The following is a 57,671-nucleotide window of genomic DNA, read 5'->3' as shown; positions in this document are numbered from 1 at the left end:
CCACCGAACTTCGCCGCTGGGCCCAGAGCTTCCGAAGCGCTTGATGAGGCACGGGCCACCAGGGTGTGACATCGCGGTAAAGCAGTGGCGCCGGCGTTCGAGGCGGAATCGCCCAGTTGGCGACCGGGGCGTCGCTGCGGTTGACACCAGCGGCGATCGAGCGCCGATTGCCTCTGAGCCTGGTCACACAGCGGCCCGCGAGTCCCCGCAGGAACGAGGGCGGCGGTCAACACTGCTACCAGCGCCTCGCATGCTTGCGTCCACGGACAACGCCGGTCTCGCGATCCAACAATCACGACAGCAAACGCAGATCAACAAGTTACTGTGGAGAGCTACACCCCCTGACTTCGCGCTCCCAGCCCAGGCCCACTACAAGGCCGCCGCACCAGGTCCGCTGTCCCGGTCACGACAGGCTCGCGATGATGTCGGCGACGGTCTGCGGCTGCGACAGGAACGGGTGGTGGCCCGCCTTCACCTCGATGACCTTGTCCGCGCGGCGGGAGAATTCGCGCTGCGCCGCCGCCGGGGTGCCTCGGTCCTCGGTGCACACCACGTACGTCGTGGGCAGGTCGTGCCATGCTGCCGCCCGTACGGGCTGCTGGGTCACGGCCAGCGTCTGCCGGACCAGAAGGGCCGCTGCGTCGCGGGCGATGTCCGGCGGGCAGTCCTGGGCGAACGTCTCGGCGAACAGTTCGGGCCGGGCGCCGAACGTGCCGCCTTCGGGGTCGAAGTCCAGGAACGGTGGCGGCGCGTCGGCGCCGAACGTCGACAGCGACTCGCCGGGCTCGGGCAGGTAGCTCGACACGAGCATCAGGTGACGCACCGTCTCGACGCCCACCGCCGCCTCGGCGGCGACGATGCCGCCGTAGCTGTGTGCCACGACCACGATCGGCTCATCCCCCTCGGTCAGGACAGCGCGCACCGCGGCGACGTCCTCGGGCAGCCCGGGACCCTGCGGTCCGGCCGGCCGGTCGCCCTCGCCACAGCTCGGCAGCGCGGGGGCAACGCTGCTGATGCCGCGCTCCTGCAGGGCCGCGGCGGCCAGGTGCCACCACCACGATCCGTCACGAACGCACGCCCCGTGCACAAAGACAACACGCATCTCTTCCTCCTTGATTCGGGTGTCCCGACCCCTTGGATCAACAGTAGACGTACCGTCAGTTACGTGAAAAAGTGTGACGATGGGACGGCACAAGCAGCCCGAGATTCGCGACCGGATTCTCGACGCCTGCGTCGACCACGCGCTCACGCACGGGCTGCCCGACCGCCTCGAGCCGTTCGCGGCGGCGTCCGGCGCCTCGACCCGGATGCTGATCTACCACTTCGGGACCCGGGACGCGCTGCTGCGAGAAACCCTGGGACGGGCGCGGCGGCGCCAGCGCGACTTCTTCGGTGAATTGCTGTCCCCACGACCGGACGAGCCCTATCTGAGCACTCTGCGACGGGCTTGGCGGGTCATGACCGGCCCGGTCGGCCGCCCGTACCTCAGCATGTTCGGCAAGCTCCGCGAGAATGCCGAGCAACAGTTGTGGCCGGGCTTTCGTCGCGAGGCCACCACGGACTGGTTGCAACCGTTCGAGGACGGCATGCGAAGCATCGGCCGTCCCGAACTCGGCACTCTCGTACTCGCGGTCGTCCGCGGTCTCATCATGGACATCGAGGCCACGGGTGATGTGTCACGAGCCGATCAAGCCTTCGACGATTTCCTGGCCGCGCTCGCCCCCGTCACCACACGGGCGAGCCGCGTCGTTCTGGCGGAGCCCGCCGCCGATACGCCTCCTGTGACGCCATCGCGTCCGGGGCGGCCGGCAAACGTCGCTTCGCCCGGCGTCTGAGCTTCACCGCTGCCGCCTGGCTGCGCTGGAGCGACAAGGACGGCGACTACACCGTCCTTGAGCGGAAGGTTTCCGATGCCCGCGCGACGTCCGGGATGGCTTATCCAGGCGCTCAGATCAGGGCGATGGCAGAATGTGACCATGCAGCCACCCCGAGCGAGATACTTCAACACCACCGGCCCGTGCGGTCCCCAGCACCACTACATGCTGCCCCCCATGCAGCGGCTCCCCCAGGCGCGCGAGCTCATCGAGATGGATCGCTACTTCGTGCTGCACGCGCCCCGGCAGACCGGGAAGACCACCGCGCTGCGCACCATGGCCTCCGAACTGACCGCCGAAGGCGGCACCGCCGCTCTGATGTTCTCCTGCGAGCGCGCCAAGTCGGCCGGCGACGACTACGCCGCCGCGGAGGAGATTCTGCTGAAGTCCCTCCGCGAGGCCGCCAAGCGGTCGGGATGGCCGGACGAACTGCTGCCGCCGGATCCCTGGCCACAGGCGCCGGCGGGCACCCGGTTCAGCGCGGCGCTGACCGAATGGTGCCACCGCTGCCCGCGCCGGGTGGTGCTGTTCCTCGACGAGATCGACGCCCTGCAGGGCAACAGCATGGTCAGCATCCTCAGCCAGCTCCGCGACGGTCACAACGCGCGGCATGAGCGGCATCCGTTCCCCACATCCGTGGTGCTGTGCGGGTTGCGCGACGTGCGCGACTACAAGGTCGCCTCGGGCGGCGACCCCGGCCGGTCGAATCCGGCCAGCCCGTTCAACATCATCGCCGAGTCGCTGCGCCTGGGCGACTTCACCGCCGACCAGATCACCGAGCTGTACGACCAGCACACCCAGGCGACCGGCCAGGCGTTCACCAAGGACGCGGTGGACCGGGTCTTCGAGCTGACCCAGGGACAACCGTGGCTGGTCAACGCCCTCGCCTATGAGATCATCCTCCAGCTGGGCGTGACCAGTGCCATCACCGCCGGGCAGGTGGAAGATGCCAAGGAGCGGTTGATCCGGAAGCGGGCCATGCATCTGGACGCGCTGGTCGCTCGGCTGCACGAGCCCCGGGTCAAGCGGGTGATGGAGCCCGTGGTGGCCGGGTCGTTCCCCGACATCGACGCCACCTTCTCCGACGATCTGTCCTACGTCCGCGATCTGGGCCTGATCAAGCAGAAACCCCCGCTGGAGGTGGCGAACCCGATCTATCGGGAAGTCATCCTGCGGGTGCTGGGCGACCCGTCGGAACAGTACGTGATGGCCGATCCGCGCAGCTTTGTGCTGCCGGACGGCCGTTTCGACCTCGACCGTCTGCTGGAGGAGTTCGTCGTGTTCTGGCGCGAGCACGGCGAGGTACTCATCCGGCAGGAGGGCTACCACGAGGCCGCCTGCCAGATCATCCTCATGGCCTTCCTCCACCGCCTGGTCAACGGTGGCGGCCAGCTCGACCGGGAGTACGCCGCCGGCACCAAACGCCTGGACGTACTGGTCCGCTGGCCCTACACCGGCCCCGACGGCGAGCGACTGATGCAGCGGGAGGCCATGGAGCTGAAGGTCTGGCGAACGAACGAAAACGACCCGACGCCCGACGGCCTCGCGCAACTCGACCGATATCTGGACCGCCTCACCCTCACCACCGGCGTGCTGGTGATCTTCGACCGGCGCCCCCAGGCCCCACCCTGGAAGGAACGAGGCGGTTTCGAGCAGGCGACCACACCGTCCGGCCGCCAGGTCACCGTTCTGCGGGTGTGACGGGTGCCTGAGCGGTCAGAGCCAGTCCCGCCGTTTCGAAGACCTCGATTCCCGTCTCCCCCGGACGGCCACCAGATGTTGCTGTCCGGACCATGCCACCTGCACGCAAAACGACTCGGCCGGGGTGTCGCCTCGACAAGAACGGCCACCGGATAGAAGATCACCACGACCCCCACTTGCGGAACAGGTGCAAGCACGCCGGGGGAGTTACGTGAGCGTCCACAGCCACAGCAAGGACATCCAAGCCGGAAAGCCGTCGGCGAGGAGCGGACCCACGCGGCGCGATCTGCTCAAGGGGGGCGCCGCGGTCGGTACCGCCGCCATCGTCGAGGGAGCGCTGGGTGCCACGGCGCGGGCCGCCTCTGCGCCCGCCAGGGACGGCGTGATCGACGTCGCCGTCATCGGCGCCGGGGTGTCCGGGGCGTACGCGGGCTGGCGGCTGCTCGCCCCGGAAGCCAGGCGCAGCGGCGTGCTGAGGAGGCTCCGGCGGCGGCGGCGCGGCGACCGGCTCGTGGTGCGCCTGTTCGAGAGCAGCGAGCGCGTCGGCGGCCGCCTCTTCTCGGTGACGCCGCCCGGCATGCCACATCTGCACGCCGAGCTCGGCGGGATGCGCTACCTGAGCAACCAGCCGGTCGTGGCCGACCTGGTGAGACATCTCCGGTTGCCGACGGCCCCCTTCCCGGTCGACGAGCCGCAGAACCTCGTCTACCTGCGTCAGCGCCACTTCACCATGAGGCAGTTCACCGACCCGGGGGTCGTACCCTACGACCTGCCGGCCGCGATCCGGGGCATGACGCCGGACGACGCGCTCCTGTCGATCATCCAGCGCTTCGTCCCCAACGCCGCCGGGATGAACCACCAGGCGTGGGACAGGATCAAGCCGACGGCGTCGGCCGATGGCCGGCGCCTGTACGACATCGGGTTCTGGAATCTGCTGCTCGATGCGATAGGGCAAGAGGGGTGGTCGTTCCTCCGCGACGGTTTCGGCTACGAATCGGTGGTGTCCAACGTCAACAGCGTCGAGGCGATGGAGGCGTCGGTTGCGGATTTCGTCGGATCCCCGCCGCCGCAGTACCTGCTCCTGCGCGACGGCTACCAGACGATGCCCGAGGAACTCGTCCGGCGGTTCGTGGCGGAGGGCGGGAGCGTCCACCTCCACCACCAGGTGCACCGGATCGACCGGGAGACGGTCGACGGCGAGGAGGTGCTGTCCCTTGCCCTCACCGTGTGGCCCCAGGGCAGGCAGCTCAAGGTGCGGGCGCGCCACGTCATTCTGGCGATGCCCCAGCGCTCGATCGAGCTGCTGGACCCGGACACCTTCCTCTTCTCCAGCAGCCGGTTCCTGTCCGACCTCGGCTCGATCGTCACGAGGCCGGCCTCGAAACTCTTCCTCGCCTACGACCGGCCGTGGTGGGAGGATCTCGGTCTGGACGCCGGTCGCTCGGTGAGCGACCTGCCGCTGCGTCAGACCTACTACTGGGGCGTCGAGGGGAACCAGCCCGGGGCCGACCGCGTCAACCGCAACGCCCTGCTGCTGGCCTCCTACAACGACCTCAGCGACGTGGAGTTCTGGAACGAGCTGCTCACGCGGCCGAAACGCCTCGCCCCGGTGGCGGTGCCCCGGCCGCCGCGGCCGATGGACGCCTCGGCGCCGGGGACACTGGTCGACGAGGCGCAGCGCCAGCTGCGCGAACTGCACGGCCGCCGCGCCCGCATCCCCGACCCGACAGCGGCCTACTTCCAGAACTGGGTGCAGGACCCGTACGGTGCGGCCTACCACTTCTGGCAGGTGGGGGCGAAGAGCTGGGAGATCATGCCGCGGATGCGCCGCCCGATCCGCGACGCCAACGTCTACATCTGCGGATCGGCGTGGTCGACCGGGCAGGGCTGGGTCTACGGCGCGCTCACCCAGGCCGAGCTGATGCTCGAGCAGCACTTCGGCCTGCCGCGTCCGGCATGGCTCTCGCCGAACGTCTACCTCGGCCCGTAGGCCGACCAGGCGGCGAAGGAGTCACGCGCCGACGCCGGATCCCGCGTCGCCCGCCGACGCGGGCCGAGCGCCCATCTGCCCGGCGCCTCCGCCGGCAGGCATTGTTCAGCGGCTACTGGTGCCGGTTGGTCAGGCGGCGTCGCAGTACGGGTTGCTCAGCGGAACGTTGCCGAATGAGATCGCATTAAGCGCAGACCTTACGGCGGCAATGCGGATGACGAAGCATCCCCCGCGCTTGGTCGCGGCTGCGAGGTTGCGGCCTGCTGCGGGGCCGAAGCTGTCCACGGCCCGCTTGCACAGGCTCGAACCGTCGAACGCGGCGTTCTTCGCGGCGTCGCAGAGCGCTTCCAGATCTTTGACCGTGGCGCTGGCATGGCCCAGGTAGAGCCGGTAGGCGATGGGAGTTCGTGCCTTACTGAGGTAGAACGAGCAGGTGCCGGTCCACACGCAGTTTCTCCGAATGGGACGCATGGCGGTGATTTCAGTCTGTTGGCTCGCGCCGAGCGTCATGGCGGCGGCCAGCGTGGCGGCCGTCGTGGTGCTCGGGGCTGCTTCGGCCGTGCCACTCATGACCCCGATGGCTAGTGTGGCGCCTGCTCCGAAAGTGGCCATCTTCTTGATGATCGAGGGAACGGTGTTGTTACTCATGGTGTGACGGCGGGCCCGCTTGTCCGATTGGCGTAGCCCGGCCCGTGGTCCGCCTCTGGGCATTCGCCGTTTCGCTAACCACCCTCTGGATGTCCGCCTCGAAAGTCTGTGGCGAAATGCACGCTGGAGCAGTTTTTCGCCCGAGACGTGGGATCTGCCCTGATCGACAACGCGAAGGCGGCAGGGATCGACCGGGTCAACCATGCACCTATCAGACCGTCCTGGGCACGGCGCCCCCCGCTGGCCGCGGTCATGGACCCCTCATCCCGGGAGAGGCTGGACGCGGCGACGATGGCGAGGAAGCTCTCGGCGCGGACATCGCCCGGTTCGCCACCTTGGAGCGCAAAGGCCCGTGGCTGCTGGCCCGTCTGGTCGCCAGACGGGTCGCACCCGGTGAGGGCGACGCGTCCGGCTCGAACATCCGTCCAGGTCGCATCAGCGCGCGGGAGTTCGCCCGCCGGCCACCTTCGAGGCCGGCAGCCCCCGCTCGATCGCCCGCAAGGAGTTCGCATCGATGGCCCAAGCCGCCGATGAGCGCATCACCAAGGTCGCCGGCATCGACAAGGTCGGCCCGCAGGCGGTCCGGCGCGAGAACACCAGCCTGCTGACCCAGATGATCGCCGATCTGGAAGCCCGGCTCGCCGAGCCGGCGGCAGGCCGACCCCGAGCGGCATCTGACGGCGTGGGAGACGCCTGGAACCCTGAGCGGGCCGGGGCTTGCAGTATGGTCAAGGGGCTTTCCTCGAGAGGAGCAGGAGACCGAAATCTCCTGCCTTGGGCGTCAACCACCTCACGGAGGCATCATGCGCAAAGGCATCGTGGTCACGGCACAGCCCGGGGTGGAAGAACTCGCCGTGCAGGCCGAGGAACTGGGCTTCAGCAGCTTCTGGGTCTATGACACGCCGATGCTCCACGGTGATCCCTTCGTGGCGCTGAGTTTATGCGCGAAGGTCACCAGCCGCATCAAGCTCGGTATCGGCGTGACGTCACCGGCGCTGCGGTCGGCACCGGCTGCGGCAAGCGCGTTCGCCAGCCTCAACGCGCTGGCGCCAGGCAGGATCATCTGCGGCATCGGCACCGGGAACACCGCCCGGCGCACCCTGGGAATGCCGCCGACCACGATGGCCGAACTCGAGACCTTCACCGCCGCGCTGCAGGATCTATGCGCCGGACGCGTCGCCGAGTACCGCGAGGGAGACCGGGTCCGCGACGTCCGCTTCCTGCATGCCGGGCAGCATGTGAACACCGCCGACCCCATCGAATTCCTGGTGGCCGCAACCGGCTTGAAGGCCGCCGCCGTCGCCGGCCGCCGCCACACCGGCATCATCTCCTTCGGCATCCTGGACCCCGCCGCCTGGCACGCGCGCGATCACGCCCGCCAACAGGCCGGGGGCGCGCCCGGCGACGCCGACTCCTACGTCATGACCTCGCTACACGTGCTCGACGAGGGTGAGGACCCCTACGGCGACGCGGCTCGGGACGCAACGGGCCACATCGTCATGTCATTCCTGACCTTCGCCGCCGATACACCTGCTTTCGCCGAAGGGCTCGGCGCTGAAGAACGCGACGCGGTGCAGTCCCTCCTCGACCGGCGGGGCACCACGATCGCCGCACCGGACCGGCACATTGCGCTCTACCCCAACTACCTGGGGCGCATTTCGCCGGCAGAACGGGACCTGAGCCTGCCGTCGCTGATCGACATACTGGCGCTGGTCGGAACGCGGGACAACCTCCTCGCCCGCATCGCTGACCTGGAACGAGCCGGGGTCAACGAGATCGTCATCCAGCCGGTGATCGATCCCTCGACAGAGATGGCCGAGTTCGCGAAGCTGGAGGCATCATCGCTCAAAGCGTCCAGGAAGAAGATCAACGGCTAGTTCAGAGAATTTACCGGTCGGGTGCGAAGGCCATCACGCCCGGCCATGACCGCGTCGGACTCAGAGCTTGCGGATCGATACGGCGTTGTCACCGACCCCGCCGCCTCGGGCGTACACGCACAGGTAGCTGCGCACGACGGAAACGGTAGATGGTGCCGGGCTGACCACACTGGTACCAGTCGAACCGCCGTCACGCCCCGGAGGGCTGCGGGTCAGGCCGCGGCGACCTGCAGCAGCAGTGACGCGAGTTCGCCGGGGGCGGTGACCATCGCCTCGTGGCCGGTCGCGATCTCATATACCGGCCAGCCGCGGGTGGCCGCCCGTTCGGCCTGTGGGGTGAAGACCCGCATCCAGTCGGTGCACTCGATGAACGCCGCCGGCACCTGGTCGCCCTTGCCGGTCAGCCGCAGCGGCTCGGTGTAGGTGAGCCACGGGTGCGGGGTGAGCCGTGGGGTGAGCCAGTCGAGGTCGGCCTCCTCGGTGACCCCGAGGACGTTCAGTGAGCGCACGGGGATGAGCCAGCCGAACCCCGGACCTGACACTGACTCGCGGTAGTGCCCGGCGACGGTGGTGGGCAGTAGGTCGATCGCGGCCTCCCCGTCGTTGCCGACGAAGGCGTCGAGATGGATCCGCTTCGCCAGGCGCTCCCCGATCCGGTCCGCTACGCCTGTGACGACCTGCCCGGCGTAGCTGTGCCCGACGAGCGCCACGTCCCGGGCATCGTGGGCCTCGACGAGCGCCACGACATCCTGGATGTGCGTGCTGAGCCCGACCTGCGGACTCAGCAGGTGGGCGCGGTCGCTGACCCCCGTCAGCGTCGGGGTGTGGACGTCGTGGCCCGCCGCGCGCAACAGCGGGGCCACCCGCTGCCACACCCAGCCGCCGTGCCATGCTCCGTGGAGTAGTACGAACGTGCTCACTGATTGCACCATCTTGTGCTCGAAGGTCAGGCGTTCTCAAGGACGATCATCCCGGCTCCGGTCATCGAGGCGGGAACGAAGTAGTGCTGGTGCTTGACCAGGACATCGCGGTTGAGCGCACCGCGCATGACCAGCCACATGATCAGTTCTGCTCCCTCACCACCGAAGGTCTCGATGTACCGCTGCCGGCTCCAACCGGCGAGTTCGTCGGGATCTTCCGCGATGTCTTTGAGGAACTGCCGGTCGGCCGGCGGATTCACGAATCCGGCGCGAGCTCCCTGGAGTTGGTGGGACAGGCCACCGGTTCCGAGAACGACGAATTTCTCGTCGCTGTCGTAGCTCTCGATCGCCTGGCCGAGCACCTTGCCGAGGGCGTAAAGACGGTCGGGCAGCGGGATCGGATACTGGAGCACGTTGACGAAGATGGGTACGACCTTCACCGGCCACGCATCGGACGGCTTGCCCCAGAAGAGTTCCATGGGCACCTGCAGGCCGTGGTCCACCTTGATTTCCTGGATGATCTCCGGGTCGAAATGGTTTTCCACCAAGGTGTCGGTCAGGTGCCATGCGAAGTGGCTCGCTCCCTCGAACGGGGGGATGGCCCGCGGCCCCCAGCCCTCGTCGACAGGCAGGTATTCGGCGGCGCAGCCGACCGCGAAGGTAGGGACACGATCAAGGAACATGGCGTTGAAGTGGTCGTTGAAGACCACGACCGCGACGTCGGGCTGGTGTTCGCGGATCCATTGCCGGGCGGGCAGGTAGCCGTCGAAGAACGGCTTCCATTCGGGCGTGTCGCGCAGTCCCTTCTCGAGTGCCGCACCGATCGAGGGGACGTGCGAGGTTCCCAGTCCTCCCACAAGTCTTGCCATGTCCTACACCTTTTTCCCGAGCCTGTCCCGCAGGAATGTCTCGTGGTCCATGCCGGCTTGGTGAGCACCGATCTCGGTGATGCGAATCGGATCGACCGCGGAGATCTTCAGGATGAAGAAGAGATTCCCTCCGAGGCGCACCATCTCTCGCCAGTCACGGGTCAGCACCGCGGTCTTCTCCTCGTCATTCAGGCCGAAACGGTCCAGGTAGGCGCGCTCGTCGGCCTTGAATGCCTCCCGGTTGGCCGGGTCGACCAGTCCCATGGCCATCTTGTTGATCCGGTAGCCGCCAAGTTGGCGCTCCCGATCGAGGAGGGGGGTGTCGGGTATGCGATCTGGTTCCGTGAATGGCCCGCCCATGGGCTTCTCCCTCGTCTTCGCGGTGCTTCGAACCTCGCAGGCGACGCACCACCGTGCGGTCAGGTCAGGCCGTCGCGCGCCAGCCGCCGTCCGCGTAGACCTTGCGGGCGACTTCGGTGTAAGGAACCGGGCTCACCGTGGCACCGATCTCGGTCTGCGCATGGCTCTCGACGGTGAGCTTGTTCGTGCCACCGTCGGGTTCTCCCCACACAAGTGAGACCTGGAGGCCCGGCTCCGCGTTCTCGGCGTCGAGCATCGCCAGCGTCAGCATCTTGCGCTCGTTCGAGCTGTAGCCGATCCACGTGGAGATTCCCGCCGGTTCACCGTGCGCCTTCACCAGGTCGTAGGGGTGCATCGAGTAGACCGCGGACGGGAATTCAAACCATTTCGTGCTGAGTCCGCGTTCGAGTTGAGAACCGATGGCCTTGAGGAAGTCGGCCTTGTCCAGCGCGAGCGTGACCTTCTTCCGGTGCGGGCCGCCGGCCTTGGCCTCCAGTGCTTCGCGGCCGATGAAGTCGTGGTCGAACTTCACGAAGGACCCGTAACCGAGATCCCACGGCGTCAGGTAATAGTCTTCGATGTTGTCCGATGCGAAGCTGCCACCGATGGACGCGGCGGCCTCATAACCGTTGGCCGGCAACCACTGGCGATAACTTTTGAGCGACTCCCCCGTGTAGACCGCCGGCAGGGGTGAGGGGATCCAGCCCGACTCCAAGGTGTTCGAGGAATAGGCTCGGCCGCCGACCAGCCGCATACCGAACTCTTCGCCGGCGTCGACCAGCGCCTGATGCACTTCCTCGCCCTCGCCCCAGGGCCCGAACAACTCGTATCCGGGTTGCCCGGCCATGCCGTGGCGCAGCGCGCGGACCGGCCTGCCCGCGATGGTGATCGTCGTCATATGGAAGAACTTCAGTTGGGGGGCGGGCCCGCCGGTCACCTTTTCGATCACCTTGGCCGCGTTCGGCCCTTGGATCTGGTAGCGGTACGACCTGCGGTTGAACGGATCCGGACGGGCCGCGGAGCGCTCGTCAAGTGTCGTCGTGACGTCGTAGCCACCGGTTTCGGCGTGGAAGCGCACCCAGTTGAGTGCAGGTATGCGCCCGACCAGGTTGAAGGTGTTCTCGGCCAGGTGGAAAAGTATGACGTCGCCGATGACATAGCCGTCGTACGTGCAGGGCACGAACTGCTTGGCGGTGTCGACCCGGAAATTGGCGAAGCTGTTCACACCCAGATACGACAGCAGTTCAAGGGCTCCGGGTCCTTCGACCAGCAACTCCGCCATGTGGTAGGACTGGTTGAAGAGAACGCACGTGTTCTGCCAGCTCCGCTGCTCGTCGCGCCAGTTCGTGTATTCGGCCGGCACTCCGGGATAAGCGTTCGGCCCGGCGGGGAGATTGCGAAAGTGATCCGCCAAATTGGTCTGAACGCCGTTGAGAACGTCTTGAAGGCTCTTGTAGGTCACAGCATGTTTCCTTTGTCTGAGGTGCCGGTCCTAGGCCGCCTAGGACACGTGACATGGGCCCGCCGCGCCGGCCGTCATCGCTCGGCGGAGTCGCCTTCGCCGCGGCCGGCGTCGTCCGGTCCCTCGTCGGGGGCGTCGACGTAGCGGACTCCGAGTTGGTCCAAGGTGGCGCGCATGCCGTACAGGTCCAGCCCCAGGACGCCGTCGCGGAACTGCTCGCGTTTCTCGGCTTCGCCGGCCATGCTCGCGGTGGCTTCGCCGGCCACCGCGGTCGCGTCCTCGCGCGCCACGACGAGGACACCGGCGCCGCACTGTTCGATCGCAGCGTGGATCATCAGGTTGTCCCCGGGATGGCTGAGCACGGTGACCGCGCGACCGGCGATGCGAGCCCCGGAGTAGATCGGGCGCAGCACGGGCGAGAGCAGCCCGCGGCGACCCATGGCCTCGTGGACGGTGGCCACACCGGCCTCGGCGAGGACTTTCACGGCCCCGGCGTCCGGGCGCACCCGGGTCCGCACGATGACGTGCCCGTCGGTGAAGCCGCTCATATCAACTCGGCTCCAACCAGGGGGAAAACGCGTTGGTACGCCTCCGCCTGGAGGACGTCGCCGGATGCCCCGTTACGGCGGGCCTGTACGCCTCGCCGTTGACCGAGTTCGGTGTAGTACTCGATCAGGTGATGCTGGGCGGACATGACCTCCATGGCCTTGCGTTTTCTGTCGAACACCGGCGTGATGTCCAGCAACAGGTTGGGCACGAAGCCGCACACCTCAGGCTGGTGCGGCTCGAACATCAGCACCTGCGTCGCCCCGATCGGCGTGGTGGCCCGGTCATGCCCCATCGCCTGGGCGACCATGCGAGTGGCCAGCGCGGTCTCATGGGCGGTGTTGTGGTCGCGGTTGTAGGGGTCGTTGGCGACGTGTGTCAACAGCACGTCAGGCTGCGCATCGCGCAGCGCCGCGACGACCCGTTCACGGGCGTCCTCGGACACGACCAGCGGGTAGTCGCCCAGGTCGTAGAAGTCGACGTCGACACCGAGGGCGGCGGCGGCCTCCTCGGCTTCCTCGCGGCGGATGCGCTTCACGGTGTCCATCTCCATGTGCGGCCGCTTCCACAGGCCCTGCGACTCGCCTCGCTCGCCGAAGCTGAGACAGATCACCCGTACGGAGTCGCCGCGCGCGGCCGACAGAGCCAGCGCGCCGCCCGCCCGCCACACGAAATCACCAGAATGGGCAGTGATCGCCACGATCGAGCGAGTCACTCGAGATCCCGTCATACCCTCTGCTACCCGCCTTCTGTCCATCGTCGGTGACATGGGGACCACGTCCCGACCTGGTCACCCGCGAGGTGCGCACCCGTCGGATCGCGTTCCCGGGGCTTGTATGAACGCTACAGAGCCGCGTCATGGCGGGAATCGCGTAATTGACCGCACTTACCGAGGACTCGGTCCTAGACGGCGTAGGACAAGTGACGTAGTCGACAGGGTCGGCAGGATCCGGCAGGATCGAGACGGGTCGGCGGGGATCAGCTCGGGGGGTCGACCAGACCCTCGCGCATGGCGGCGAGGACCGCCTGAGTGCGCGAACGCAGCCCGAGCTTGCCGAGCAGATTGCTCACATGCGTGCGTGCCGTACGTTCGCTGATCACCAGTTCGGCGGCGATCTCACGGTTGGAACGGCCCTCGGCGATCAGGACGAGCACGTCCCGCTCCCGGCTGGTCAGACCCGCGATGCCCCGCTGCGGAGAGCGCATCTTCTGAACCAGGCGCCGCGCCACAGCCGCGTCCAGGAAGATGTCGTCGTTGGCCGCGGCGTGGATGGCGGCGGCGACCTCGGCCGGCCCCGCGTCCTTGAGCAGGTATCCGGCGGCGCCGTTCGCCAGCGCGGCATGTATGCGTTCGACCTCGCCGAAGCTGGTCAGGATGACCACGCGGACCGTCGGGAATCGCTTGGCGATCTCGGCTGTCGCCTCGACACCGTCCATCTTCGGCATCATCAGATCCATCAGCGCCACCCGTGGAAGTGCCTGTCGCCGGACCTTGAGCGACTCGAGGCAGTCGAGTGCCTCACATCCGTTCGCCGCTTCACCGGCTACCTCGACGTTCTCCAACGCCTCGAGATATGCGACGACGCCACGTCGGACCACCGCGTGGTCATCCACCACCAGGACTCCGATGGTGTTGGTCTCCGGCTGCACGGTCATGAGGTCCTCGGCGTCCAGGTAGTCGTTCGCCGGCGCGCGGTCTCCGAGGCCAGTCCCGTCGGCAGCGAAGGCGGCAACGGGAGTACGAGGCACACGGTGGTCCCGTTGCCGGGACTGGAGCGGGTGGTGAGGTCGCCCGCCCATCGACCGGCACGTTCCTTCATCGCTGTCATACCGAATCCGCCCTCCTCCAGGAATGAGTCCGCATTCTGCGCCGGCAGGCCCCGCCCGTTGTCGGCGACCTCGCCCGTCAGCCACCGTTGTGTTCCGCGCCTGGTCAGCCTGAGGTCGACCGTGACCAGAGAGCCGTGCGAATGCTTGACGCTGTTGTGTAACGCTTCGGCGATCACGCGGTAGGCGTCCTCCTGGAGCTCCGCTTCCACGTCGTCGAGCTCGTCGTGCGGATCAGCGATCGAGACCTGTACGTCGAAGCCCGTCCGAGCCATGGTCGACTCGGCGAGTGCGACGAGGGCCGCGGACAACCCCTGATCGGCATGAGTGGTGGGGTGCAGGTCGGTCACCATGGCCCGCAGATCGTTCAGGACCGCCTTGGAGACGTGTCCGAGCTCCCCCGCCACCCGCACCACGTATGCCGAGTCGACGACGGCGTCACGCCTGGACTGCATGCCGAGGGACTCCACCTGCATGCCCATCGAGAAGACCTGTTGAACCACGGAATCGTGCAGATCCCGCGCCAGGCGCTGGCGTTCCTCCCGGCGCGCGACCTCCCGCTCACGCTCGAGCAAGGCGGCGTAGTCCACGGCCTGCGCCGCCTGCTCCGCCATCGCCAGCAGGAAGTCCAAGGCGGTCCTGGTGATCTCCTGGCCTGGAGCGAAGTAGGCGTTGAGAATACCGACGGGTTCGCCGCGCACCATCAGCGGTACGCTCGCGAACCAGTCCCATTCCGGAGCGCGCATGTAATCTTTCAGCGGTTTCCACGCGGGGTCCGACATGATCGTCGCGTAGCGGTGTGGAACGACGACCGGCTCGCGAGTGGTGAACGCGTCGATCATCCGCAGCTCCGCGCCGAGTTCGAGGCACTCGACGAGGAGGTCGAAGAAGTTCGCCGCCTGGCCGAACCCAGCGGTGCCCATGACCCGGAAACGCTCACTGCCGGCGTTGACCGTCAGGATTTGCACGCTTGCCAAGGCGTCGGCCTCAAGCACCTCCTTCGCCAGGGCGTCCAGGGTGCTGCTCAATGATCGCTTGGCTGCCACCCGGCTCGCCGCACTGGCGATCGCGGCGAGCCGGCGCTGGTGCCGCCGGCTCTCGGTGACGTCCCTGAACGCCACGAGGCGCTCACCGCGATCGGTCAGTCGTCTGGTCCGGAAGGCGAACTCGCGACGTAGCCCCGATGCCGCCTCCCACACGGTGACGGCTTCGGTCTCCGCGTCCTGGTGGACGTCGCCCGCGTGGCACGGCGGGAACGGGGACGCGGCACCGGCGACATCGGCCGCGTCGAGCCCGCACAGCGACAGCGCCGCAGGATTCGCCTGGAGGAAGCGGCCGTCCTGGTCGATCACCGCGACACCGTCCGGCGTCTGTTCGAGCAGCGTACGAGCGTCGAGAACCTGGACCGCGTCCCAGCCGGACCGCGGCGTGCCGCGACACGCTCGCCCGGGCCTGACGTCGTCCGCCATGGACGTCCTCCTCGCTGGATACGGCGGGTCCCGGCAGGGTCACGTCGCCGACTTCCATGATGCCCCCGGGCTCGGGCGACGGCACCCGTTCAGCCTCGATGACCGCACGGGATACACCATTTGACGTAGCCGGTGGCTCCGCGAGGGACGCGGCGGCAGGGCCGGGCGTCCGATGACGTCGTACGACGGACGCTCTACCGTCGAAACGCGTGACCGGGGGTGTCCAGCCCCGGTCCGGCATGAACGTTGACAGGACGACGAGAGGCTGCGATGGAGTTCCTGGTGCGCTTCGAGACCCATCTTCCCGACAGTGTGGACGACGCGGAGCGCAAGCGGTTGCGGGACGCCGAGCGAGCACGGGCGATGGAGCTTCGTCAAGACGGGCTCTTGAAACGGCTCTGGCGGGTGCCCGGCCGGCGCGCGGTCGTCGGCCTCTGGGAGGCTCCCGACGCCACGGCCCTGCATGACGCGCTGGCGTCGCTGCCGCAGTTCCCGTGGATGGATGTAACGGTCGAGGCGTTGGCCACCCACCCGCAGGAAGCCTGACCGCCCGGCCGGCCCTCCGCACCGCGGGGGCGTCCCGGGGGCGCCGCGGGGGGCGCCGCGGGGGCAGGGAAGCGCCCTACGTCACTTGTCGCGCTCCAGCTAGGACGAGCGCAGGCCTGAGTGCCGTCATCCGCATCGTTACCAAGACCATGTCGATGCCTACTGTCGGTTGAGTAGCCCGATGCACGGCAGCATCCGGCCTGGCCGGCGTACGCGCACCGCGACCGCCTGACTGCTGCGCACGAGTGCGGTCCTCGGCCGCCTGCCTCGATGAAAGGTCCTCATTCACGATGCCATCTGAAAGTCCGGCGCCTCGGCGGTGGCAAGCGCTCACGCAGGCGCTGAACGCCGTCAGTTACGAGATTCTGGCGTTCAAGAGCACTGAAGAGTCGGTTCTCGCCCACGTTCCGCGCACCATCGCGCTGACGATCACCACGACCGAGGCCAAAGGTCTGGCACCCACCCTCGATCTGGCTCAACGGCTGGCCGGCCACGGGTACTCGGTGGCCCCCCATCTCCCGGCGCGTCTGGTCAGAGACAAGCAGCAGTTGACCGACATCGTCGCTCAGTTGCGGGACGCCGGCGTCGACGGCGTCTTCGTGATCGCCGGTGACGCCGCCGAACCTGCGGGAATCTTCCCTGACGCCCTTTCGCTCCTCGAGGCACTCGACGCGACCGGACACCACTTCCGGCGGATCGGGATCGCCGGCTATCCCGAGGGCCACGGCAGCATCAGCCAGGAGCTGATCGATCGCGCCATCGAACTCAAGAGCAGATATGCCACCCACATCGTCACCCAGTTGTGCTTCGACGCGGGAACGACGACCGCCTGGGCTCGGCGGCTCAGGGAGCGCGGCGTCGGACTGCCGATCCGGGTCGGCCTCCCCGGAGCCGTCACCCGGCAGAAGCTGATACTCATCTCCGCCGGTCTCGGTCTCGGCCAGTCGGCTCGCTTCATGAAGAAGCAACAGAGCATGCTGTGGCGCTTCTTCCTTCCCGGCGGATACAAGCCCGACCGGCTGGTCGAGCGCCTTGCCCCTCACATCCCCGAGCCGGACGACAACCTGCGGGGCTTCCACTTCTTCACGTTCAACGAACTACTGAAGACCGAGTCCTGGCGACGCACGATGCTGGCCCGAGCCGGTCGGCCAGCCGGCGATCCGGAGTGATCATCGGAACCGAAGAGCACCTCGTCCTTCAGCGGTTGGCGCGGTGACCACGCGAAGGCGGCCTGCCGCACCAGGATTCGACTCCGGAGGGATGACCGGTGTCCGATCCGGCGGGATGGTGGTTCCCCGCACATCCCGGACTGGACCACGACCCGTCAGGATGAGGCCCATGACCTCAGCCCGCCGTGCCTTCTGGGAGCAGCACGCCTGCCTGCCCCTCACCCTCGACGCCGACGTCAGTGACATCCTGCGGTACCGCCGTCCAGGTGGTGCCTACGTGTGCGTCAACGTCGGCTACGCGCCGCACTCCCGCGAGGATTCGCTCTCCTACATCGACCACTTCACCCGCTCGATCGAGTCCCACCCCGACCTGGAGATCGCGACGACCATCGGGGAGATCGACGCCGCGGTTCCCGATGACCGGATCGTGGTGGCGTTCGATCTCGAGGACTCCAACCCGCTCGCCGGTGACCTGGACATGGTGCAGACCTTCTATGACCTGGGCGTGAAGTCGCTACTGCCGAGCTACAACAACGGCAACGCCGCCGGCTGCGGCTGCCTCGACAAGACCGACACCGGCCTGACGGCGTACGGACGCGACCTGGTCAAGCGGATGAACGAAGTCGGCATGCTGGTCGACGGCTCGCACTGCGGCACTCGTACCGGGCTCGACCTGTCCGCGCTCTCCGACCAGCCGATGATCTACTCCCACTCCGCGATGCGCGGGCTGTGGGACCACGCCCGCAACATCACCGACGAGCAGGCCCGCGAGTGCGCCGCGGCCGGCGGTGTCATCGGCATCCCCGGCATCGGTATCTTCCTGGGCCCCAACACCGCGACCCTGGACGCCTTCATCGCCCACATCGACTACGCCGTCGAACTGGTCGGCCCCGAGCATGTCGGCATCGGCAGCGACTTCTCCTTCGACGCCGATGACGTGCAGGGGGATCTCGAGGCCAATCCCGACCTCTTCCCGGAGGAGTACACCCGCTGGGGAGTGATCGAGTTCGTCGAGCCGGAGGTCACGCTGCTGATCGAGCATGAGCTGGTCAAGCGCGGCTACCCGGAGGAGGCCGTGCGCGGAATCCTGGGCGGCAACTTCCGACGGGTGGCCGGTCAGGTCTGGAAGTAAAGGTACGATGTCGGATCGGACAACCATGAAGGAGTCGGGTTGTCCGATCCGCTGAGTACGGCGACATACGTGGCCTTCTAGCCTCAGCGGCATGATGTCGCCCGAGAGTGTCCAGAGTTGGCTCGACGAGCACTTCGCCCGGATCGTGGCCGAGCGCGAGGTGCCGGGCGCCTCGGTCGCCGTTCTCACCCGGGGCCAGGTGCTCACCGCCGCCGGCGGCGTCCTCAGCAGGACCACCGGCGTCGAGGCGACCACCGACTCGGTCTTCCAGATCGGGTCGATCACGAAGCTGTGGACCAGCGCCCTGGTCATGCAGCTGGTCGACGACGGCCTGGTCGACCTCGACGCGCCGCTGCGCACGTACCTGCCGGAGTTCACCATCGGTGACGAGGCCGCGGCCGGCACGATCACCACCCGCCAGTTGCTGTGCCACGTCGCGGGTTTCGAGGGCGACATCTTCACCGACACCGGCCGGGGCGAGGACGCCGTCGAGAAGTACCTCGCCTCGATCCACGACATCCCGCAGCTCTTCGAGCCTGGCGAGGTCTTCTCCTACAACAACACCGGCTTCGTGGTGCTCGGCCGCCTGGTCGAGGTGCTGCGCGGCAAACCCTTCGACGAGGTGCTGATCGAGCGCCTGGCCACCCCGCTCGGTCTCACCCACGTCTCGCCGAGCCCGTACGAGGCGATCATGTACCGGGCCGCCGTCGGCCACGTGCCGGGCGAGGGCGGCGTGATGGTGCCCGCGCCGACCTGGGCGCTCGCGAGGTCCAACGCCCCCGCCGGCTCGATGCTCGCCATGACCCCGCGCGACCTGCTCGGCTTCATCGCCATGCACCTGGCGGGCGGTACGACGCCCGACGGCTCCGTCGTGCTCAAGCCCGCCACCGTGACCGCCATGCGGCAGCCGCAGGTGAGACTGCCCCGGCTCAGTGGCATGGGCGGCGCGTGGGGCCTGGGCTGGGAGCTGGAAGAGCACGACGGCCACACCGTCATCGGCCACGACGGCGGGACCATCGGCCAGGCGGCCTTCCTGCGGTTCGCCCCGGAGCACGGCGTCGCGATCGCGCTGCTGACCAACGGTGGTGATTTCTTCGGCATCTTCAACGACGTGCTGGCGTACCTGCTCAAGGAGCTCACCGGCGTCACCCTGCCGGGCCGCCCGGTGCCGCCGGCCGAGCCGGAGACGATCGACCCGGCGCCGTACCTGGGCCGCTACGCGGACACGATCTACGACATCACCGTCAGCCAGGACGCCGACGGCGCGATCTGGCTGGACCGGGTACCCAAGGACGTCATCGCCGAGATCGGCGAGAAGCCGATGCGCGCTCAGCTGGTGCACTTCGAGGGCGACTCACTGATCTCTCTCGAGCCGACCCACGGCATCCACCCCGTCTTCGCCTTCATCGGACGCGACGACGCGGGTCTGGCGAAGTACATCCACTACGGCCGTGTGGTCGCCCGCGCCTGAGATCTCGCTCACCCCTCAAGAAAGAGGAACCGCATGACCCCCACCCGAACGAGGGCCCTCGCGGCGCTCGCACTGACACTGGCCGGTTCGGTGGGTCTGGCTGCCTGTGGCAGCGACGCGCCCACCCCTGCCGAGTCGGGTGACGCCGCCACCTACGTCAACGGCAAGACCTTCACCCTCGACGTCTCCTCGGACCCTGGCGCCCTCGACCCCCAGGGTTCCGTGGTGAACACCCTGTTCGGCATGACGCAGTTCGCCTACGACAACCTGGTGGCCATCGGCGCGGACGGCGCGATCCAGCCGCAGCTGGCCAAGTCGTGGACCGTCGAAGGCACCACGGTCACCTTCGAGATGAAGGACGGCGTCACCTGCTCCGACGGCACGTCGTTCACGGCGCAGACGGTGGTCGACAACATCACCTACGTGGGGAACCCGGATAACAAGAGCCCGTTCCTGGGGGTCTACCTCCCTGCCGGCGCGACCGCCTCCGCCTCCGGCTCGACGGTGACCGTCAAACTGACCGCGGCGGCTCCCTTCGTGCTGACCACGCTCGCGAGGCTGCCGATGGTGTGCGGCGCCGGTTTGAAGGACCGCGCCATCCTCAAGGCCGGCACGAACGGCACCGGCCCCTACGTCCTCACCGAGGCGGTTCCGTCGGACCACTACACCTACGAGCTCCGCAAGGGTTACACGTGGGGTCCCGGCGGCGCCACCACGGCCGAGACGGGAATGCCGGCCAAGGTGATCGTCAAGATCGTCGCGAACGAGACCACCGCCGGCAACGAGTTGCTCGCCGGCACCATCAACGCCGTCCAGATCGTGGGCCCCGACGCCGACCGCCTCGCCAAGGCGGGCCTGAAGTCCGTGGGCACGCAGGCGCTGATCGGTGAGCAGTGGTACAACCAGGCGGACGGTCACCTCACCGCCGACCCGGCGGTGCGCATGGCGCTGACCCAGGCGCTCGATCTCAAGCAGCTTCAGGTCGTCCTCACCTCCGGCAAGGGCTCGCCCCCGAACCAGCTGGCCACCGTGCCGCCGAGTGGCTGCGTCGGTGACGCCGTGACCGGCAACGTTCCGGCCTTCGACGCTGCCGCCGCCGGGGCCGCACTCGACACCGCGGGTTGGGCGAAGGGCTCGGACGGCATTCGCGTCAAGGATGGAAAGAAGCTCTCGCTCTCCTTCATCTACCCCAACTCGATGGGGAGCGGCGGAGGCGCCGCCGCCGAGCTCGCGGTGGCGGCATGGAAGGCGGTCGGAGTCGAGGTCACGGCCAAGCAGCAGACCCAGACCGAGGCCTCCGCCGCGGTCTTCGGCACCGGTGACTGGGACATCGCCTGGCTGCCGCTCAACGTCAACACCCCCGACGCGGTCGTGCCGTTCGTCTCAGGCAAGCCGGCCCCGGACGGCACGAACTTCGCCTCCATCGACAACGCCGACTACGTCGGGCACGTCACCAAGGCGATGGGCATGAACGGCGCCGAAGGGTGCAAGGACTGGTTCGCCGCGGAGCAGGCGCTCTACAAGGCCGCGGACTTGGTGCCGTTCGCCAACAACAAGTTCCTGACCTTCCTCAAGGGCGCGGAGCTCTCCATCGTCGGCAGCATCATCCCGACCAGCATCCGGATGCTCGGCTGACGATGAACAGCCCGACGCCGGCAGCCGTCGCGCCCGGCCTCCGAAGAAGAGTGGGCGGCCTGTGGTCGCACACGTGGTTCCGCTTCGCGCTCAGGCGGACGGGACGGCTGTTGTCGTCCCTCTGGGTCCTGGTGACAGCCTCGTTCCTGATGATCCACCTGGTCCCGGGCGATCCGGTACGAGCCGCGCTCGGCCCGACCGCCCCCGCGGACCTGGTGCTGGCACGGAAGGAGGAGCTCGGCCTGCTCGACCCGCTCTGGCAGCAGTACGCCGGCTTCCTGGTGCGCCTGCTCCACGGGGACCTGGGGATCTCGATCACCAGCCGGCTTCCCGTGGGCGAGATGATCGCCCAGCGGCTGCCCGCGTCGGCCGAACTTGCCGTGGCCGCGTTCCTGCTGTCGGTGCTCGTCGCCGTGCCGTTGGGCGTGGTGATGGCCGTGATCACCCGCCGGGGGAAGGGGCGGCGCACGGAGCTGGCGTTCACCGGGACGAGCGTCGTGCTCAGCGCGATCCCCGACTTCCTGCTCGGTGTGGGGCTCGTCTATCTGCTGGCGGTGGAGAGCCATCTGTTCCCGGTGGCGGGTCGCGCCGGCCTCGATTCCTATGTGCTTCCTGTGCTCACACTGGCGCTGGGTCCCGCCGCGGTGCTTTCGCGCATCGTGCGCGTGGAGATGCTCGGCGTGATGGAGGCCGACTACATCCGTACGGCACGGGCCAAGCGGCTCACGCGGCTGAGAGTCCATCTCGTACACGCCCTGCCGAACGCCGTGACGGCGACCCTGACACTCGGGGGCCTGCTGCTGAGCTCGCTCGTGGCCGGAACGGTCCTGGTGGAGAACGTCTTCGCCTGGCCCGGTCTCGGCTCCTCGATCGTCTCCTCGATCGTTTCGAAGGACTATCCGCTGGTGCAGGGGACGGTCCTGGTCTACGGCGTCGGAGTCCTCCTGATCAACACCCTCGTCGACGTGGTGCTCGCGCTGCTCGACCCTCGTTCGACGATCGGAGACAGCTGAGATGCGCGCGGCACGTGTTCTGCTCCGGCCCGTCGGCCTCGCCGGATTCGGCCTGCTCGCCGTCGTCCTGTCGGTCGCCGTGTTCGGACCGGTCCTGTGGGATGAGCGAGCCACCGTCGTCGACACCGGCAACCTGCTCGCCGGCCCGTCGGCCGACCACTGGATCGGCACCGACAACCTCGGCAGGGACCTGTTCTTCCGGGTGCTGGTGGCCACCAGGCTCTCGATCGCGCTGGCACTCACGGCGACGGCGATCGGCATGGTGCTGGGCATCGTTCTGGGCGCCGCGCCGATGCTGGTGGGACGGCGGACGGGCCGCCTCATCACCTCGGCCGTCAACGTGCTGGTGGCCTTCCCCGGTCTGCTGCTCGTCCTGTTCTTCGCCGTCATCTTCGGCGTCGGCTCGCGAGGGGCGGCACTCGCGATAGGCCTCGCCGGAGCGCCCGCGTTCGCCCGGCTGTGTCACACGCTCGTCGCCGGCATCTCGGAGCAGGACTACATCGCCGCGGCCCGGATCGCGGGCGTGGGCAGACTTCGCATCCTGCTTCGCCATGTGCTGCCGAACATCGCGGCACCGCTCATCGTGAACGCGACGATGAGCGCCGGTGGGGTGTTGCTCTCGTTCGCCGGGCTTTCTTTCCTGGGGCTGGGGGTGCAGTCTCCGTCCTACGACTGGGGCAAGCTCATGCAGGACGGGCTCAACGGCATCTATACCAACCCCCTCGCCGCGCTCGGGCCGGGCTTCGCCGTCATCCTCGCGGGGCTCGCGTTCAACCTGACGGGGGAGGCGTTCGCGGCGGCCTTCGGCATCGGTGAGATCCCCAGTAGAGAGCGCAGTAGAGCGCGCAGCAGCGCCGCCGGCGAGGTCCGGGAGCCCGTGGCCACGGCTCCCGTCCCCGGCACGGTCCTGTCGGCGGACGACCTGCGGGTGACGATTCCCGGTGGCCGGCACCCGATCCGGGCTGTGCGGGGGGTCACGTTCGCCATCCGGGACGGCGAAGCCCTCGGTGTCGTCGGCGAGTCCGGCTCCGGCAAGTCGGTGACGGCTCTGGCCGTGGCCCGGCTCATCGAGCAACCGGCGCGCGTCGAAGCGAATCACCTGGTCTTCGCGGGAGAGGACCTCATGACCGCCGGCGATCCCGAGTCCCTGCGCAAGCGCCTTGGCACGTCGCTGGCCGTCGTCTTCCAGGACCCGATGACCTCCTTCAACCCGGCTCACCGGGTCGGGCCGCAACTGGCGGAGGTGAGCCGCTTCCACCAGGGGCTGAACCGCAAGGCGGCCCTCGCCCGTGCGGTCGGCCGCCTCCGCGCGGTCAGGATCCGCGAGCCCGAGCGTCGTGCGAGGCAGTACCCCTTCGAGTTCTCCGGCGGAATGCGCCAGCGGGCGATGATCGGCATGGGCCTGATGGGGACGCCGCGGCTCATCATCGCCGACGAGCCGACCACCGCTCTCGACGTCACCGTTCAGCGGCAGGTCCTCGAACTCCTCGCCGAGGTCCGCCGCGACACCGGCGCCGCCCTCCTGCTCATCAGTCACGATGTCTCGGTCGTGACGGACGTGTGCGACCGGGTGCTGGTGATGTACGCAGGACGCATCGTCGAGGAACTGCCGGCGCGGGACCTTCGGACACTCGCCAGGCACCCGTACACGCGGGCGCTCGTCGCGGCCGTGCCGGACATGGAAACCGACCTGACGCGGCCGCTCGCCGTCATTCCCGGGTTGCCTGCCGATCCCGCTCACATCCCGGCCGGCTGCGCCTTCGCGGCCCGCTGCCCGCTCGCGGACGACCACTGCCGCGCGGTCGAACCCCCGCTCGAGGCTGACGCGGCGGGCAACCGGGTGGCGTGCCACAAGGCCGGCCGGCCGCTTCCCGCCGACACCGCGGAGGTCACCGCATGAGCATCCTCAGCTTTCATGACGTCTCCGTGCGATACGGCTCCCACACCGTGCTGAACGGCGTCAGCCTCGAGGTCGCGGAAGGCGAGATCGTGGGCCTCGTCGGCGAGTCGGGCTCGGGAAAGTCGACCCTGGCGCGGGCCGCCGTCGGCCTGGCGCCCGTGACCAGCGGTCAGATCCTGCTGGACGGCCGGCCGGTCCCGAACCGGGGCCGCGAGCGCCCGGTGCAGGTGGTCTTCCAGGATCCGTATTCCTCGCTCGACCCCCGCATGACCGTGGGCGAGAGCATCGCGGAGGCGATGAGGGAACGCCTCGGCAAGGAGGCTCGGCGGGCGGAGATCTCGCGCCTCCTCTCGCTGGTTCACCTGGACGCCGCACGGGCCGGCGACCTTCCCTGGCGGCTCTCCGGCGGGCAGCGTCAGCGCGTCGCGCTGGCCCGGGCGCTCGCCGCCCGGCCCGAGGTGATCCTCGCCGACGAGATCACCTCGGCGCTCGACGTCTCCGTCCAGGGCGCCGTGCTCAACCTCGTCCGTGACATGCGGCGCGAGCTGGGTCTGTCCATGCTGTTCATCTCCCACAACCTGGCGGTCGTCCGGTACGTCTCCGGCCACGTGGCGGTGATGTACGGCGGAGAGATCGTCGAGTACGGCCCCACCGCGCAGGTGCTCGGTGCGCCACGGCACGAGTACACCCGCCACCTCCTCGCAGCTCTCCCCGGAGCTGCGCGCCGAACGTCCCCGGAAACGGGCGAAACCCCCTGAAGGAGTAGACGTGACCATCGATCTGGACCACTGGCAGAACCGTCTCGACGACCTCGCCAAGAAGCACGGCATTCCGGGCGCCCAGCTGGGCATCCTCCGGCTCGGCGCCGACGGCGCGGACGACGAACTCGTCACCGTCGCGACAGGCGTGCTGCACGCCGGCACCGGCCAGCCGGCCACCACCGACTCGGTCTGGCAGATCGGCTCGATCTCCAAGGTGTGGACCGCGACCGTCATCATGCAGCTCGTCGACGAGGGCGCGGTCGCCCTCGACACTCCGGTCGCGGAGGTACTGCCGGAGTTCAAGCTGCGCGAGCCCGAGGACACCGCGGCCGTGACCGTCTGGCACCTGCTCACCCACACCAGCGGCATCGACGGCGACAACTTCACCGACACCGGCCGGGGTGACGACGCGCTGGAGAAGTACGTCGCGTTGCTGGCCGACTCCGCGCAGAACCATCCGACCGGCGCCACCTGGTCCTACTGCAACGCGGGATACTCCGTGCTCGGCCGGATCATCGAGGTCGTCACCGGCCGGACCTGGGATCAGGCGATCAAGGAGAAGCTCTTCACCGCGCTCGGGCTCACCCGCACCTCGACCCTGCCAGAAGAGGCGATGATGTTCGCCCACGCGATGGGCCACGTCAAGGGCGGCAAGGAGCCGGTGGTCGCGCCGGTGTGGGGCCTGCCCCGCGCGGTCGCTCCGGCGGGCCTGATCACGGCGCCCGCCACCGACGTGCTCGCCTTCGCCCGGATGCACCTGGCCGGAGGGCTTGCCGCCGACGGCACACGCGTGCTGACGCAGGAGAGCACCGCGGCGATGTCGGCCTACCAGACCGACTGCCCGGAAAAGCACCTGCTCGGCGACTCGTGGGGCCTGGGCTGGTTCCGCTGCGACTGGCACGGCCACCGGGCCTACGGCCATGACGGCAACACCATCGGCCAGGCGGCGTTCCTGCGCGTCCTGCCGGAGGCCGGCGTCGCGGTCGCGCTCAACACCAACGGCGGCAACACCCACGATCTTTACGTCGACCTCTACGACGAGATCTTTACCGAGCTCACCGGCGTGCGGATGCCCGAGCCGTTCGAACCGCCGGCCGAGCCGGTGACGAGCGACGTGACGCCGTACGCCGGCACGTATGAGCGCGGGTCGGTGCGCATGGAGGTGTTCGACGACGAGGGCAGGCCGACCCTGCGTACCACGATGATGGGCCCCTTGGCCGAACTGGAGGACACTCCCGTTGAAACGTACGAGATGATCCCGGTCTCGCAGGGTGTGTACGCCGTCCGTCCCGAGGGCATGGAGTCGTGGGCGCCGGTGACGTTCTACTCGCTGCCCACGGGCGAGGAGTATGTCCACTACGGCGCTCGGGCGACCCCGAAGAAGCTCGGCTGACCGTGCCCATCGAGATGCCCATCGAGACCTCTTCCCTCGGCCTGGCGGCGGAGGACGCGGCGAGATGGGCCGCCAAGGCGGGAGTGGTGGTCCGGGAGCTGCGGAACCTCGACGAGGCCCACGCCGTGATCGACCTGCTCGTCGAGATCTGGGGCCGGCCGGAGAATCCGCTGATCACGGTGGAGTTCCTCCGTGCCCTGACGAAGGCCGGCAACTACGTCGCCGGCGCCTACGACGGAGACCGGCTCATCGGTGTCTGCATCGGCTTTCATGAGGAGCCGGCGGCACGCACCCTGCACAGCCACATCGCCGGTGTGGTGCCAGAACTGGCCGGCCGCGGTGTCGGGACGGCGCTCAAGCTCCACCAGCGCGCGTGGGCGCTCGCGCGCGGCATCATCGCGATCGAATGGACCTTCGACCCGCTGGTCAGCCGCAACGCCTACTTCAACATCGTCAAGTTGGGGGCGCTCCCGGTGGAGTACCTCCCCAACTTCTACGGCGCGATGCACGACGCGATCAACGGTGGCGACGACACCGATCGGCTCCTGGCGCGCTGGGAGCTGCTCTCGCCGCGAGTGCTCGCCGCCTGCTCTGGAACGCCGTTCGAGCGCCCGGTCGGCGGTCCGTCGAGCAGGCGGGTCGCGGCTCCGGCCGATATCGAGGCCCTCCGCGTCAGCGACGCGGCCACCGCCGGGGCCTGGCGCCACCGGCTGCGCGACGAGCTGGAGCCGCTGATGGCCTCCGGCGGTCGCGTCGTCGACTTCGACTGCGAGCTCGGCTACCTCGTCGAGCTCGGCGACCCTGACCTGGAACAGATCCGGAGAACGTCATGAAGCTGCGGGGAATCGAACTTCGTCGTGTCTCGATGCCGCTCGTATCACCGTTCCGTACCTCGTTCGGCACGCAGACCGAGCGCGACATCCTCCTTCTCAAGGCTGTGACGGACGACGCCGAGGGCTGGGGCGAATGTGTCGCTCTGGCCGACCCGCTCTACTCGAGTGAGTACGTCGAGTCGCAGGCGGACGTGCTGCGACGCTTCCTCATTCCGAAGCTGGCCTCGCCCGAGGGGCAGGCCGCGATCGCGCGCTCGGGTGCGGCCGCCGTCGCCGGCCTGCTCCATCCGTTCAAGGGGCAGCGCATGGCCAAGGCCGCTGTGGAGATGGCGATCCTGGATGCGGAGCTCCGCGCTCTCGGCCGCTCGTTCGGCCGTGAGCTCGGCGCCGTCGACGATCGGGTTCCCAGCGGTGTGTCGGTCGGCATCCACGACTCGGTCCCGCAGTTGCTGACGGTCGTCGAGGGATATCTGGACGCCGGGTACGTGCGCATCAAGCTGAAGATCGAACCGGGTTGGGATCTGGCCCCGGTGGCCGCCGTACGCGAGCGCTTCGGCGGGGACGTGCTGCTTCAGGTCGATGCCAACACGGCCTACACGCTTCGCGACGCGCGCCACCTCGCGAAGCTCGACGAGTTCGAGCTGCTCCTGATCGAGCAGCCGCTGGAAGAAGAGGACGTCCTCGGTCACGCCGCGCTGGCACGGCAGATGGCGACACCGATCTGTCTCGACGAGTCCATCGTCTCCGCGCAGACCGCCGCCGCGGCGATCGCGCTCGGCGCCTGCCAGATCATCAACATCAAGCCCGGTCGCGTCGGCGGATATCTCGAGGCCAGGAAGATCCACGACCTGGCCGCGGCCAACGGACTCGCGGTCTGGTGCGGGGGCATGCTGGAGACCGGCATCGGCCGCGCGGCCAACGTCGCCCTCGCCGCCCTGCCCGGATTCACGCTGCCAGGGGACGTCTCGGCCTCCGACCGCTTCTACCACACCGACATCACCGAGCCGATCGTCCTGGAAGACGGTCACATCGCGGTACCCACCGGCCCCGGGCTGGGTGTCACGCCCATCCCGGAGGTGCTCGACGCGGTGACGACGTCGACCGAGTGGATCGTCTTCTGAGCATTGGCCGGTCGGATGGCACGCGGGCCCGGCCGCCTATACTGCCGGGCGTGAGCCAGCGTCTGCGTGCCAGCCTCGCTCGCGTGCTGGACGACCTGGGGACCACGCTCCTCGAGTTGGTCGCCGGTGACGTCGACCATCCCGGAGAGATCAGCGGACTCGTCATCTTCGACCCGCTCGACGAACCCGTGCTCGGGCCGCGCTCGCTCGTGCTCGGAGTCGGGGTGGACCCGGCCGGCGGCATGCTGGCCCGGCTACTCGGCTCGCTCGGTGACCATGACGCGGTGGGCCTCGTCGTCCGGGCTCCGGTCGCCCTGACCCCCGAGGTGCGGGAGGCGGTCCAGACCAGCGGCGTGGCCCTGATCGGCCTGCGCCGGGGCGCCACGTGGGCGCAGCTCACCGCGCTCATTCGCTCCCTGCTCGCCGAAGGGGATATCGGGGTCACCGGGCACGAGTCGCTCGGCGGCCTCCCGTCGGGCGATCTCTTCGCGGTGGCCAACGCCGTGGCCGCGCTCCTCGACGCTCCCATCACCATCGAGGACCGCAACTCCCGTGTGCTCGCCTTCTCCGGCCGCCAGGAGGAAGCGGATCCCTCCCGCGTGGAGACGGTCATCGGCCGGCAGGTGCCCGAGCGGTACGCCACGCGGCTGACCGAACTGGGCGTCTTCCGCGACCTCTACCGCTACCAGGGGCCGGTCGTCGTCACGCCACAGGATCTGGGAAGTGACGGGATGACGGTGCAACGCGTCGCCATCGCGGTTCGCGCCGGCGACGAGATCCTCGGCTCGATCTGGGCCGCCATGGACGGCGCGGTCGACGGCGAGCGAACGGAGGCCCTGCTCGAGGCCTCGAAGCTGGTCGCGCTGCATCTGCTGCGGATCCGTGCCGGCGCCGATGTCCGGCGAAGGCTGCGTACCGACCTGATGGGGACGGTCCTCGAAGGAGGTGCGGGAGCGCGGGACGCCCTCGTGCGGCTCGGCCTGTCCGGTCGCCGCCTCGTCATCGTGAGCGCGGTCCTGCTGGCCGACGACGATCACGCCCGTGCGGACCAGAGCAGAGCCGCCGATCTCGAGCGGCTCGCGGACGCGCTGTCGGTCCATCTGTCGGTGACGGTGCCGTCCTCCGCGGTGGCGACCGTCGGCGGCACGGTGTACGGCCTGCTGCCCGTGGTCGTCTCGACGGGTAGCCCGGAACAGCGAGCCGTCCGGCTGGCCTCCGACTTCGTGGACCGGGTCGGCGGCAGCCTTCCCGCGATCGTGGCCGTCGCCCCGGCAGGAACGGACATCAGCGCGATCGTCCAGGGAAAGGCCCAGGCCGACCGGGTGCTCCGGGTGATGCGGGAGGGTCACACCACCCTCCGGGTGGCGCAACTCGACGACGTTCAGACGCTCGCCCTGGTCCTGGAGCTGCGTGACCTCGCGGCAGCGCGCGACGAGCGGCCGGTCGGTGCGATCGCCCGCCTGATGGAGTACGACGAGCGCAACAACGCCGGCCTCGTCGAATCGCTGGAGGCCTGGCTGGATGCCCTCGGTGACGTGGGCAAGGCGGCCGGCACGCTCTTCATCCACCCCAACACACTGCGCTACCGGCTCAGGCGCGTCACCGAGGTGGGCGAGATCGACCTGGACGATCCGGAGCAGCGGTTCGCGGCGATGCTGCAGTTGCGGATCCTGGCGCCGCGCTAGCCCGTGGCGGGATCTGCCCGGCGGGCCCGCAGGAAAATCGTTCGCTTCCCCGTAGACCCGGACGGCAACATTGCCACGGCGGTGCCGACACTCGGGAGGGCGGATGGCTGTGCTCGGATCAGATGACGGCTCCGGAGACGGTCCGCCGGTTCGCAGATCGGCGGTTCTGCTGGCGCTGCGCCACTACTGCGGTGAGCTGAAGCGTCAGTGGCGGGTCGCGGTGCCCGCGCTGACGCTGCCGGCGATGGGGAACATCTGCCTGTTCTACCTGCCGCCGCTGCTGGTGGCCGGGCTCGTCGGGCATCTGGCCGGTGGCGCGGACGGCTCCACCACCGCGCTGTTGCCTTATGTGCTCGGCTTCGGGGCCTTGCTGCTGGCGGGCGAGGCGTTGTGGCGGGTGGGACTGCATTTCCTGAACCGTACGGACGCCCGGGGCATGGAGCGACTCGGCGTGGTGGGAATGGAGGAGTTACTGGCCAAGGACGCCGCGTTCTTCCATGACAACTTCGCCGGCTCGCTGACCAAACGAGTGCTGGGATTCTCCTCCAGGTTCGAGGAATTCGCCGACCTGCTCACATTCTCGATCATGGCCAAGGTGGTGCCGCTGGTCTTCGCCTCGGTGGTGCTGTGGCAGTATCACCCGTTGCTCGTCCTCGTTCTCGTGGGCCTCATCGTCGTCACCGGCGTTCTCGTCGCGCCGCTCATTCGCCGTCGCCAGGTGCTGGTCGACAAGCGTGAGGCCGCGAAGGTGCTGGTGTCGGGCCACATCGCCGATGTGCTGACCAACATGGAGACGGTACGCGCGTTCGCCGCCGAGGATCGCGAAGCCGGCGAACATCGGGCCAGGGTCGCCGAACAGCGCAAGCTGACGCTCCGTTCCTGGGATTACGGCAACCTCCGGGTGGACACCGTCGTCGCCCCGTTGTCGGTTCTCACCAGTACCGTGGGCCTGCTCCTCGCCGTGGCGCTCCGAGGCGGTCTGGGCGTGGAGGCCATCGTGGTGACGTTCACCTACTACTCCAACGCGACCGGCATCATGTTCGAGTTCAACCAGATATACCGGCGCATGGAGAGCGCGCTCACCGAAGCCGCCCAGTTCACCGAACTGTTTCTCATACCACCGACCGTGGTGGATCCCCCAGATCCGCAGCCGCTTCGCCCGGCCGACGCGAGCGTTCGCTTCGAGTGGGTGAGGTTCGCGCACGCCGATGGCCCGCCCCTGTTCGATGGCCTGGACCTGGACATCCCCAGCGGCACCAAGATCGGGCTGGTCGGGCAGTCCGGCGGTGGCAAGAGCACCCTCACCCGGCTGTTGCTGCGTCTCATGGACGTCGACGAGGGCCGGATCCTGATAGGCGGCCAGGACATCACCCGGCTGCGCCAAGCCGACCTGCGCGGCCTTGTCGCCTACGTCCCTCAGGAACCCGCCCTGTTCCACCGGTCGGTGCGTGACAACATCGCGTTCGCCCGGCCGGGCGCCACCGATGCGGAGATCATCCAGGCCGCACGGGCGGCGCATGTCATGGAGTTCGCCGACTCTCTGCCGAACGGATTCGACACCTTGGTCGGCGAGCGCGGCGTCAAGCTCTCCGGCGGCCAGCGGCAACGCCTCGCCCTCGCACGCGCGATCTTGCGCGATGCCCCGATCCTGCTCCTGGACGAGGCGACCAGCGCTCTCGACTCCGAAAGCGAACTCCTCGTCCAGGAAGCCTTGTGGCACTTGATGCAGGACCGTACCGCCCTCGTGGTCGCACACCGCCTGAGCACCGTCGTACGCATGGACCGGCTCGTGGTGCTCAACCGTGGACACATCGTGGAGCAGGGCACCCACAGCGAACTCCTCCAGGCCCAAGGCCCCTACGCCCGGCTCTGGCGCCACCAGTCCGGCGGCTTCCTGGTCGCTGACGACACCCCCGACGCGGACGGCATGGCGGCCGGGCACACGGCCTTCGGGCTCGGTCAGCCAGGAGGCAGAACGGTGACGCCGTAGCGGGCGGCCTCGGCGGAGTAATTGAGCAGGGGATACTCAGGCGCTGTCGGTGCACCTGTACTTACGGTGAGCCGCATGCGCACCCTATTACGCGTGTTCCTGGGCGCGGCGCTGGGGGTGGGGCTGCTCACAGCGCTCCAATCCCCCGCCGTCGCGGACCCGATCGTGAACATGACCGTCACGATCAAACGCATCACCCTGCTGGCCGGCGGCGACTGCGGCGACGCCGACTTCTACAACCGTGTCTGGATCAACGGTATCTACATGGACAACGAGGACAGCGACTCACAGGACGACTGGGAGGGCCACAACGACATCACCCCTGATTGGGAGTTCTCCAAGCCCATCGACGTCGCGACCCTCGCCACGCCGGGCCGGATCCCGATCAAGATCGAGGTCCACGACGAGGACGGCGGCCTCTGCTTCGGCGGCGAGCACTACGACTCCTCCCCCACTGCGGACCGCTACTTCGACGGGTACGTCGACCTGGCCGGCTGCTCGGTCCACGACCCACGGCAGACCGACGGGCCGTTCCTCGGCGGCTGCCGTACCGACATCGTCCAGGAGGGTACCGCCGACGAGCGCGTCAGGTTGACCTTCCAGGCCGACGCCAAGGAACCTGTGAGCGCGCCGGGGCTGAACATCCGCTGCACCCACACGCCCGCCTGGCCGCAGCCCGGCGAACCGGTGAAGATCGTCGCCACCGCCCTCGACGGCGACCTCAAGCCGACCATCGTCGCCGACGACCTGGAGATCTGGGTCAACCTCCAGGCGAGCGCGACCAGCCTGTCCGGGAGCCCGCTCCAGTCGCGGCACGGCGTCGGCTCGCTGACCGAGACCTTCACCCCCAGAGCCGAGCTGGCCCCCTTCGCGTACGGCTGCCGACTGGTGAAGAACGGCGTGAAGCTCTTCTCGTCGTGGCACACGGTGACCGTGGGCGACCCGAACCCGAACTTCACCTTCCCCAAGCCGGCGATCCCGATCATCTACACCGGCCCCAGGGACAGCCGCATCGACATCGTCTTCATCGCCGACAAGGACGAGTACTCGGGCCCCCGCGACGCTCGGTTCATCACCGACGTCTCGGCCATCATCGAGGGCTCGTACTACGACTTCAAGGAGTATCTGACCAGGCAGGACATGTTCAACTTCTGGCTCCTGCCCGACAACACCGGCTACGCCAGCGACGCCACCGGCGACAAGGACTGCGACCACGGGTTCCCCGTACTGTGGGACGACATCTACGCGTGGGCCGATGCCGGCGCGATCCTGCACCACCGGGGCGCACAGCAAGACTGCGCGATGCGCGGCGACCGGATCTTCTCCACGCTCGTCGACCCGAACAAAATGAGGATCGCCACCCACGAGACCGCCCACCAGCCCTTCGGCCTCTCCGACGAGTACGTGGGAGGCGGCGCGTTCCAGGCGGACGTCTTCCCCAACATCTACACGGAGCTGGACGACTGTGAGGACGACGCCCCGCAGCTCGGCCGCACCGGCGACGCCTGTTACAGCTGGGAGAAGGAGCACTGGTACGGCGACGCCGACTGGTGGAGCTCCGAACCCCACCCCGACGACCTGATGTTCGACAACGGCCGGGCCCGCGAGGCCGACATCCGCCGGTTCAACTACGTCTTCTCCGGATGCGAGGCCGCGAAATGCTGACCCGAGCCCGCTGGGCCATCGCCGCCACGGCCGCCCTGCTCCTGCTGGTGCCGCTGCGCGCCGAGGGGGCGCCCGAGGACCCCGCCGCCATCCCGATCCCGCAGCTCGACACCGCCGATCCCGGCAAGTCGGTGGTCGCCCGGGTGAAGTTCTCCTCCCGGACGTCCGCTATCGCCGAACGGGTCAAGGTGTCCCGCTCGCGCGCCCACACCCACTTCGGCGACCCGCCCATACTCGCACTCGGCCTGGTCGACGTGGACGGGCAGGTGATCGAGCGGATCAACACGTGGAGCCCGCTGTGGACGTACGAGGAGGGAGGCGAGGAGCACGTCGGGCTGCGTGACAGCGGCTCGGCCAGCTTCATCGTGCCGTTCTCGCCCGCTCTGTCGACCATGACGGTGACCGACGTCGCGCTCGCCGAGGACGTCCTGACCATCGACCTCAAGCCGCCGCTCAGGGAGTTCTGCCTGGCCCACCCCGAGGACTCCGACTGCATGGAGGCCGACCTCGGGGTCACCTCGGTGGCCCCGGACGCCCCGCTGTTCGCCGTCCTGGGCGAGCCGGTGACGGTGACGGTCGCCTCGGGGGTCGCGAACACGGGCCCCGACGGGCCGGTCACCGCCGTGGTCCGCCAGGACCTCGCGGCCGGCGACGGCCTCACCGCCACGGCGGGCGCCACCGTTGAGACCACCCTCGCGGCCGGGGCCGCCGCGACCCTGACCCGTGAGTACACCGTGACCTGCACCGAGGCGGGGACGCACACGATCGACTTCACGACGTCGATCAAGCCGGAGCGCGCCACCGTCGTCGACCCCGACGCGAGCGACGACACCAGGACGACGCGGCTGACCGTCGACTGCGCCATCCCGGTGACGATCAACATCCAACCGGGCAGCGCGGAGAACCAGGTCAACCTGAACGGCAACGGTGTCGTCCCGGTGGCCGTCCTCACGACCACGGCTGGGGAGTACGGCAACCCGGTCGCGTTCGACGCCACCCGCATCGAAGCGGCGACCCTGCGCTTCGGCTCGCCGGCCAAGCTCCTGGCGTCCGCCGGGCGGCCGGAGGCGCACGGGAAGATCCATGCCGAGAAGTCGGTCGAGCCCGACGAGCAGACCGTGGACGCCGACAAGGACGCCGTCACCCACTACCGCTACGACGTGCTGCAGGTGAGCGACACCACCGCCTGCGTCGTCGGCCGGGCCGCGGGGCTCACCTTCTACGGATGCGATCACGTCAGCGTCCGCTCATGATCCGTGGGTCGTCGTGGGTCGCAGCGGGCGCGGTTACCGTCGTCGGTGGTTCAGACGCATACCACCGCGGTGTGGGCGTGCCCGCGGCTGCCACGGACTTCCACCTTGACCGCGCTCTTGGCCTTGCGCACGCTGCGGTCGCTTTCCTTGACCGATTCCACCGGCCAGGGCAGCGTGATCTTCACCTCGTCGGCGGTCCTGGACGGGTCGGAGACCGCGAGCCGTACCCGCTTGTGGTAGCGGCTGATCAGCAGCGTGCACGGGCCGTCGGCGGCGAGTTGTCCATCCACGGTCTCGACGGTCCCCGCGCGCCAGAACACGGCGGCGAGCAGGTTGTCGCGGGAGATGGCCTGCACCGCTCCGGAGTTGGCGAGGATCTCGATCCGCCCGTCGTAAGCCGCGGTCTGCGTGACGGAGGCGTCGGGCAGCACGGCATAGGCGTAGCGCGCCTTGCGCGGATCCACGCCGTGGTCGATGAGGATCGTCGTGTAGTGCCTGGTGACGGCGGTCTTGTCGCCTCCGGTGGTGGCGCCCTTGTCGATGTCCCGCCAGCGGCCTGTGCGCTTCTTGCGGATCACCTTCGCGTCGGCGCCGTCGAGCAGCGCGTAGCCGGCGACACCGGACAGGTGGACCCAGCCGTCGCCCCGCGTCAGCGGCGGATGCCTGTCGTGGGTGTTGCGGTTCTCCACGATGGTCTCGATGCGGCGGCCATCGGAGGCGGCGATGCCGGTGCCGAGGGCGATCACCGCGTCATCGAGAAGGAACCACGCCTTCTTGGCCCGCAGCGAGGAGCCGTCGGCGATCAGCTTCATGGCCGCCACGCCGTACTCGCCGTACTCGCCGTCGAGTGCCACGCCGCCCGCCCACGGGGTGGGTGGCAGGCGACGCTTGCCGTGCGGGAGATCGGCGCGTCTGCGGGTGTCGACCGTCGTGCCCGGCAGCCGGTACGGGTCGATCGTGGGCCACAGGTCATCGTTCCAGTGGGTGAGGTCGCCGGTGTAGAGGTAGGTCATGCCGTCGCCGGTGTACCAGCCGTGCAGGTTCTCCCGGTTCATGGCCTCGGCCGCGCCGATGCGCTCCGAGCTCATCGCGATCGCGTAGGCCCAGGTGGGACGGCGGTGCACGACCCGGTCCATGTCGGCGAAGACGTACGTGCCCGTCGTGCGCGGGCCGACCGGCACCGACGGGTCCTCCAGCAGGGCCCTGGCCCGTGCGATGCCCGCCAGCGGTGCGAGCGTGTCGTAGGGGATGGTCTGGTTGCGGGTGAGCCAGCCCTTCACCAGCGGTCGCCAGCGCTGGGCATAGCTCTCGGGCGCCGCCTCCAGCAAGGTGAGGATGGCGTCGACCGCCTTCTGTCCCGAGTGGTAGTCACGGTGGCCCTGCACCGAGATCTGCCGGCCGCGTACGCAGTCCATCATCAGCCCGTCGAAGATGAACGGCGCGAACGAGCGGTCCACGATGCCGTAGACGTTCCCGATTCCGGCGATCTCCCACGGTGATTCCGCGAGCATGGCGATCAGCTTGGCCACGCTCTCCAGATAGTCCACGCCGTAGCTGCCGGTGTAGGGGTACACGTCGTGCTGGATGAACGACCCGTCACGGTAGAAGCCGTCGCCTGGGCCCGCGGTCCGCCGCAGCAGGTCGGAGACCGCGTCCCTGGCCCGTTTGATGAGACGCGCGTCGTGGGTGAGCAGTCCGCGCATCGCCACCGCCATGGCCTTGCCCGCCCGGTTGGCGCCGGTCTCGACGACGCCTGGGTGGCTGACGCGGCGCTCCGGGTCGGGGCACCAGCGGCGCAACGGGCGCAGCCAGCGCTCGAGGCGGTCCTTGGGCAGGCCGTCGTACAGCAGGGCGCAGGTGTCGGTCAGCGAGCGAGGGACGCCGATCTCCCACCAGAACCAGTTGCTGTCCCGCCGGTCGAGCCGTTCGTGGTAGGCGTGCTCGTACAGGAAGTCCAGCGCCCTGACCGCGGTCTCGGCGACCGTCCTGTCCCGGTGCATGGCGGTGCCCGGCGTGGCCCAGCCCAGCGCCAGTGTGCGCATGCGGTTGTAGGCGCGGTTGAAGTTGCCCGTCCGGGGGTCCTCAAGCGGCAGATCCGGCCACAGACTCGGGCGATGGGGGGCGGGCTTCAGCTTGCGCAGCACCGCATTGGCCGAGCCCTCGACGGCCTGCGTCTTGTCGGTGTAGGTGGAGCTGTACGACCCGCCGGCCAGCAGGTTCACCCACCGCTCACGCGCGGCGTCGAACGCGGCGGTGCCGACGGCCTCGGCCGGTCTGTCCCACAAGGCGAGGCCGGCCACGGCCGTGGCGCCCAGCATGGCGGACCGCCGACTGAGGGGGTGGGTCATGGAGGCCTTTCCGTCAATCGGGCAAATACCAGGTGAAACGATCATATGTCGACAGGTGGGTGGATCGTTTCGACTCTGCGACAGTGCCCCGGCGCCCGAATGTCGCCGTGGGTACGCTCCGCGTCACCGATGTCGTCGGGGGCAACGAGCCGGACGGTCTCCTCGGCGGGGCCGCCAGACGAACCGGATCCCTTCGCGGACGATCCGGCTAGCTGATCGGGACGGTGAGGCGGCGTGTGGTGGGTGGTGGTGGCTCCCTGCGCTCGCCGAGGAGGGTCATGAGCTGGTCCATGGCCACCTCGCCGAGCTTTTCGCCGTCCACGTCGATCGAGGGTACGTCGCCCAAGCCGAGGCTATCGACGACCATGCGCTCCGAGCTGACCACGACATCGCGGATTCCGCGGCTGATCAGGGCCACCTTGTCCGCGCAGGCTCCCTTGCCATGCAGGCCGTAGACGCCATGGCCGCCGGCGTCCACGGTGACGAGCGCCGCTCGTGCCCCAAGAGCCTCGCGCATCCCGCGCCCGGACGCCAACGAGGTCGCGGGATCGCGCTCGTTCTGCAGGATCAGGATGCCACGGGGCCCGTGACCGGTGACGGCGACCGGGGGCTCGACCGGCGCGGCCTTCCAGAAGGCGCAGGGCCAGATGCCGGCCGGTGAACCGCCGCTCAGCGGGTACGCGGCGAGGTCGGCGGCCACGTTCTTCGCGTACGCGGCCACGCTCTTCGGCCAGCGAGCGTCGCCGCACACGACCGCGTACGCCGCCGCGACCGTGTTGTCCGTGGGTACCCCCGGGGACGTGACCGGCGACAGCTTCGCCAGGACCAGCTTGAGGAGTTCGGCCTGCTCGGCGGTGCCCTTGCCGGCGGCGAGGTCGGCGGCGGCCCGCCAGCTCTGGGCGAGCGGCGTGAGCGCGGCGTCCTGGTAGAGCAGATTGAAGGTGATGAACCGCAGCACGTTGCCGGTGAGCATGGTCGGCGAGCCCGGGATCCGCACGGGCTTGGCGTCGAGCCGCTTCCCCAGCGCGAGGTACGCGGCCGTCACCTGCCGCGCCGTGTCGCCGAGGCCGATGGTCGCGTGGTTCTCGGCGGCGTGGCGGGCTGCGTCAGGGAAGCGCTTCGCCATTCCGGCGCTCTGCCCCCGGAACTCGTCGTACCAGATCCGGTCCGGGTCGACGGCGCTGTCCAGGACCACCCGGTCGGCGCGCTTGGGGAACAGGGAGGCGTAGACCGCGCCGAGGTAGGTGCCGTACGAGCCGCCGTAGTAGGAGATCCGCCGCTCGCCGAGCGCCCGCCGGATCAGGTCCATGTCGCGAGCGGTGGCGGCCGTCGTGATGAACGGCAGCAGGTCGCCGGATCGGGCCGCGCAGCGCGCCGCGGCGGACCTGGCGAACGCGACGCTCGTACGGATCGAGCCGTCGGCGTCCGGGTGGGGCGTGTTGGGCACCATCTCCCCGGCGGTCAGGCCGCACGTCACCGGGGTGCTGCGGCCCACGCCGCGCGGGTCGAAGCCGATCAGGTCGTAAACGTCGCGGACCGCGCCGGAGGTACGCCGTCCGAACTCGCTCGGCAGATGCAGTCCTTCGCCGCCCGGCCCGCCCGGGTTCAGCAGGAGGGCGCCGCGCCGCCTGGCGGGGTCGGCTGCGGGGATGCGGGAGACGGCGATCTCGATGGTCCGTCCGCGCGGGTCGCGGTGGTTATGCGGCACCTTCAGCGTGCCGCACCGCTGCTTCGGGTCGATCTCCATCCCGGCGGGCGCGGCGGGACAGTCGCCCCACACGATCGGTCCGGGCCTGTCCGGCGAGGTGTCCCCCGTGGCGGCCGGTGCGTACGCGACCGGGAGCACGAGGGCGAGCGCCGCCACCGCGAGCGTCCGCACATATCGTTTGATCATGGCATGACGCTATGCGGCGTGCGGGCGGATCGATGGTGCCCGCATGTGGATCCGATGGTGGTACAGACACCACCCCGGGGCCACCGAACGTGTGGACGTCGCCTGCGTCACACCAGCCGGCTCACCGCGGTGTGCAGTTGCTCGACGTGTTGTTCGCTCTCCGGCTTCATGAGCACGCTGCGCAGGATGCGGGCTCCCTCGGCGTCGCGGTCCACGCCGGGGTGGCGGTGGGCGAAGTCGCCGGCGGAGGCCCGGAGGGTGCTGAGGAAGACGGGGTCGGGAGCGGTCATGCCCTCGGCCAGCACGCGGGCCGAGGCCTGGTCGATCGCGGAGAGGGTGGCGGCTTCGACGGCGGGGAAGTAGGTGACGATGTCGAGCTCGGGCCGCTGGTAGAGGGTCAGCGCATCGGAGCCGTCGATGAGCTCGCCCCAGCGCAGGGCCGCCCTGCGTCCCGCCGCCAGGACACGGCCCAGTCCCTCGGGAGTCGGCGGCAGCAGCCGGAAGGTGAGCCACAGCGCGGCCGCCGCGGCGCCGGCACGGGAGCACTCCAGACTGATCTCGCCGAGGTGCAGGTCGGTCGAGGTGAAGTACGTGTAGGGCGAATCGTGTAGATAGAAGCGCCCTACCTCGGCGTCGCGGAAGATCACCGCACCGCATCCATAGGGCTGGAGCCCGTGCTTGTGCGGATCGATCACCACGGAGTCGCACTCCGCGATGGCCCGCCACGGCTCCTCGGCAAGCCCCGCCGGCCCATCGGACCCGGCCAGCAGGGTGAAGAAGCCGCCGTACGCGGCGTCCACGTGGACCCGGGCGCCGTACCGCCGGCACAACGGGAGCGCCTGGTGTACGGGGTCCACCGCGCCCAGGCCGGTGGTGCCGGTGGTGAGCACGACCGTGCCGACCCGGCCGGTGCGCAGCACGTCCTCCAGCGCCTCCAGGTCGATCCGGCCAGTGCCGTCGGCGGGGACGGAGTGCCCCTCCATGCCGAGGACCCCGCACATGCGGCCGTGCGTGTAATGGGCCTCGGCGCTGTAGGCGACGCCCTTCCCTGGGTGACTCTCACGGGCCACGAAGAGCGCTTCCAGGTTGGCGATGGTGCCGCTGGTGGTGAGGTGGCCCAGGTGCGTCTCGAAACCGAACATCGCCGCCAGCTGCGCCACGGCCTCGCGCTCCATGCGGGCGGTGGCCGGGCCGCCGTCCAGGGCATGGTTGTTGGGGTTGATCAGCATCGCGGTGAGGTAGCCGACCACGGCGGCCGGGTGCGGCGGCTTGAGCATCTGGCCCGCGTACCGGGGATGAAAGAAGGGGTAGTTGTCGCGCAGCCGCTCGGTGAACTCGGCGAACGCGGCGCCGAACGTGTCGTCGGCGAGGTCGAGCGCGGGATGGGGTTGGTACGGGCCGAAGCCTTCTGACCACTCCTCAATCGCCTTGGTCGCTTCGCCCAGCCATCGGTTGAGATCCACCCGCTGCTCTCCTTGTCGTCCCATGACGGATGTGCGCTGCCACGATACGATTCAGCCCCCTCCGGACCCGCTGCGGCATCCACCATCGAAGTCCTGATCCAGCTCTGCCGCGAGCCCGGCGCGCAGGTCTCGTAGCGCGCCCGACGAGCTCGTTCTCATCAGTGGCGGCACCACGCGGCTGATCGACCGCGTCGAGGAGGCCGGGCTCGTCCGGCGCCGTCCCGTCCCGGCGGACCGGAGGGTCACGGTGGTGCACTGGCATGCGACGTTGCGCGCATGAGCCGCGACGCGTGCGCGGGGAGACTCTAACCCGCCAGGGCCGCGCTGATGCGGGTGACGGAGGCGAGCAGGGGGGTGGCCAGCTCGGCGAGGCGGCGCTTCGGCCAGCGGACGCTCGGTACCGCGACGGCGGCGGCGGCGACCGCGCGGCCCGCGCCGTCGCGCACGCAGGCGCCCACCGCGCGCACGCCGCGCTCGCTCTCCTCGCTGTTGACGGCGTAACCGCGGCGGCGGACGCCGTCCAGCTCGCGCCGAAGCGTGGCCAGGTCGCCGATCGCGGCGGCGCCGCGGGACACACCCTTGGGATAGAGAGCGCGCAGCTCCTCGTCGGGCAGTTCGGCCAGCAGCGCTTTGCCCCCGGAGGTGGCGTGCGCGGGCAGCAGCATCCCGATCCGGCTGCCCACGTGCAGCGCCTGCGGGCCCTCCACCCCGTCGACGAACCGGACGCCGTTGCCCTGGAGCGCCATCAGGTGGACGGTCTCCCCGACCTCCCGGTTGAGCTCGCGCAGGTGCGGGTGGGCCGTGATGGCCAGGTCGGGCGGGGTGACGCCGGTCTGGCCGCCCAGTGGGCTCAGCGCGGGCCCCGGGCGGTAGACGCGCCGGGCGTCCTGGATCGCGAAGCCGTGGAAGACCAGCATCGCCAGCACCCGGTGCGCGGTCGAGCGGGCCACCCCGAGATGCTCGGCGACGTCGGCCACCCTGACGTCCCCGCGTTCCTGGAGGAACTTGAGCGTCACCAGCGCGTTCTCCACCGCCTTGAGCGGGTAAGCAGGCTGATTCTGCATTCTGGAATCCTAACAGGCTAAGTTCCACGCTGCGAGCACCCGTATTACGGTCGAAACGCCGGTCCCCGACCGGTTCCGCACATGTGAGGAGGAGACTCCATGACGACGATCGAGCAGGAGCAGGCCGCCCTCGACCAGCTCTACCGAGACTTCGGCGCGCACAACCTGATTCCTTTGTGGACCGCCAGGGACGACCTGATGCCGCCGGCCCCACAGCCGGCCGCCATCCCGTACGTGTGGCGCTGGTCCGACCTCTACCCGCTGGCGCAGCGCTCGGGTGAGCTCGTGCCGGTGGGACGCGGGGGCGAGCGCAGGGCCATCGCGCTGGCCAACCCGGGCCTGCCCGGCCTGCCGTACGCGACCCCCACCCTGTGGGCCGCCATCCAGTACCTCGGCCCGCGCGAGACGGCGCCCTCCCACCACCACACGCAGACCGCGTTCCGGTTCGTGATCGACGGTGAGGGCGTCTGGACCAACGTCGAGGGTGACCCCGTGGCGATGCGCAGGGGCGACCTGCTGCTCACCCCGAGCTGGGCCTTCCACGAGCACCAGAACGTCACCGGCAACCCCATGGCCTGGATCGACGGGCTGGACATCCCGCTGGTCCACCAGCTCGACGCCGGGTTCTTCGAGTTCGGCCCCGACCGGCTCTCGGTCACCGAGACCCCGGACCGCTCGCGCAACGAGCGGCTGTGGGGGCACCCGGCGCTGCGCCCGATCGGCGTGCCGGACCAGCCGAGCTCGCCGCTGATGGCCTACCGCTGGGCACACACCGACGCCGCACTGACCGCGCAGCTCGAACTCGCCGACGAGGGGCGCCCTGGACCACTCGGGCCGGGCCGCGCCGGGGTGCGTTTCACCAACCCGACGACCGGCGGGGACGCGCTGGTCACCATCCGCACCGAGTTCCACCGGCTGCGGGCCGGGGTCCGTACCGAGGCGTCGCGCATGGTCGGCTCGGCGGTGTGGCAGGTCTTCGAGGGCGAGGCCACGGTCACCCTGGGCGAGGAGCGGTTCGCGGTGAAGAAGGGCGACCTGTTCGCCGTTCCGTCCTGGTGCGCGTTCTCGCTGGAGGCGGAGACGCACGTGGACCTGTTCCGCTTCAGCGACGAACCCGTGTACGACGCCCTGGGCTTCACCCGGCTGGCCCGGCAGGCGACCGCCAGGCAGGAGGCCCGATGAAGCTCGCCACCATCCGCGTCGGCGGCGGGACCCGCGCGGTGCGCGTCGACGCCGGCGCCGCGGTCGAACTGGGCGCCGCCGACCTGGTCGAGGTGCTGCGCCGGCCGGACTGGCGCGCCGCCGCGGCCGCCGCCGACGGCCCCGCCCACCCGCTCGACGGCCTGGACTACGCGCCCCTGGTGACCGCGCCCGAGAAGATCATCTGCGTCGGGCACAACTACCGCGACCACATCCGGGAGATGGGCCGCGAGCTGCCCGAGCACCCGACGCTGTTCGCGAAGTACAGCCGCTCGCTGATCGGCGCGTACGACGACATCGTCCTGCCCGCCGTGTCCGAGGCCATGGACTGGGAGGCCGAACTGGCCCTCGTCATCGGCACCGAGATCAGGAACGCGGACGAGGACCAGGCCAGGGCCGCGATCGCCGGTTACGCCGTGCTGAACGACGTGACCGCCAGGGACTGGCAGTACCGGACCCTTCAGTGGCTGCAGGGCAAGACGTTCGAGGCGACCACGCCACTCGGCCCCTGGCTGGTCACGCCGGACGAGGCGCCGGCCACCAGTGGCGAACTGCGCTGCGAGCTGGACGGCGAGGTGATGCAGCGCACCGACCTGGCCGGCCTCCTCTTCACCCCCGTGGAGCTGGTCGCGTACCTCTCGAAGATCATCACGCTGGCGCCCGGCGACGTGATCGCCACCGGCACGCCAGGCGGCGTCGGGCACGCCCGCAAGCCCCCGCGCTACCTGACCGACGGCACGGCGGTGACCACGACCATCGAAGGGATCGGCGAGTGCCGCAACGTCTGCCGGCGGGAGAAGGCATGACGGTGTACTCCTCGCCGCAGCGGCGGGTGGCCGACATCGAGGCGGGGCGCTCGCCGGGGACGCCGTGGCGGCGCTCTCCGCCGACCCGGACGCTCCGCGTGTGACGCTCACCGCCACCGACACCGGCGGCCGCCGGGGCGCCGGGCACGCCCGCCGGCTCCCCGGCGCCGGTGCGCGAGGAGCCGGCGGAGGTGACGGCCTACCTGCTCGGGCGCGCGGGCGAGCCCGAAGGGCCACCGCTTCCGACCTGGCTGTGACCTTCCGTACGTTCACCTTCCGTTCGCTGACCTTCCGTACGCGCCGCCGAGGCGGGAGTCCCCTGCCACGGCGGCGCGCCCGGCACATGCACGCCGATCAGTGACAGCGCCCGGGCCACGATGTGGTCCACCACGTCGTCCAGCGACTCCGGCGCGGCGTAGAACGCGGGCATCGGCGGGGCGATGATCGCGCCGATCTCGGTCGCGGTGACCATCGCCCGCAGGTGCCCCAGGTGCAGCGGGGTCTCCCGTACGCACAGCACCAGCCGCCGGCGCTCCTTGAGCGTGACGTCGGCGGCCCTCACCAGCAGGTTCTCCGACACCCCCGAGGCGATGGCGCCCAGGGTCTTGACGCTGCACGGGATCACGATCATCGCGTCCACCGGGTAGGAGCCGGACGCGATGGAGGCGCCGATATCCCGGAAGCTGTGCACCACCTCGGCGTCGAACGTGGCCTCCGGCATCTCGTACGCGGCCGTGCGCCGGGCGGCGGGACTGACCACGAGATGCCGTTCCACCCCCGCCGCGCCGAGCAGTTGCAGCGTCCGCACGGCCAGCGCGGTGCCGGTCGCGCCTGAGACGCCGACGACGACCCGGCGCGGCGCTCCGGCGATCGGGGTGCTCAATGCGCACCCCCGGTGATCGACCGGTTCCACGGGGCCAGCCACCGCTCGATCAGGCCGATCAACCCGGTCAGCGCGACCGCGGCGAGCATCAGCACGACGACGGCGGCGAACATCCGGTCCGGCTGGAAGCTGTGCCCGGCGTCCACGATGACCCCGCCGACCCCGCCGATCGCGGTGAAGAACTCGGCGATCACAATGCCGACCACGGCCTTGCCGATGCCGATCCGCAACCCCGTCATGATCGACGGGATGACGGAGGGGATCACGATCTGGCGCAGAATGCGTGGCTGGGAGGCGCAGAAGGCGGTGCCGACCTCGATGATGCCGCGGGGCACGTTCTGGACGCCGTTCCAGGTGTTGATGGAGATCGCGAAGACCGTCATGGTCATCACCATCGCCGCCTTGACCGCGAAGCCCAGCCCGAACCACAGCATGAAGACCGGGGTCAGCGCGATCATCGGCATCGCGTAGCCGGCGATGACCAGCCAGCCGATCGCCGCCTCGACCACCCGGAACCGGCCGATGAGCAGCCCCAACGGCACGCCGACCACGATGGCCAGCGCGTAGCCGGCCAGGAAGGGCTGGGCGCTCTCCCACACCGCCTTGGGCAGCGTGCCGTCCCCGATCATGGTGATCAGCGCCTGGAAGACGGTGCTGGGCGGCGCGGCCAGGATCGGGTCGACCTGCCGGGCGGCGATCTCCCAGATGATCAGGAGGACGACCACGGTGGCGCCGGTGATCAGGCGGTCCCGCCCGCTGTGGCGCTGGGATCTGATCTTCCTGGACAGCGCGGTCTCGTCGTCGACGGCCGGCGCCGCCTTGTCCGCCAGAGCGGTCATGAGACCTCCTTCGTCGGCCTCATGACCAAGGTGCTGTGCTCATTGATTCCCTCGCTACGCTCGCTCATGAGGGCACTCCATCCTGCTGCTGGATCTCCCGGCCGTGCACGAGTTGCAGCAGCTCGTGGCGGCGTACGGCGAACTCCGCCGAACCGCGGCGCTCGTCCAGGGACGTGGAGCCGCCGAAGGCGGTGTCGAGCACGCCGTGCACCCGGCCGGGGTCGGGCACCAAGGTGACCACCCGGTCGGCGAGCAGGACGGCCTCGTCGATGTCGTGGCTGACGAAGACGATGGTCTTGCCGGTCCGCTCGTGGATCTCCAGCAGCTCGGCCTGCATCTGCTCCCTGGTCTGCGCGTCGAGCGCGGAGAAGGGCTCGTCCATGAGCAGCACGGCGGGGTCGATGGCGAGCGCGCGGGCGATGCCGACCCGCTGCCGCATGCCACCGGACAGCTCGTGCGGGCGGCGGCCCGCTGCCTGCTCCAGCCCGACCAGCTCGATCACCCGCTCGGCGGCCGCCCGGCGCTCCGCCTTGGGCAGGCCGCGGGCCTCCAGGCCGAACTCGACGTTGCCGAGCGCGGTACGCCAGGGCAGCAGCTCGGCGTTCTGGAAGACGATGCCCCGGTTGGGCCCGCAGCCGCGCACCGGGACGCCGTCCACGTCCACCGTGCCGGAGGTCGGGTGCTCCAGACCCATGATGATCCGCAGCAGCGTGGTCTTGCCGCACCCGCTGCGCCCGGTCAGCGCCACGATCTCCGAGCGGCGGACCTGGAACGACACGTCCTGCAGCGCCCGCACCTCGCGGCCCTTGTCGTCCCTGAAGACCTTGGACACTCCTCGCACGTCCACCGCGAGGTCACCGCTCATTTGGCGTCTCCGTAGTAGTTCGACGTGACCTGGCCGATCCCGGAGACGGCCTTCTGGCGATAGGTGTCGTCCACCATGGGGTCCACCGGAATCGCCGTCTGGGTGATGCCGAGCTTCACCTGGAGGTCGGCGAGATACTTGATCTGCTTGACCGGAACCTCGCCGTTCATGGCCAGGTAGCCGCCGTCGTGGAACTCCTTGTACGTCTCGGTGACCATCGGGTCGGTGGCCGCCACCTTGAGCGTCTTGGCGGCCAGCGCCTTGGCCTCGTCCGGGTGCGCGTCGGCGTGGCGGATGCCCTCGATCAGCCCGGCGATGAGACCGGTGACCGCGGCGCCCTTGTCCTGGAGCACGTCGTCCCTGGTGATCAGCGCGTACCTGGGGAAGTCGGGCACCACGTCCTTGGCCCGGCCGAGCAGCTTGACGCCGTCCTTGGCGGCCTGCCCGGCGTAGTCCAGCGGCGCGGAGGCGACCTGGATCTGCCCGGCGACCACCGCCTTGTACCGGTCGGATGAGCCGCCGGCGTTGACGAGCCGCACCGAGGAGGGATCGACGGAGGACTGGAGCATCATCGCCTTGGCGACCACCGCGGGCAGGCTGGTCGGGGTGGAGATGCCGAGCGTGCTGCCGGAGAGCGCGGACACGGAGGCGATGTCGCTCTTGGCGTAGAGCGCGTAGTTCTGGCCGGGCATGGTGGAACCGACGAACTTCAGCTTCGCGCCCTTCTGCGCCGCGAGCAGCGCCTCGCTCGGGTTGCCCTGGATCACGTCGACCTGTTTGGCCAGCAGTGCGGGGAACGCCTGCTGGCTGCTCTTGAGCTGGACGACGTTCACCTTGACGCCGTGCTTGGCGAAGAAGTCCTTCTCCTGGCCCATCAACAGGTAGCCGGAGTCGGCGCCGGGCTCGTAGATGCCGTAGTTGATGGTGGCGCCGTCACCGCTCGCGGTGGCGGAGGTGTCGTCGCCGCACGCCGTGAGGCCGAGGGCCAGGGTGGCGGTCACCGCGGTGATCGCGGCCAGACGGAGCCTGCTCATTCTGCTTCCTCCGGTTGCTGCACGTGGGGGGATGCGGAGCCGAGCCCGGCCAGGACGCCGGCGAACTTGCGCGCGACCTGGTCACGCAGCTCCGGACTCGCCTCGGCGACTGGCGGGAAGTCGGCGAGGCGCTGGTACGGGCGGACGGCCATGATGACGGCCCGCGAGTTGTGCGTCTGCCCGTGGGGAATGCGTGGGTCGAGCGGCCCGCTCCACGCCCGGCGGATGATCTCGATGTCGTCCACCGGGTCGCACCGGGTGGACATGGCCCACAGCACGTCGAAGGTGTTGGTCGGATCGATGTCGTCGTCCACCACGACCACGAAACGTCCGAGGTAGGAGCCCGACTGGCAGGACGCGGCGAGCAGCCCGGCCTGCTTGGCGTGCCCGTCGTAGGCCTGCTTGACGGAGATGACGTTGAACAGCCGGGCGGCCCCCGCCTCGTGGCACCACACGCCCCGCACGCCGGACAGTCCGGCCCGCTCCACCTCGTCCCAGATCATCCCCGCCTTCATCACGCACTTGCTGTAGGAGAAGTTCGAGGGGGGCCGGATGGGGGAGGCGACCGTCACGATGGGGTCGTCGCGGTGGTAGATCCGGCGCACGTGCACCACCGGCTGGTCGGAGCGTCCGCCGGCGTAGTAGCCGGTGAACTCGCCGAACGGCCCTTCCGGCGCGACCTCGTCCGGGTACATCTCGCCCTCCAGCACCAGTTCGGCGCTGGCCGGCATGGGCAGCCCGTAGAGCTCGGAGGCCACCACCTCGAACGGCTGCCCGCGGTGCCCGCCCGCGTAGTCGTACTCCGACAACCCGTAGCGCACTTCGTTCCCCGAGGCCAGGAAGAGCAGCGGGTCGTGGCCGCAGGAGATCAGGACCGGGCAGGGCTCGCCGCGGGAGAAGTACTTCTCCCTGATCTGCCTGCCCTGCTTCCCGGGGGAGATCCACAGACCCACCTGGTCGGGGCCGTGCACCATGCTGCGGTAGGTGCCGATGTTGACCCAGCCGTCGTCCGGGTCGCGCATGATGACCAGGTCGTCGGTGCCGATGTACCGGCCGCCGTCCCGCTCGTGCAGGAAGGGCGCGACCAGCGCGGTCACGTCCACCTCGTCGTCGCGCAGAACGTTCTCCAGCACAGGGCCGTCGTCCACGGTGACCGGGGGGATGGTTTTGTGGGTCTTCATCCGGTCCCGGTACGCGCGCACGACGTCGAGCGGGTGGCCGGGGGCCGGCAGGCCGAGGGTGAGCGCCAGCCGCTCGGCCGAGTTGGTCGCGCCGGAGAAGGCGCGGTGGCCGGGCTTCGCGCCCACGAGCTCGTCGAACAGGACGGCCGGGCCGCCCTCGCCGCCGCGGTGCGCGATGAGCTCGATCAGGGTGCCGAGCTCCAGGTGCGGGTCGACGCCGCCCAGCCGCACCAGTTGCCCGGATCGGTCAATACGCTCGATCAGCTCGCGCAGGTCGGCGTGAGGGCCGTCGTAGTCGTTGTAGCTCACCGGCACCGCCCGCGCGGAAGCACGCTGGCGCAACCGTTTCCATGCTGAATCATGACATCTACCCGTTTCGTGGCACAGCGCCCGGATTGCTGGTTCGTTGCCAGAAGTTACGGGTGGATTGCGTAAAAGGGAATCGATTCGGTCATTGAACGGTCATAGATTCTGCATGGCAGAACAACTTGTCCGCTGCCGGGAGGCCGGCAGATCACAGATCCTGGCTGATGGCCTCGGCCGCCGAGCGTAGCAAGGGCAACATCATGTGCAGGTTGCCCTGGGTCATCCGCTGGTGAGGCAGGCTGACCGCGAGCGCGGCCAGGGCCCGGCCGAGGTGATCGCGTACGCACACGGCCACCGCGTCCAGCCCGGGCGCGCTCTCCTCGTGATTCACTCCGTAGCCGAGGTCGCGCACGCTGCGCAACTCCGCGCGCAGCGCGTCAGGGTCGGTGATGGTGCGGTCCGTGACCCGCGTCAGTCCGTCGGGGAAGAGCCCGAGAACCTCCTCGTCGGGCAGCTCCGCGAGCAGGATCTTGCCGCCCGAGGTGCTGTGCGCGGGCAGCAACGTGCCGGTACGCGAGGACACCCGCAGCGGCCGGTCACCCTCCACCCCGTCGATGAACCGGGTGCCGTTGCCCTCCAGGACCAGCAGATTGACCGTCTCGTGCAGCTCGGCCGCCAGCCACTCCATGTGCCGCCTGGCCTTGCGCCGGATATCGAGCCCGCCCACCGCGGACAGCCCGATCTCCACCACGACCCGGCCGGCGCGATAGGCACGGGTGACCCGGTCCTGGGCGACGAAACCGCGGTGGGCCAGGGTGAGCAGCAGCCGATGGGCCGTCGAGCGGGCGACCCCCAGCACGTCGCTGACGTCGGTGACCCGCACCTCCCCCCGGTCTCGGATCATGAGCAGGATGAGCATCGCCTTGTCCACCGATCCGATGGCGTAAGGGGGGAGTGCTTCAAGCATGTTGTTCTGTATAACAGAAAAAATTTCCAGATTCGGCCACAATCCACAACACGGTGGCACGATGTGCTCGGCGCCCAACCAGGCGTCAGTGCCGGTCGTGACCCATCCCCCGCCGCCGGCCGGCGCCCCCCAGCACAGGAGCCAGGAGTCTTCATGCCGCGACGGTCCACCGATCCCGCGAGCCCCACGGTCGAGGACGAGGTCCTCATCGTCGGCGCCGGCATCGCCGGTCTGGTGCTCGCGCTCGAACTGCACGACGCCGGAATCGGCTGCCGCGTCTACGAGGCCGTACCCGAGGTCGGCGTGGTGGGCGTGGGCATCAACCTGCTGCCGCACGCCTCCCGCGTGCTGCACAGGCTCGGCCTCGGCGAGGAACTGTGCAGAGCCGCCGTCGTCACCCAGGAGTCGGTGTTCTTCAACCGCTTCGGCCAGCTCATCTACCGGGAGCCGTCCGGCCGGCACGCCGGGTACGAGCATCCGCAGTACTCGATCCACCGCGGCGACCTGCACGCGGTCCTGCTGGCGGCGGTGCGGGAGCGCATGGGCGCGGACGCGGTGGTGCTCGGGCACCGGTGCGTCCGGGCGGAACAGGACGAGACCGGCGTGACCGCCCACTTCGCCGGGCCCGGCGGCGACGAACCGCCCCCCGTGCGGGCCCGGGTGCTGGTCGGCTGCGACGGCATTCACTCGGTGCTGCGCAAGCAACTCCACCCGCACGAGGGCGAGCCACGCTACTCCGGCATCAACATGTGGCGGGGCGTGACCAAGGTCAGGCCGTTCCTGTCCGGGGCGAGCATGGTGCGGGCCGGCTGGATCGATCAGGGCAAGCTCGTCGCGTACCCGATCAGGAACCTGCCGGACGGCGACCAGCTCCTCAACTGGGTCGTCGAGATCCAGACCCCGCGCCACGTGCAAAGGGACTGGAACCGGCGCGGCCACCTCGAGGACTTCATCGGGGCCTTCGAAGACTGGCACTTCGACTGGCTCGACGTGCCGGCGATGATGCGGGCCTCTGAGACGGTCCTGGAGTACCCCATGGTGGACCAGGACCCGCTGGATCACTGGAGCGAGGGCCGGATCACCCTGCTCGGCGACGCCGCCCATCCGATGGTGCCGCGCGGCTCCAACGGCGCCGGCCAGGCGATCCTCGACGCTAGGGCGCTCCGCGACCACCTGATCGCCTCGCCTGACCCGGTGACCGCGCTGCGCGCGTACGAGGCCGAGCGGCTGCCCGCGACCACCCAGGTCGTGCTGGCCAACCGGAGCATGCCACCAGACGTGATCATCCGTGAGGTGTGGCAGCGGACCGGGGACCGGCCGTTCGACTCCATCGACGACGTGATCAAGGTGGAGGAGCTGGCCCAGATCTCGCAGCGGTACAAAGAGATCGCGGGCTACTCCGCCGGGGCCCTGGGCACCGATCGCTGAACCTGTTTCGCATCAGCCCTGCCAGACCTTGATGCCAGGCCGCCACCCCAGCCTTCTCGAGATGGCCAACCCACTCGTGATGACCGAGGGAAGGACGGCTTGCGGCTGCACGGACCCTGTCCGTACGACAACGGAGAGGGAGGCGACGACGTGTCCTTCGCTGTTCATGATCCGTGTCGCGATGGAGTCGGCGCCCTCGGTCAGCTCGCCACGGACCAGGGCGCAGCCGGTGCGACGGCATTCGGCCAGCTCACGTCGGAGCGCGTCCGGGTCGACGACCGTCTTCGAGTTGAACCGCTGCAGCTCTCCGTCGAGGACCTCTTGCACCAGCTCCGGCGCGGCGTGGCTGAGCAGGATCTTGCCGACCCCTGAGCAGTGCAGCGGCAGCCGGCCGCCCACCTGGGAGACCAGTCCCAGGGCACGCGGCGCGGAGAGGCGCTCGAGGATGACGGCCTCGCGTCCTTCGAGGACCGCGAGCTGCACGTGCTGGTGGAGCGCGGTATAGAGGTCTTCCATGTACGGCTGGGCCATCGTACGCAGCGACTCGGTCAACGGGGCCAGCGTGCCGAGCTGCCACAGCCTGAGGCCGACGGCGAACCGGCCGTTGGCACGCTGCTCGAGCGCCCCGGCCTTCGTCAGCTCGAGCACGAGGCGGCGAGCGGTCGGGTGCGGCAGGCCGGTCTTCCGTGCCAGCTCGGCGAGGCTAAGCTCGGTCTCGCCGGGCTCGAAGGAGAACAAGAGGTCGAGCAGTCGAGAGCTCACGCTTCGTCCCGGTTCGCTGGTACGCGGCACGCCGCACCTCGCTTCCTCGGATCCGTTCCCACGGACGCCGAAATGTTCGTTCAATGATTTAACATGCCTCCCGGTCGATCCGAGAAGTGCAGCATGAGCGAACCGAGGCTGATGGGGAGTGATCGCGCCGATCGCCAGGGAGCCGACCCATCGGATCGGGGACGGAGAACCGGAGGAGCTTGAGGATGACACAAGGCACGGCCGGACTGCCGAGGATCGCGATCGTGGGCGGCGGCATCGGTGGTCTCGCCACCGCGGCGTTCCTCCACCGTGAGGGACTCCCCAGCACGGTCTACGAGCAGGCGCCACGACTGGGCGAGGTGGGCGCCGGCCTGGTGGTCGCACCCAACGCGGCGCGCCAGCTGCGCAAGCTCGGCGTCCTCGAGGCCCTGCGCGAGCGCGCCGTGCAGCTCGACACCGGCTGGGAGTTCCGCCGCTGGGAGGACGGGACGGTGCTGTCGTCGGAGAACCTGGCCGACGCCTGCGAGCGCCTCTACGGAGAGCAGACCTACACCGCGCACCGAGCCGACCTGCTCCGCGTCATCGAGGCGCAGGTCCCGGTTCAGGGCATCGCGCTCGGTCACAAGTGTGTCGGGCTGGACACCGGCGCCAGGCCGCGGCTGCACTTCGCCGACGGGCGGACGGTGGAGGCCGACGTCGTCATCGGAGCCGACGGGGTTCACTCCGTCGTACGCGGTGCCCTGTTCGAGGCGTCGCCGGCGACGTACTCTGGCATCTGTGCCTTTCGGGCTCTCGTCCCGGCAGCCGGAGCGCCGGAGTTCGCCCGGCGCCCCACGCAGACGCTGTGGATCGGCCCGGGCCACCACCTCGTGCACTATCCGGTCTCGGCCGGGGAGCTGGTCAACCTCGTTGCCTTCGCTCCCGCCGGCGACTACACCGTGGAGTCCTGGACCGCGACCGCGACGGTGGAGGAGTTACTCGCCGAGTTCGACGGGTGGGACCGACGACTGGTCGATCTGATCCGTGCCGCCGGGACGCCCGGCCGATGGGCGCTGCTGGACCGGGCGCCCCTGCCGCGCTGGTCCGAGGGCGGGACGACGCTCCTCGGCGACGCCGCCCATCCGATGTTCCCCTTCTTCGCCCAGGGCGCGGCCCAGGCACTGGAGGACGCCGCCGTGCTGGCACGCTGCCTCGCGACGGGTCTGGACGATCCGGCCGGCGCGCTCAGGCGGTACGAGGAGTCGCGCATCCCCCGCACGACCCGGATCCAGACCGTGAGCCATGGGCGCTCCCACATCAACCACCTTCCGGACGGTCCCGAGCAGCAGGACCGCGACGCGGCCTTCGCCCAGGACGATCCGCTCGTCGCGAACGGGTGGATCTACGACTACGACCCGGACGTCGCGCTGGGAACCAGGGCGGCCGCGCAGCGGTGACCGCTCATGACCATGCCACCGGCGAGCCTGCCGGGAACGCGGGAAGCAGAAGGAACCTCTGATGAGATTCATCCATGAGACGCTGCCGCAGCGGGTGGTCTTCGCCCCCGGCGACGCGCCCGCGGCGGTGGCCGAAGAGGTGGCCAAGCTCGGTGTCCAGCGGGTCATGGTCATCGCCGCCCCCGCCGAATCCTCGATCGCCGACGCCGTGTCGGCCGAGATCCCGGTCGCCGTACGGCACGACGAGGTCGTCATGCACGTGCCAGTCGAGGTTGCCCAACGGGCGCGGGAGGCCGCGGTCAAGGTCGATGCCGACGCGCTGCTCTGCGTCGGCGGCGGGTCCACGACCGGGCTGGCGAAGGCGGTCGCCATGACCGGCTCTCCGACGGCTGGCCTGCCCATCATCGCCGTGCCGACGACGTACGCCGGCTCCGAGGCGACGAACGTCTGGGGGCTCACCGAGGGCGAGACCAAGACGACCGGCGTGGACGATCACGCACTGCCCCGCTCCATCGTGTACGACGCGTCGCTCATGCTGACCCTGCCTGTGGAGATGTCGGTCGCGTCCGGCCTCAACGCGATGGCCCACTGTGTCGATTCGATGTGGGGACCGCGCACCGACCCGATCGACCAGGCCCTGGCCGCCGAAGGCAGCCACGCGCTGCGACTCGGCCTGCCCGCCGTGGTCGCCGACCCGACCGGGATCGAAGGCCGTGAAAGGACCCTCTACGGCGCCTACCTGGCCGCCGTCGCGTTCGCGTCCGCCGGCTCGGGCATGCACCACAAGATCTGTCATGTGCTGGGCGGGATGTTCAACCTGCCACACGCGCAGACCCACGCCGTCGTGCTCCCCCATGTGCTGGCGTTCAACGCGCCGTACGCGCCCGAGGCGGAACGCCGGATCGCGCGGGCCCTCGGCGGACCGACGGCGTCGGAGGGCCTCGCGGACCTGGGCGCGACCCTCCACGCACCGACCGCGCTGAAGGACTACGGCATGCCGGAGGACGGCATCGCCAGGGCGGTGGCCCCGATCCTGGCCGCGATCCCCGCCGGCAACCCCGCACCCGTCACCGAGGAGAATCTCACCGCGCTGCTCCGAGCGGCCTGGGAAGGAGCGATGTCATGACCGCTGCGCACACCGAGGTGTCCGCCGAGCAGGCCGCCCGCGAGGAGGAGCTGGTAGAGCGGGTGGTGCGCTCGTTCGACGCCTGCCAGGACCCGCGGCTGAAGGAGCTGATGACCGGCCTGGTCAAGCACGTCCACGCCTACATCCGCGAGGTGCGACTGACCGAGGAGGAGTGGAGCGAGGCGATCGGCTTCCTCACCGCCGCCGGACACATCACCGACGACAGGCGGCAGGAGTTCATCCTGCTCTCCGACGTGCTCGGCGCCTCCATGCAGACCATCGCGGTCAACAACGAGGCCTACGGGGAGGCGACCGAGGCGACCGTGTTCGGGCCGTTCTTCGTCGAGGGGGCACCGGAGATCGCCAACGGGGAGGACATGTCCTTCGGTGCGCCCGGTGAGCCGTGCTGGGTCGAGGGCACCGTCACCGGCGCCGACGGCAAGCCCCTCCCGCGCGCCCGGATCGAGGTCTGGGAGACCGACGAGGACGGCCGTTACGACGTCCAGTACGGCGACGGGCGCACCGCCGCGCGGGCGCGCCTGTTCACCGACGACGAGGGGAGGTACCGGTTCTGGGGCATCACCCCGACGCCGTATCCCATCCCCCACGACGGACCCGTCGGCCGGCTGCTCGACGCGGCCGGTCGCTCGCCGATGCGGGCTTCGCACCTGCACTTCATGGTCTCCCACGCGGGCTGCCGGACGCTGGTGACGCACATCTTCGTGCGCGGCGACGCACTGCTCGACTCGGACGCCGTCTTCGGGGTCAAGGAGTCCCTGGTCAGGGACTTCGTGCGGCAGCCGGCCGGCACACCCGCCCCCGACGGCCGGGTCATCGACGGCACGTGGTCGCGGACGCGTTTCGACATCACGCTCGCTCCCGCCGACACCTGAACCTCAGGCGGACCTGCCCGGGGAGCTGATCCACCCGCTCGTACCATGACCGTGCCGCGGCCGGCGCCCTTGTCGGGGGTGCCGGCCGCGGCGACATGTCAGGTCCTCACCTCGGCCTCACGACGCGGTCAGACCGAACAGCCGGACGGCATTGTCGTGGTAGATGGCCTGCCGTTCGGCGCTGCCGAGGTCCAGCTCTTCGAGGTTCTCGATCGTCGCCCGGATGAAGCCCGGGCCCTTCTCGGGGTCGTAGGGACTGTCCGACGCGAACACCACACGGTCATGGCCGAAGAACCGGATCGAGGTCCGGAGCGCGTCTCCGGCGCCGAAGCAGGCGGTGTCGACGTAGAAGTTCTTGAAGTAGTCGAAGGGTCGCTTCGTCAAGGGGTAGCCCTCCACATCGCCCTTCTGGCTGTCCGGCGTTCGGCTGCCCAGCTGATCCCAGCCGGCGCCCACCCGTCCGGCGAAGTGCGGGATCATGGCTCCGCCGTGGTGGATCAGGAACTTCAGGTCCGGCCAGCGCTCGAGGACACCTGAGAAGACCATGCGGGCCATGAACGTGGACAGGTCGTACTCCCAGCCCAGCGCCCACCAGATCTCGAACTTGGACCGTTCCTCGGTCGGGTAGTCCGGCCAGGACGAGTTCCTGTTGGGGTGTACCTGGATCATCTTCCCGCTGCCGGCGAGCGTCTCCCAGAACGGGTCATACCGCGGGTCGTCCATCGGAGCGCGGTTGACGTGGCAGTAGATCTGGACCCCGACCGCGTTCAGGCTGGTGAAGGCGTAGTCGACCTCCTTGATCGCCCGATCGACGTCGTCGAGCGAGACGGCGGCACAGAATCCCGCGAACCTGTCGGGGTGAGCCGCGACCATTTCCGCCATGCCCTCGTTGGCGATACGCGCCATCTCGGCGTTGCGCGCGGCGGGGCCCATGTCCTCAAGGGGCGGTGTCGCGACGTTGATGATCTGCTTGTAGTCCCCGAACTCGTCCATCTGGCGGAACCTCACGTCCAGGTCCGTCAGGGCGGGGATGTCACGGGTGCGCTTCTGGAGGTTCAAAATCGCGGGGCTGTCGTCGATCGCGAAGAAGCGGTCGGCGTAGGCGCGGGGCAGGATGTGGCAGAACGAATCAATCTTCACGAAAGAGGGCTCCTTTTTCACGGACTGTCATTTCGACTTCTCGGACGAAGCCGGGAGGGTGGATCCCGCCCGGCGCGCTCGGCGCCGGCACTCGGTTTCGCTGAAGCGGTCATCACGGCCCGAGGTCGAGTGGGTCGGTCAATGCGCGGCGCGGCCGAGAAGCCCGGCCCGGCATGGAAGGCGCCGTCCCCGCACACGGCGACGACGCGCTGGGAAGGATCGGCGAGTTTGATCCCCATGGCTGCGCCGACGCCCCACCGTCGCTTCCGCACGCCGTCAGCAGCGAAAACGCCGCCACGCTCGCGAGCGCCGCAGTGAGATGACGATGGGACCGGTTGACCATGAGTGGATGTCCTTCTCGGTCTTGGGATCGCACACCAACGCTTTCGTTTTCGCAGTCACGTGAGTTCAGGCACGTAAGTGACGAGTCTGCAGCGCCGCCGGCGTGTGGCAAGCGTCATGGTCATTCAATGAACGGGACCGCGGTCGGACACCCAGGAAGCCGCAGGCCGGTCGGGTTGAACCGCTCACCCTCCCGCGGTGATCTTGTCTGCGACGGCCTTGGCCGTCTCCAGCGCGCCCCTGGTCAACCTGCCCTCGGGGTCCTCGTCGACACGGCGGTTGTACACGACCTCGATCACCGCATTGCTCAACCGGACCCCCACGGCCGCCGACGTGGGTCCCCTGCCCGTGTCCCCGTAGCGCACGAATTCTCGACAGCAGCGGGCAAGTCCGAGCATTAGCAACAACGGCTAACAATGGCCGCACATTCTCCATCGGCCCATACGCTCCCATTTGGATCTGCACAGGCCAAGGTGATTACACTGCGTACTGCAATGTACGGTGGTGATACTCCGCCGGTGTGAGGTGCGGGAGACTTCTATTCCGAGCAACGGCATGCATACACGATCACGTCGGGTTGGATGACATCGCGC

Annotated in this window: 50 protein-coding genes; 26 read left to right on the top strand and 24 right to left on the bottom strand. The window is 69.3% G+C overall.

The genetic code is table 11. From position 1 onward, the window contains the following. Positions 1-403: 403 nt before the first annotated feature. Positions 404-1,102, bottom strand: coding sequence for an alpha/beta hydrolase (locus tag ITP53_RS01630; RefSeq protein ID WP_195893436.1), 699 nt, complete (start codon positions 1,100-1,102; stop codon positions 404-406). A 79-nt stretch (positions 1,103-1,181) separates the two neighbouring features. Here ITP53_RS01630 and ITP53_RS01625 point away from each other — a divergent pair, with 79 nt between their 5' ends. The 3 genes from ITP53_RS01625 to ITP53_RS01615 all read left to right on the top strand — a co-directional run bounded on the left by ITP53_RS01625 (position 1,182) and on the right by ITP53_RS01615 (position 5,565). Next, on the top strand, positions 1,182-1,835 hold the full coding sequence (locus ITP53_RS01625) for a TetR/AcrR family transcriptional regulator (RefSeq protein WP_207755408.1): 654 nt from the start codon (positions 1,182-1,184) through the stop codon (positions 1,833-1,835). Positions 1,836-1,976: 141 nt separating this feature from the next. Then, on the top strand, positions 1,977-3,575 hold the full coding sequence (locus ITP53_RS01620) for an ATP-binding protein (protein ID WP_207755407.1): 1,599 nt from the start codon (positions 1,977-1,979) through the stop codon (positions 3,573-3,575). 211 nt (positions 3,576-3,786) lie between these two features. Continuing rightward, positions 3,787-5,565, top strand: a complete 1,779-nt coding sequence (locus ITP53_RS01615) for a flavin monoamine oxidase family protein (RefSeq protein WP_195893435.1) — start codon at positions 3,787-3,789, stop codon at positions 5,563-5,565. A 129-nt stretch (positions 5,566-5,694) separates the two neighbouring features. On the opposite strand, the gene ITP53_RS01610 is transcribed toward ITP53_RS01615, so the two are convergent. After that, on the bottom strand, positions 5,695-6,213 hold the full coding sequence (locus ITP53_RS01610) for a hypothetical protein (RefSeq protein WP_195893434.1): 519 nt from the start codon (positions 6,211-6,213) through the stop codon (positions 5,695-5,697). A gap of 803 nt (positions 6,214-7,016) precedes the next feature. Between ITP53_RS01610 and ITP53_RS01605 the strand changes: the two genes are divergently transcribed. Further along, positions 7,017-8,090 carry an LLM class flavin-dependent oxidoreductase gene (locus ITP53_RS01605; protein ID WP_195893433.1) on the top strand — a complete coding sequence of 358 codons (1,074 nt, stop codon included), beginning with the start codon at positions 7,017-7,019 and terminating at the stop codon, positions 8,088-8,090. Positions 8,091-8,302: 212 nt separating this feature from the next. Here ITP53_RS01605 and ITP53_RS01600 read toward each other — a convergent pair whose 3' ends face one another. The 8 genes from ITP53_RS01600 to ITP53_RS01565 form a co-directional block, all read right to left on the bottom strand. After that, positions 8,303-9,010, bottom strand: coding sequence for an alpha/beta fold hydrolase (locus ITP53_RS01600; protein WP_195893432.1), 708 nt, complete (start codon positions 9,008-9,010; stop codon positions 8,303-8,305). Between the two features lie 26 nt (positions 9,011-9,036). Beyond that, the gene (locus tag ITP53_RS01595) at positions 9,037-9,879 is read right to left on the bottom strand and encodes a class III extradiol dioxygenase family protein (RefSeq protein ID WP_195893431.1); all 843 of its coding nucleotides are present in this window, start codon (positions 9,877-9,879) and stop codon (positions 9,037-9,039) included. 3 nt (positions 9,880-9,882) lie between these two features. Beyond that, complete coding sequence (locus ITP53_RS01590) at positions 9,883-10,239, bottom strand: extradiol ring-cleavage dioxygenase (RefSeq protein ID WP_195893430.1); 357 nt, start codon at positions 10,237-10,239, stop codon at positions 9,883-9,885. Positions 10,240-10,303: 64 nt separating this feature from the next. After that, the gene (gene desA, locus ITP53_RS01585; protein WP_195893429.1) at positions 10,304-11,701 is read right to left on the bottom strand and encodes a syringate O-demethylase; all 1,398 of its coding nucleotides are present in this window, start codon (positions 11,699-11,701) and stop codon (positions 10,304-10,306) included. Positions 11,702-11,775: 74 nt separating this feature from the next. Beyond that, positions 11,776-12,249, bottom strand: a complete 474-nt coding sequence (locus tag ITP53_RS01580; RefSeq protein WP_195893428.1) for an RraA family protein — start codon at positions 12,247-12,249, stop codon at positions 11,776-11,778. Beyond that, positions 12,246-12,962, bottom strand: coding sequence for a PIG-L deacetylase family protein (locus ITP53_RS01575; RefSeq protein ID WP_328813659.1), 717 nt, complete (start codon positions 12,960-12,962; stop codon positions 12,246-12,248). The genes ITP53_RS01580 and ITP53_RS01575 overlap by 4 nt, the downstream gene beginning before the upstream one ends. Before the next feature lie 263 nt (positions 12,963-13,225). Then, positions 13,226-13,903 carry a response regulator gene (locus ITP53_RS01570; RefSeq protein WP_195893426.1) on the bottom strand — a complete coding sequence of 226 codons (678 nt, stop codon included), beginning with the start codon at positions 13,901-13,903 and terminating at the stop codon, positions 13,226-13,228. After that, positions 13,900-15,543: an ATP-binding protein gene (locus ITP53_RS01565; RefSeq protein ID WP_195893425.1), complete on the bottom strand. Its 1,644-nt coding sequence runs from the start codon at positions 15,541-15,543 to the stop codon at positions 13,900-13,902. The genes ITP53_RS01570 and ITP53_RS01565 overlap by 4 nt, the downstream gene beginning before the upstream one ends. Before the next feature lie 270 nt (positions 15,544-15,813). On the opposite strand from ITP53_RS01565, the gene ITP53_RS01560 reads away from it, so the two are divergent. From ITP53_RS01560 to ITP53_RS01490, 15 genes are all read left to right on the top strand, one after another. Further along, positions 15,814-16,089 carry a muconolactone Delta-isomerase gene (locus ITP53_RS01560; protein ID WP_195893424.1) on the top strand — a complete coding sequence of 92 codons (276 nt, stop codon included), beginning with the start codon at positions 15,814-15,816 and terminating at the stop codon, positions 16,087-16,089. 290 nt (positions 16,090-16,379) lie between these two features. Next, a complete protein-coding gene (locus tag ITP53_RS01555) occupies positions 16,380-17,258 on the top strand; it encodes a methylenetetrahydrofolate reductase (RefSeq protein ID WP_195893423.1) in 879 nt (292 codons plus the stop codon). Between the two features lie 169 nt (positions 17,259-17,427). Then, positions 17,428-18,390, top strand: coding sequence for a dipeptidase (locus tag ITP53_RS01550; RefSeq protein WP_195893422.1), 963 nt, complete (start codon positions 17,428-17,430; stop codon positions 18,388-18,390). A 91-nt stretch (positions 18,391-18,481) separates the two neighbouring features. After that, positions 18,482-19,861 carry a serine hydrolase domain-containing protein gene (locus tag ITP53_RS01545; RefSeq protein WP_195893421.1) on the top strand — a complete coding sequence of 460 codons (1,380 nt, stop codon included), beginning with the start codon at positions 18,482-18,484 and terminating at the stop codon, positions 19,859-19,861. A 33-nt stretch (positions 19,862-19,894) separates the two neighbouring features. Beyond that, positions 19,895-21,496, top strand: a complete 1,602-nt coding sequence (locus tag ITP53_RS01540) for an ABC transporter substrate-binding protein (protein ID WP_195893420.1) — start codon at positions 19,895-19,897, stop codon at positions 21,494-21,496. Between the two features lie 2 nt (positions 21,497-21,498). Next, complete coding sequence (locus ITP53_RS01535; protein WP_195893419.1) at positions 21,499-22,509, top strand: ABC transporter permease; 1,011 nt, start codon at positions 21,499-21,501, stop codon at positions 22,507-22,509. Between the two features lies 1 nt (position 22,510). Continuing rightward, a complete protein-coding gene (locus ITP53_RS01530) occupies positions 22,511-24,409 on the top strand; it encodes a dipeptide/oligopeptide/nickel ABC transporter permease/ATP-binding protein (protein WP_195893418.1) in 1,899 nt (632 codons plus the stop codon). Next, positions 24,406-25,167 carry an ABC transporter ATP-binding protein gene (locus tag ITP53_RS01525; RefSeq protein ID WP_195893417.1) on the top strand — a complete coding sequence of 254 codons (762 nt, stop codon included), beginning with the start codon at positions 24,406-24,408 and terminating at the stop codon, positions 25,165-25,167. The genes ITP53_RS01530 and ITP53_RS01525 overlap by 4 nt, the downstream gene beginning before the upstream one ends. A gap of 10 nt (positions 25,168-25,177) precedes the next feature. Beyond that, entirely contained in the window at positions 25,178-26,563 is a 1,386-nt protein-coding gene (locus tag ITP53_RS01520) for a serine hydrolase domain-containing protein (RefSeq protein WP_195893416.1), read from the top strand. 2 nt (positions 26,564-26,565) lie between these two features. Further along, positions 26,566-27,396, top strand: coding sequence for a GNAT family N-acetyltransferase (locus ITP53_RS01515; protein WP_328813652.1), 831 nt, complete (start codon positions 26,566-26,568; stop codon positions 27,394-27,396). Next, the gene (menC, locus tag ITP53_RS01510) at positions 27,393-28,517 is read left to right on the top strand and encodes an o-succinylbenzoate synthase (RefSeq protein WP_195893415.1); all 1,125 of its coding nucleotides are present in this window, start codon (positions 27,393-27,395) and stop codon (positions 28,515-28,517) included. The genes ITP53_RS01515 and menC overlap by 4 nt, the downstream gene beginning before the upstream one ends. A 50-nt stretch (positions 28,518-28,567) precedes the next feature. After that, positions 28,568-30,202: a PucR family transcriptional regulator gene (locus ITP53_RS59980; RefSeq protein ID WP_195893414.1), complete on the top strand. Its 1,635-nt coding sequence runs from the start codon at positions 28,568-28,570 to the stop codon at positions 30,200-30,202. Between the two features lie 103 nt (positions 30,203-30,305). Further along, positions 30,306-32,192 (top strand): ABC transporter ATP-binding protein, encoded by a 1,887-nt coding sequence (locus tag ITP53_RS01500; protein ID WP_195893413.1) that lies wholly within the window; start codon positions 30,306-30,308, stop codon positions 32,190-32,192. Positions 32,193-32,267: 75 nt separating this feature from the next. After that, the gene (locus ITP53_RS01495; RefSeq protein ID WP_195893412.1) at positions 32,268-33,857 is read left to right on the top strand and encodes a hypothetical protein; all 1,590 of its coding nucleotides are present in this window, start codon (positions 32,268-32,270) and stop codon (positions 33,855-33,857) included. Beyond that, positions 33,836-35,110 carry a hypothetical protein gene (locus tag ITP53_RS01490; RefSeq protein WP_195893411.1) on the top strand — a complete coding sequence of 425 codons (1,275 nt, stop codon included), beginning with the start codon at positions 33,836-33,838 and terminating at the stop codon, positions 35,108-35,110. The genes ITP53_RS01495 and ITP53_RS01490 overlap by 22 nt, the downstream gene beginning before the upstream one ends. A 50-nt stretch (positions 35,111-35,160) precedes the next feature. Here the strand turns inward: ITP53_RS01490 and ITP53_RS01485 are convergent, their stop codons facing one another. The 3 genes from ITP53_RS01485 to ITP53_RS01475 form a co-directional block, all read right to left on the bottom strand. Next, positions 35,161-37,458, bottom strand: coding sequence for a polysaccharide lyase 8 family protein (locus ITP53_RS01485; RefSeq protein ID WP_195893410.1), 2,298 nt, complete (start codon positions 37,456-37,458; stop codon positions 35,161-35,163). Between the two features lie 208 nt (positions 37,459-37,666). After that, the gene (locus ITP53_RS01480) at positions 37,667-39,352 is read right to left on the bottom strand and encodes an alpha/beta fold hydrolase (protein WP_195893409.1); all 1,686 of its coding nucleotides are present in this window, start codon (positions 39,350-39,352) and stop codon (positions 37,667-37,669) included. 107 nt (positions 39,353-39,459) lie between these two features. Further along, positions 39,460-40,815, bottom strand: a complete 1,356-nt coding sequence (locus ITP53_RS01475) for a pyridoxal phosphate-dependent decarboxylase family protein (RefSeq protein WP_195893408.1) — start codon at positions 40,813-40,815, stop codon at positions 39,460-39,462. 157 nt (positions 40,816-40,972) lie between these two features. On the opposite strand from ITP53_RS01475, the gene ITP53_RS59975 reads away from it, so the two are divergent. After that, a complete protein-coding gene (locus ITP53_RS59975; RefSeq protein ID WP_328813679.1) occupies positions 40,973-41,095 on the top strand; it encodes a MarR family transcriptional regulator in 123 nt (40 codons plus the stop codon). A gap of 25 nt (positions 41,096-41,120) precedes the next feature. Here ITP53_RS59975 and ITP53_RS01465 read toward each other — a convergent pair whose 3' ends face one another. Next, on the bottom strand, positions 41,121-41,879 hold the full coding sequence (locus tag ITP53_RS01465) for an IclR family transcriptional regulator (RefSeq protein ID WP_195893407.1): 759 nt from the start codon (positions 41,877-41,879) through the stop codon (positions 41,121-41,123). A gap of 99 nt (positions 41,880-41,978) precedes the next feature. On the opposite strand from ITP53_RS01465, the gene ITP53_RS01460 reads away from it, so the two are divergent. Continuing rightward, complete coding sequence (locus ITP53_RS01460; RefSeq protein ID WP_195893406.1) at positions 41,979-43,061, top strand: cupin domain-containing protein; 1,083 nt, start codon at positions 41,979-41,981, stop codon at positions 43,059-43,061. Continuing rightward, positions 43,058-43,885, top strand: coding sequence for a fumarylacetoacetate hydrolase family protein (locus ITP53_RS01455; protein WP_195893405.1), 828 nt, complete (start codon positions 43,058-43,060; stop codon positions 43,883-43,885). Before ITP53_RS01460 ends, ITP53_RS01455 begins: the two co-directional genes overlap by 4 nt. Positions 43,886-44,084: 199 nt before the next feature. Here the strand turns inward: ITP53_RS01455 and ITP53_RS01450 are convergent, their stop codons facing one another. The 6 genes from ITP53_RS01450 to ITP53_RS01425 all read right to left on the bottom strand — a co-directional run bounded on the left by ITP53_RS01450 (position 44,085) and on the right by ITP53_RS01425 (position 49,960). Further along, complete coding sequence (locus ITP53_RS01450) at positions 44,085-44,768, bottom strand: UbiX family flavin prenyltransferase (RefSeq protein ID WP_207755405.1); 684 nt, start codon at positions 44,766-44,768, stop codon at positions 44,085-44,087. Next, positions 44,765-45,607 (bottom strand): ABC transporter permease, encoded by an 843-nt coding sequence (locus ITP53_RS01445; RefSeq protein ID WP_195893404.1) that lies wholly within the window; start codon positions 45,605-45,607, stop codon positions 44,765-44,767. The genes ITP53_RS01450 and ITP53_RS01445 overlap by 4 nt, the downstream gene beginning before the upstream one ends. 64 nt (positions 45,608-45,671) lie before the next feature. Further along, on the bottom strand, positions 45,672-46,472 hold the full coding sequence (locus ITP53_RS01440; RefSeq protein ID WP_195893403.1) for an ABC transporter ATP-binding protein: 801 nt from the start codon (positions 46,470-46,472) through the stop codon (positions 45,672-45,674). Continuing rightward, positions 46,469-47,506, bottom strand: a complete 1,038-nt coding sequence (locus ITP53_RS01435; protein ID WP_195893402.1) for an ABC transporter substrate-binding protein — start codon at positions 47,504-47,506, stop codon at positions 46,469-46,471. The genes ITP53_RS01440 and ITP53_RS01435 overlap by 4 nt, the downstream gene beginning before the upstream one ends. After that, positions 47,503-49,029 (bottom strand): UbiD family decarboxylase, encoded by a 1,527-nt coding sequence (locus ITP53_RS01430; protein WP_195893401.1) that lies wholly within the window; start codon positions 49,027-49,029, stop codon positions 47,503-47,505. Before ITP53_RS01430 ends, ITP53_RS01435 begins: the two co-directional genes overlap by 4 nt. Before the next feature lie 172 nt (positions 49,030-49,201). Continuing rightward, positions 49,202-49,960: an IclR family transcriptional regulator gene (locus ITP53_RS01425; protein WP_195893400.1), complete on the bottom strand. Its 759-nt coding sequence runs from the start codon at positions 49,958-49,960 to the stop codon at positions 49,202-49,204. Between the two features lie 153 nt (positions 49,961-50,113). Between ITP53_RS01425 and ITP53_RS01420 the strand changes: the two genes are divergently transcribed. Then, the gene (locus ITP53_RS01420; protein WP_195893399.1) at positions 50,114-51,388 is read left to right on the top strand and encodes a flavin-dependent oxidoreductase; all 1,275 of its coding nucleotides are present in this window, start codon (positions 50,114-50,116) and stop codon (positions 51,386-51,388) included. 12 nt (positions 51,389-51,400) lie between these two features. Here the strand turns inward: ITP53_RS01420 and ITP53_RS01415 are convergent, their stop codons facing one another. Further along, positions 51,401-52,150 carry an IclR family transcriptional regulator gene (locus tag ITP53_RS01415; RefSeq protein WP_207755404.1) on the bottom strand — a complete coding sequence of 250 codons (750 nt, stop codon included), beginning with the start codon at positions 52,148-52,150 and terminating at the stop codon, positions 51,401-51,403. Positions 52,151-52,365: 215 nt separating this feature from the next. Between ITP53_RS01415 and ITP53_RS01410 the strand changes: the two genes are divergently transcribed. The 3 genes from ITP53_RS01410 to ITP53_RS01400 all read left to right on the top strand — a co-directional run bounded on the left by ITP53_RS01410 (position 52,366) and on the right by ITP53_RS01400 (position 55,596). Further along, positions 52,366-53,577: an FAD-dependent monooxygenase gene (locus ITP53_RS01410; protein WP_195893397.1), complete on the top strand. Its 1,212-nt coding sequence runs from the start codon at positions 52,366-52,368 to the stop codon at positions 53,575-53,577. Between the two features lie 61 nt (positions 53,578-53,638). Further along, a complete protein-coding gene (locus tag ITP53_RS01405) occupies positions 53,639-54,703 on the top strand; it encodes a maleylacetate reductase (protein WP_195893396.1) in 1,065 nt (354 codons plus the stop codon). Next, positions 54,700-55,596, top strand: coding sequence for a dioxygenase family protein (locus tag ITP53_RS01400; RefSeq protein ID WP_195893395.1), 897 nt, complete (start codon positions 54,700-54,702; stop codon positions 55,594-55,596). Before ITP53_RS01405 ends, ITP53_RS01400 begins: the two co-directional genes overlap by 4 nt. 117 nt (positions 55,597-55,713) lie before the next feature. Here ITP53_RS01400 and ITP53_RS01395 read toward each other — a convergent pair whose 3' ends face one another. The 3 genes from ITP53_RS01395 to ITP53_RS58940 form a co-directional block, all read right to left on the bottom strand. Then, the gene (locus tag ITP53_RS01395) at positions 55,714-56,736 is read right to left on the bottom strand and encodes an amidohydrolase family protein (RefSeq protein ID WP_207755403.1); all 1,023 of its coding nucleotides are present in this window, start codon (positions 56,734-56,736) and stop codon (positions 55,714-55,716) included. Between the two features lie 17 nt (positions 56,737-56,753). Then, complete coding sequence (locus ITP53_RS60915; protein WP_407941206.1) at positions 56,754-57,008, bottom strand: thiamine pyrophosphate-dependent enzyme; 255 nt, start codon at positions 57,006-57,008, stop codon at positions 56,754-56,756. 255 nt (positions 57,009-57,263) lie between these two features. Continuing rightward, positions 57,264-57,389, bottom strand: coding sequence for a hypothetical protein (locus ITP53_RS58940; protein WP_268960879.1), 126 nt, complete (start codon positions 57,387-57,389; stop codon positions 57,264-57,266). Between the last annotated feature and the right edge of the window lie 282 nt (positions 57,390-57,671).

It is taken from the genome of Nonomuraea cypriaca, assembly GCF_015645445.1.
GTDB lineage: Bacteria > Actinomycetota > Actinomycetes > Streptosporangiales > Streptosporangiaceae > Nonomuraea > Nonomuraea cypriaca.
The sequence above is the reverse complement of the archived record's forward strand: the minus strand, read 5'-3'. Positions and strand labels throughout refer to the sequence as shown.

Bases quoted from the DNA above. Each gene is read 5' to 3' on its own strand.
- ITP53_RS01630 (WP_195893436.1), bottom strand. From the start codon at position 1,102: ATGCGTGTTGTCTTTGTGCACGGGGCGTGCGTTCGTGACGGATCGTGG.
- ITP53_RS01625 (WP_207755408.1), top strand. From the start codon at position 1,182: ATGGGACGGCACAAGCAGCCCGAGATTCGCGACCGGATTCTCGACGCC.
- ITP53_RS01620 (WP_207755407.1), top strand. From the start codon at position 1,977: ATGCAGCCACCCCGAGCGAGATACTTCAACACCACCGGCCCGTGCGGT.
- ITP53_RS01610 (WP_195893434.1), bottom strand. From the start codon at position 6,213: ATGAGTAACAACACCGTTCCCTCGATCATCAAGAAGATGGCCACTTTC.
- ITP53_RS01605 (WP_195893433.1), top strand. From the start codon at position 7,017: ATGCGCAAAGGCATCGTGGTCACGGCACAGCCCGGGGTGGAAGAACTC.
- ITP53_RS01595 (WP_195893431.1), bottom strand. From the start codon at position 9,879: ATGGCAAGACTTGTGGGAGGACTGGGAACCTCGCACGTCCCCTCGATC.
- ITP53_RS01590 (WP_195893430.1), bottom strand. From the start codon at position 10,239: ATGGGCGGGCCATTCACGGAACCAGATCGCATACCCGACACCCCCCTC.
- ITP53_RS01580 (WP_195893428.1), bottom strand. From the start codon at position 12,249: ATGAGCGGCTTCACCGACGGGCACGTCATCGTGCGGACCCGGGTGCGC.
- ITP53_RS01570 (WP_195893426.1), bottom strand. From the start codon at position 13,903: ATGACCGTGCAGCCGGAGACCAACACCATCGGAGTCCTGGTGGTGGAT.
- ITP53_RS01565 (WP_195893425.1), bottom strand. From the start codon at position 15,543: ATGGCGGACGACGTCAGGCCCGGGCGAGCGTGTCGCGGCACGCCGCGG.
- ITP53_RS01560 (WP_195893424.1), top strand. From the start codon at position 15,814: ATGGAGTTCCTGGTGCGCTTCGAGACCCATCTTCCCGACAGTGTGGAC.
- ITP53_RS01555 (WP_195893423.1), top strand. From the start codon at position 16,380: ATGCCATCTGAAAGTCCGGCGCCTCGGCGGTGGCAAGCGCTCACGCAG.
- ITP53_RS01550 (WP_195893422.1), top strand. From the start codon at position 17,428: ATGACCTCAGCCCGCCGTGCCTTCTGGGAGCAGCACGCCTGCCTGCCC.
- ITP53_RS01545 (WP_195893421.1), top strand. From the start codon at position 18,482: ATGATGTCGCCCGAGAGTGTCCAGAGTTGGCTCGACGAGCACTTCGCC.
- ITP53_RS01540 (WP_195893420.1), top strand. From the start codon at position 19,895: ATGACCCCCACCCGAACGAGGGCCCTCGCGGCGCTCGCACTGACACTG.
- ITP53_RS01535 (WP_195893419.1), top strand. From the start codon at position 21,499: ATGAACAGCCCGACGCCGGCAGCCGTCGCGCCCGGCCTCCGAAGAAGA.
- ITP53_RS01530 (WP_195893418.1), top strand. From the start codon at position 22,511: ATGCGCGCGGCACGTGTTCTGCTCCGGCCCGTCGGCCTCGCCGGATTC.
- ITP53_RS01525 (WP_195893417.1), top strand. From the start codon at position 24,406: ATGAGCATCCTCAGCTTTCATGACGTCTCCGTGCGATACGGCTCCCAC.
- menC (WP_195893415.1), top strand. From the start codon at position 27,393: ATGAAGCTGCGGGGAATCGAACTTCGTCGTGTCTCGATGCCGCTCGTA.
- ITP53_RS01500 (WP_195893413.1), top strand. From the start codon at position 30,306: ATGGCTGTGCTCGGATCAGATGACGGCTCCGGAGACGGTCCGCCGGTT.
- ITP53_RS01495 (WP_195893412.1), top strand. From the start codon at position 32,268: ATGCGCACCCTATTACGCGTGTTCCTGGGCGCGGCGCTGGGGGTGGGG.
- ITP53_RS01490 (WP_195893411.1), top strand. From the start codon at position 33,836: ATGCGAGGCCGCGAAATGCTGACCCGAGCCCGCTGGGCCATCGCCGCC.
- ITP53_RS01485 (WP_195893410.1), bottom strand. From the start codon at position 37,458: ATGACCCACCCCCTCAGTCGGCGGTCCGCCATGCTGGGCGCCACGGCC.
- ITP53_RS01480 (WP_195893409.1), bottom strand. From the start codon at position 39,352: ATGATCAAACGATATGTGCGGACGCTCGCGGTGGCGGCGCTCGCCCTC.
- ITP53_RS01465 (WP_195893407.1), bottom strand. From the start codon at position 41,879: ATGCAGAATCAGCCTGCTTACCCGCTCAAGGCGGTGGAGAACGCGCTG.
- ITP53_RS01460 (WP_195893406.1), top strand. From the start codon at position 41,979: ATGACGACGATCGAGCAGGAGCAGGCCGCCCTCGACCAGCTCTACCGA.
- ITP53_RS01455 (WP_195893405.1), top strand. From the start codon at position 43,058: ATGAAGCTCGCCACCATCCGCGTCGGCGGCGGGACCCGCGCGGTGCGC.
- ITP53_RS01445 (WP_195893404.1), bottom strand. From the start codon at position 45,607: ATGACCGCTCTGGCGGACAAGGCGGCGCCGGCCGTCGACGACGAGACC.
- ITP53_RS01440 (WP_195893403.1), bottom strand. From the start codon at position 46,472: ATGAGCGGTGACCTCGCGGTGGACGTGCGAGGAGTGTCCAAGGTCTTC.
- ITP53_RS01435 (WP_195893402.1), bottom strand. From the start codon at position 47,506: ATGAGCAGGCTCCGTCTGGCCGCGATCACCGCGGTGACCGCCACCCTG.
- ITP53_RS01425 (WP_195893400.1), bottom strand. From the start codon at position 49,960: ATGCTTGAAGCACTCCCCCCTTACGCCATCGGATCGGTGGACAAGGCG.
- ITP53_RS01420 (WP_195893399.1), top strand. From the start codon at position 50,114: ATGCCGCGACGGTCCACCGATCCCGCGAGCCCCACGGTCGAGGACGAG.
- ITP53_RS01410 (WP_195893397.1), top strand. From the start codon at position 52,366: ATGACACAAGGCACGGCCGGACTGCCGAGGATCGCGATCGTGGGCGGC.
- ITP53_RS01405 (WP_195893396.1), top strand. From the start codon at position 53,639: ATGAGATTCATCCATGAGACGCTGCCGCAGCGGGTGGTCTTCGCCCCC.
- ITP53_RS01400 (WP_195893395.1), top strand. From the start codon at position 54,700: ATGACCGCTGCGCACACCGAGGTGTCCGCCGAGCAGGCCGCCCGCGAG.